The sequence below is a fragment of the Sulfurimonas lacustris genome, from assembly GCF_059705355.1.
The window spans coordinates 2,007,530-2,063,790 of the sequence record NZ_AP046125.1; the positions used below are offsets into that span (position 1 = coordinate 2,007,530).

Here is a 56,261-nt window from a genome sequence, read left to right on the forward strand (position 1 = left end):
GGCATCTTTGCAAAAGATGGGTAGTTATGGTTAAAGTAGTTTTCTACACTTACAGCCATTTTACGCCACCATGTAGATACAGACAAGTTCTCTTGCAACAGCCTCTGGGCTTATCTTGCCATCATCGTAAGCACTCTCCACATACGCCCACTCATCGTTGAGCATCTCTTGCGCTTCCTCTTTTTTTAAATTGTAGTGTTTTGTCAATCTTGTAAAAACGTGCGTAAAAAAAGTTTCCATAAAAATTCCTCGTGGCATTTTAAATATGTGAAATTTTGCGCTATGTTTGTTACAAATTCATTACCGATGGGTTACGATAATATTACATATTTTGATACAATATTGAAAATAGGAGAAACTATATGCAATTTTTTATACTGCTTCTTTTAGCTCTCTTTGCTACGGCGAGTTTTGCTTATGAGCTTAAAGTCAACAAAACGTTTGAAGAGAACTTAGAGAGTGACAGGATGGAGCTTCACTTCTCTTTTATCGCCAAAAAGAAGAGCGCAAAAGAGACAAAAGAGCTGCTCCATCCAGCCATCGCTATCATCAAACAACACCCCCAGTGCAAAGGCGGAGGTTATACGCTAAGCCCTGAGTACAACTACAAATCAAACAAAAGAGAGCTTTTGGGTTTTGTGGGAAGAGCAAATTTTGAATGTAGTTTTAAAGAAGTTGAAGAGATAGACGACATCACAACATTTTTTGACACGCAAACAAACCTAGAGCTGCAACAAGCTCCCATAAAATGGGTTGTTGACAAAGAAAATATAAAAATTGCAAAAACAAGCTTAGAGCTAAAAGCCATCCGCTACGCCAAAGAGTACGCTCAAATCCTCAAAAAAGAGAACATCGCCCAGTGCCACGAAAAAAAGGTAGAGATTCACACAAGCTCCTCTGTCATGCATGAACCACAAGCGATGCTCATGGCAAAGAGTTCCATGGAAACCCCAACAAAAGAGCCGACACGCATAAGCATCAACGCTACTTATGACTTTGAGTGTCAGTAGAGGCTAGCCTCTCTACCCAAAGTTCAAATGTTCAGTCAACTGCCTTCGTGTTTAAGATCGTCGTTCATGGGATATTAAAACGGCAATGCATTTAAATCTTTGATGATTCTGTTCCAGATCTCAATCTCTTTTTTATTAGCCTCAATCTCTTTTTTATTAGCCTCAATCTCTTTTTTATTAGCCTCAATTCTTTTATCTGTAGCCTCAATCTCTTTTTTAATTGCTGCCATATAGTCATCATATTCCTTCTGCTTCTGCTCAGGCGTTTTTGCCGCTTCAGTGTCGGCATGGGTTGCCATCGATCGCATAATGGGGATAAAAGGGGCTTGAGCGATTTGGGGGACAAATTTGATCAGGTAACCAACCCTTTTGGTTGTTTTGCCGTCTTCTTTTTTGTAGCTCTCTATAAAATGGTAGAGGTGCTTTACAAATTGATGTTTTTGTTGCGCATCGAGTGCTGCGATATACGATTTTGATTGGATGTGAAACGTTTTGAGTATCTCGATAAGATGTGAGGGGAGTTGCTCTATGTAGCGTGTGTACTCTGCTTGGTTTTGGGGTTTAAAATCATTGAGATAATCCCTCATGTACTCTTTTGTAAACCGTGGACGGGTTGCTAGTTTATAGCTCATCGCTTCCGTGATCTGTTTTTTTTCGATAAGGCTTTTATAGTGTTTAAACTCCGCTGATGCCCCCCCATATCTGATCGAAGCTTTGTGTTTGCGCGTGAAGTCCCATCACGGCTACCACACTCATCACTATCATCATTCCCAGTTTCATCATAACCCTTTACTTTTAAAATCCGCAAAAGCTGTTAAAATAGTATCATTTTTATTTTTCTCGCAACCTCTCAACTAAGACTATCACAGACAGCACATTCAAACCATGCGCTATCGCCCACTCATATAAACGGTGTAGCGATTTATCGAGAGTTGATGAGGGAGTTTGCGGACATAGCGTTTAATTTTCACACAAAGCCTGAGCAGCCAAAGATAAAGACCAATTATCTCGTGGTTTGCATTGATTAAAACCTTTTTGTGTATTACTGCCGCAAATACTGCCATAATTTTTTCCAACATCGCCCAAGGAGACAACCCCACCCGTTCCATCGCTGCATCCTACACTGTAAAATTGTGTTCCGCCGACAGGTGCTTTATAATCTTGCTCTTTGAAAAAAGTTACGGTAGCTCTTCCATGATGCGAGCTTTTACTTTTTGGGAGTTGTGATTCTATTGAAAGGTCTGATTTTTTTACATAAACCGTGACTTCTCCATCGGTGATTTTAGCAATATCACCCCATGAAGAGGTACTTAGTTCTACAGAGTGACCTTCAGTTGTAACACGATCAGATTTGTACTCACAATCCAATATGTTTAACAAGATTTTATCATACGCATTATTTCTCTCTTTTGCACTTAATCCTTCGAACAAATCTTCTTTGGTGTTACAGACGTAGGCGTTGTAAAATTTGACAGCTTCGGCTTTGATCGAGCCTACTACTTTTCCTGCCAAATCTTTTTTGATGCGTGCTTTTTTTAGATCATATTCTCTATTCTCTCTATCGACTTCTTGTCGGCACAGCTCATCATGATTTTTAGGCCAAATTGTCTTATCTTCAGCATTACGTACTTCATTTTTCACACCACAGCTTCCCTCTTTTCTATAGGTTGCTACAATTTTAGCCAACCGAACATCATACACAGCCCAACCTTTCGTGCTATGCTGTAGACCCCATATGTCACCAGAGTATTGATTCGCAGTTGTGAATTCTGCGGGTAATATAAAGGTGCCTTTAGGGTTGATAAAGCCCCATTTGCCATTTTGTTTGACTCGTGCTATCCCATCACTAAAGCCAGAAGCATCTTCAAATTGAGCAGGGATAACAAACTGACCTTTGGTGTTGATGTAGCCATATTTACCATTTTGTTGGACATTGGCTAGTTCACCACTAAAGTTAGAAGCAAATTCAAATTGAGCAGGGATAACAAACTGACCTTTGGTGTTGATGTAGCCATATTTACCATATTGTTTGACTAATGCTAATTCACCATTAAAACTATAAGCATCTTCAAATTGAGCAGGGATAACAACCTGACCTTTAGTATTAATGAAACCCCATTTACTATTTTGTTTGACTGATGCTAATTCACCTTTAAAACTAAAAGTACTTTCAAATTGAGCAGGGATAACAAACTGACCTTTGGTGTTGATAAAGCCCCATTTACCGTTTTGTTTGACCTCGGCTAATTCACCTTCAAAACCAGAAGCACTTTCAAATTCAGCAGGGATAACAAACTGACCTTTGGTGTTGATAAAGCCCCATTTACCGTTTTGTTTGACCTCGGCTAATTCACCTTTAAAGCCAGAAGCAGATTCAAATTGAGCAGGGATGAGCCACTTTCCTTGCGTGTTGATGTAGCCGTCTTTTTGATTTAATTGCACCATTATCATTCCATTTGAAGAGGGACAAGACACCCACTCAAACTCAGCGGGTATAACGGTTTTTCCTGTAGTATCGATAAAACCCCACTTACCGTTTTCTTTGATAGGCGTTAATCCATTTTCACATGTGGAATTGAGTGTTTCAAATCTAGCAGGAGTGACCAATGCACCTTTGTTGTCTACAAATCCAAACTTGCCATTTTGTTTGATAGGCTGAAGCGCATTTTTGGGATTAAAATTTGTAAAGCTTTCATAAGTTGGTTCTATAAGCCAGTAACCCAAACTAGACATAACGCCACATTTATCAGGGCAGTAAACAAAAGGTTTATCCTCTGCTTTACCAAGAGGTTTAGACGTGCGTGTTTCTTTAATTTTAGGTTTACTTTCAGTTGCAACTGGTTCTTGTTTGAGAGGTTTTGTAATATCCTTTTTTGGTTTTTCCACAACAGCTTCAGGAGCTTTTTTGACTATATTTGGAGATTGGCTTGTCACTGCAACTGTTTGTGCATTTTTCGGCCAGATGACTTCGCCGTTTGCATTGCTGATTTCATACTTGACACCTTTTTCATCCGCTTTGAAAGTAGCGATGATTTTTCCGCTTACCATATCGTAAACTTCCCAGCCTCTGCTTTCATGTTTCAAAGCCAAGCTATAATTATCTAAAGGATTATCAATTTTAGTAAATTCTGGTTTGATTTTAAATGCGCCATTGCTGTCGATGACACCGTATTTTCCCTCTTTTTGAACGATGGCAAGTCCGTTTGGCATAAAGCTCTGAGCATAGTCGTAAATAGCAGGAATGACAATCTTGCCATGTGAGTCCATAAAGCCATATTTTCCATCTTTTTGGATTAACGATAAGGAGTTTTGGGTGAAAGGTTCCATCTTATTTTTTTGAAATTCTATAGCTACTTCACCTTTGACGTTTATAAAGCCAAGCTGCCCGTCTTTATAAACCAATGCCAAGCCATTCTGGGAGAAGGTATCGGCTCTTTTAAACTGAGGTTTTATGACCATATTATCATGCGCATCGATATAGCCGTACAAACCATCTTGTTCTACAACGGCTAAGCCATTGGGTGCAAATGAAGCGGCAAAGGTGTATTTGAAAGGTATGATGACGGCTCCTTTGCTATCGATAAACCCGTACTTACCCTCTAGCTTTGCCGCTGCTAAACCGTTTTGGGCATAGTCTGTGAGAAATTCATATTTGGCAGGGACGATGGTCCCAAACTTTTTGTCTGTCACACCCCATTTATTGTTTTTCTTAAACTTTGCTAGACCGTTTTGAGCAAATCTGTAAATATTGCTCTCTTGAGGACGGATGACAACTTTTCCACTCTCATCCAAATAGCCATATTGATCCTTTTCAAGAAAGCTGGACAATCCCTCTGGGTTGTAACTGATATGTTCATACTTTGGCTCTACGATCCAAAATCCCTCACTGTCCATCAAGCCACATTGATTGTTTGCGCACTGTACAAAGGGTTTTGCATACAGTGATGCAGCAAGTGATAATAATGTTATTACTATTTTTTTCATTTGCTTTCCTCTTTCGTTAATTTATCAGTCAAACTTTTGCTATACAACTTTAGATGCTCTTTTATATATTTTTTAACATAAATATTTTTTTCTAAAATATCATCTACATATTTTTCCCAAATATTATTTTCGCCATCTAGCTGATTTTTTTGTAGCATAATTTGCTCTAAAAAATCGGCATACATTTGGGCATATACTTCAAATTCTTCATATCTACTCTCGTCAGGCTTAAAAAAATCTTTATTTATCGTTGCATTGACTAGAAGGCTTTGTATCTCAAACATTCTAGTATAGAGCTGATTTATAGCTTCATTTTGATTTTGTCTTTTCATCTCTTTGATTTGCCCCAATGCTTTTGATGCAATCTTCGCTAATCTTAATGTTACAAATAACATACCTACATTTGCACTCGCACTTATCCACTCAACCATATTTAACTCCTTGTTTACATTACTAGTTCCACACTTTTACTTCTTTTACAAATATCGCTATTTTAACCTACACTACTAAAATTATTTGCAAATATTTATGTTTAAGTGTTTGCAAAATAGTAAAAAGTAACATTTTTTGTATATTGCTAAATTCGCAACTATTTATAAACATCTCCTCTAAAACCTATATCTTCGATAATCGCTTCAATAATTATCTCATCGTTGATAACTTGCACAATGATTCTAATGTTGCCTTTTCTGATTCTATAAAAGTCTCCAACATAGCCTTGCAAGGGCTTATAGTCAACATTTTGCTCAATATTGTAAAATTTACTTTTGATAAACTTGACAATCAATATATCTACTTCACTCTCGCTAAGCACTCCCCTGTGTTTATCCAGAAATTTTTTAGATTTTTTCAAGTAAGTAAGTTTTAGCTCTTTTTTCATCTACACTTCTATAGAGATAACTTTTGAATGTGACACCTCCAGCTCCTCTTTAGACCTTTGTGCCAGCATCTGTTTTATCTCATTTTCTTCAAACATATCATAAACCCTCTGAAGCTTTTCATACTCTTCTATATCTAGGATTACTGCTTCTAGCTTGTTATTTTTTGATATAGCAAGCCTCTCATTTGTATGGTTTATAATATTGTTTAAAATGGCAGAAAAACCTCTTGCAACATCACTTGCAGAGATTATCTCATCTCTTTTGTAAGCTACCATAAAAACTCCTCTTAATACATAAAATTTTATGTATTATACTGCATACTTTCTAATTTATCTCTTTTAAAACCCTACAGTATAGTTCACTCCGCCCCAGAATTGTGGGTCGGCGCCTTTTGTTGTGCTGTTTAGCGTTAGTGTGAATCTTCCTATGTCAAATATGCTCTCAACGCCAACGGTTGCTCTCATCCAGTTTTGGTCGTAGTTTTGAGCGTTCATAGTAAATGCCTGTAAACCGATTAGTTCTCCACTGATGCTACTTGCTTGGGTGTCTTTGCGGTGGATACCCTCTAAAGTAGTGATGATTTTGTTGTTTTCATTGAGTTTAAAGTTGGAGTCAAAGCCGTAGCGGTAATCGGTAATACTCTCGTTGTTGGCATCGAAATGGGCAGGAAATCCTCCGCTTGTTTCGGTGTAGGCGTCTGTTTTGATTTTGGCATGGTTGTACTCTACATAAGGGAGAAGCCACTCTTGGAGTGCATGCCATTGCAGTCTTGCTTTAAAAGCTTGGATGCTCTGGTTGGCGTTGGCATAAGAGGCATCCAGTGTTCCCGCATTTTCGTAGCCTCTTTTTAAGTCCAAATCATTTTTTCCATAAAGATATGTAAGTGTTGCGTAAAGTGGGATTGAAACGGGGAGCTTTATATCCGTGTCAAGTGCTACATAGTAACCCTCTGCCTCATTTTTACCATCATACAAAAGGTCGCTCTCTCCACTGGTTCTTCCATAGGCTATGGAGTATTTTATATCTTTGTTATAGCTGTAACCTACTCCGACTTCGGCGAGATAAAAGTCGTCTTTGGAGTCATATCTGTTGTCATGTGCGTAGTCTCCAGCGAGCCACATAAAGTACTTATCGTCTATGGCTCTGTTGGCTCCAGGGTGTCCGTGTGCCCCGTGCAGTGCCGTTTGTGCCAAAAGTTCCCCTTGCGTTGCGATGTTGCTCACACTTGCCAAAGAGTTTGCAAGTGTGTTAAGCCCCAAAAGTCCGCTGCCGCCTCGTGCTATAAATGCTTCATAGCCATTTGCAGAGTAGCCGCTCCCAACCACCACATTTCCATCGGCGCTGACGCCATAAGCTTCTGTATCACTCCAGCCTGTGAGAGTATAACCACCCTCTATAAGCCACTCGCCCAAAGACTGCATCCCTTTTTCTTGTGTCCAGCGAAATGCTTCCCATCCATTAGCTGAGCTACCTCCTCCAACTACTACACTTCCATCTGCACTTACACTATTAGCAAAACTATTAAAACTTCCGCCGACTAAATCCCCCAGACCAACCATACCGCCGGCTTGTGTCCAGCGGAATGCTTCACCACCATTAGCGGATGTACTACCTCCAACAACCACACTTCCATCGGCACTTACATCATAAGCAAAACTATGAAAACCTCCACCAGCCAAGTCTCCAAGTCCCACCATGCCACCGGCTTGTGTCCAGCGAAATGCTTCGTAACCACTTGCTGAGTAACCTTTTCCAACAACCACACTTCCATCTGCATTGGCTGCACTAGCCCAACTGTCGAAACCTCCACCGGCTAAATCCCCAAGACCAACCATACCGCCGGCTTGTGTCCAGCGGAATGCTTCATTACCATTAGCGGATGTACCATCTCCAACAACCACGCTTCCATCTGCACTTACACCATTAGCAGAACTATAAAAACCTCCGCCGACCAAATCCCCAAGACCTACCATACCGTCAGCTTGTGTCCAGCGAAATGCTTCGTAACCACTTGCTGAGCTACCTCTTCCAACTACTACACTTCCATCTGCATTGACTGCACTAGCCCAACTGCTGAAACTTCCACCGGCTAAATCCCCAAGACCTACCATACCGTCAGCTTGTGTCCAGCGAAATGCTTCGCCACCATTGGCTGATTCACTTTCTCCAACAACCACACTTCCATCTGCACTTACACCACTAGCCCAACTGTAGAAATCTCCACCAGCCAAATCCCCCAGCCCATCCATAGATGCGGCGGCAAGATGTGAGGATATAAGCAGCAGTGATGCCGCTATGGAAATCTTTAATCTATTTTTTTTCATATTTTTATCCTTTAAACTCTTTTTTTTAGTCTAAGGCATCATCGTTATATTTAGCGTTATATTTTGTAATTTTCAGTTTTTTATAAAAAAATTGCTACTATTACGGTATGAAATTTGGAACTCAACTCTTTTGCTCACTGCTGTTGTCTCTTTTTTTAGGCTTTTTTGCCAACGCAAAAACCATCGACATTTACCCCAATGAGGCGGATGTTTCACTGCTTGAAAACTCTGAGATTTTTATAGACGAAGGTGCGAAACAGAGCTTTGATGCACTGCTTTTGCATGCTGAACACTTTAGCGCATTTACACACTCCTACATCAACAACGGTTACACGACAAACGAAGCTCTCTGGGTGCGCTTTAGCCTCAAAAACAGTTCCGACAAACCCATAGAGAGGGTACTTCACATCGACAACCCCATACTTGACTCTATTACTCTTTACGCATCAGATGGGAACACTCAAAGTGCGGGTTTGTTGTCTCTTCCCATCTTTGAGGGGATTTTGGATTTTTATTTTCCTGTTGTGTTGCAGCCCAACAGCTCACAGACTTATCATCTAAGAGTGCTCTCCAACTCATGCAGTACCAACTTTCATCTGCATCTAAGCACAAAAGACATGGTGTGGCAAAAATCGCTCACGCAACAGCTGATTCAAGGTGCCGCTCTTGCCGCATTGGCTACGCTTATCATCTACAATCTGATTCTGTTTTTGTTTACGCTAGAGAGAGTTTATCTTTTTTATGTGCTTGCCACTTTTTTTATCACTTACAATCATCTCTCCTACACGGGGATGAATCTGCATCTACTTGGGCTTTTTTACACCGCAGAAGAATTGCCAAACATCATTAAAACAGACGCATATCTTGGCATTTACTACATCGGGTTTGCTCTTATATTTACCTTGTTGTTTGTGCGTGAGTTTATGTCAATAAAAGAGTTTGCCAAAATTGATTTGATGCTCAAAGGACAAATCGCCGTCGCTGTTTTACTTATGGTTCTCTCCTGCGATGCGTTTTATCTTCTTGATATGCTTATTTATGCAGGGTTGTTTGCTACGGCTTTTATCTTCTGCGTCGCACTCTTTCTTTTTATAAAAAAGCGCCAAAACAGTCTCTACTTTTTGATAGGCTGGGGCGTCAATGCGCTGGGTCAATTTTTCTTTTTGCTCTACAACATGGGGATATATCTCAGCGATGGCAAATACTGGTACTTTTATGAGATTTCCATCACATTTGAGGCACTGCTTTTCTCCATTGTTCTTGCTAAAAAGCTAAACCATACAAAAGCGCTTGCGGTGGCGCTTAGCACCAAACAAGTTCTCATCCGAGAACTTCACCATCGGGTCAAAAACAATCTTCAGTTTATCGTCTCGCTCTATCGCCTCAAACTCAAAAAACATCTCACGCCAGAGGGGCGTATCCTGCTCAAAGAGGCGGAGCAAAACATCCTCTCTATTGGGAAGATTCATGAGATACTTTATGCACAGCAAAACCTTTCTCATCTTGAAGCATCTCCATATATTCACGATTTGGTAGGCGAAATCCAAAAAAGCTTTGCCTCTCAAAATATAACCGTATCGGTCAAAGGAGAAGCACCTATCAAAATCGAACAAGCACTTTATTGCGGTATTATCATCAATGAACTTGTTACCAACGCTATGAAATACGCATTTGATGGTAAAGATGGACATATCGTCATATCTCTGGTTCATGATGATGGGGAGGTTATTTTGTCTTTGTGCGATGACGGAAAAGGATTTGACTATGACGCTTGCGAACACTCGTTTGGCTTGAGCTTGATTCGCAGACTTGTTGAAGAGGAGCTAAGGGGAACGATGAGCGTAAAAACAGATAAAGGGAGCTGCTTTACTCTGCTATGGAGTTAATTTTCGAGCATATACCCGCCGTATTTGACGCTTTGAAATGATAGATTTTCTACCTTTGCTCTAAGACGGTGAAAAAGTTGTCGGCGTGAAGTATCGCTAACGGGCTGATTGCACCAGACAACATCATCTATGTAGGCAAAAGGAACGATACGTCCACGCGAGTGAAGCAATAGTAGAAAAAGTTGATGCTCTTTGGCGGTAAGAAGTATCGGCTCATCACGGTAAAACAGCTGCTGCATCTTCAAATCATATCTGTACTCCGCACCGATTTCACTCGGAAATTGGCGCATTTTGATTTTTAGAGCGCACAGCCTTAGCCCCGCTATAAGCTCATCTTCGTTGAACGGTTTTAGCAAGTACCCTGAAAAATCGACTTGGGCGGCACGCTCAAGTGTTGCCTCATCGTGGTATGAAGTAAGAAATAAAACAGGAGTGAGATAGAGCGTCTGGAGCGTTTTTGCAGTTTCAATACCATCCGCCGAACCTTTAATCTCGATATCAGATATAACGAGATGGATGGGACGCTTATCGGCTAGCTTTAGAGCAGAGGGCATATCAGAGACAATATACCCGACAAAACCCTCCATCTCATCGACGATACTTTTAACGTCCATCGCAATAATGGGATTATCTTCGATTATCAATACATTTAACATCTGTACTCTCTTAGCTTGAAATGAGAAAAGTATAACTTAGAAGCGTTATATTTTGCGTTATATTGTATTTATACTAAACTCAATCAACGAGATTATCCATCTCCTTCTCTCTCTTTTTTATCTCATGAGGCACGACAAAAAAGTGCATAAGTGTGTACATTATCGCCGTAAAGATGAGCAAGATGCCTCCTGTCTCGCTCCAGCCGTTTACTAGTATATCTTCACAGCAAAAGCGCCCAAAAAAGTAAGCTGTACCAAAGGTGGCGATGTAGAGAAGGTAGAGTTTTGTGGCTATGGGTGTTATGGCTTGCAGGGCTTTTTGGAAAATATCAAGAGGTTTTTCTTCTAGTGGGACGACCTTGGAGCAAAGTTCTAAAAAGAGCATCTTGTCTGAGATGGAGTTGAGATTTATGTGCTCTTTTGTCTCTTGCGCTATAAACTCTAACTCTTTTTTGTCGTGGCTTTGAAGGATTTTTTCTATTTTGATGGGGGTTTTGTTTTGGTACTCCAAAAACATATCGCCGTTTTTTATAACGATACTAAAAATATCTAAAGTCGCAAAACGCACTTCACACCCCTCTTCAAATGCCTTGCGCAGCATCTTTGCTCTGTAAGCTGCTATGGCAAAAGAGAGGAGATAGACGCTCTTATACTTAGCCTCTTTGTTGCTGTCTATCTCTATGCGGTAGGGCTTCTCTATGTCTAAAAAGGTAACAGTAAACAGAAGTGAAGTCCCCTGATAGACGCTGTTTGTATAGTGAAGCGTCTCTTGATGATAGTGTGAGGTTATATCGCTAAAGAGATATTTTATGTCATCGTCATAGAAAAATGTATCGCCGTTTTCATGAACAATGGCTCGTTTTTTAAGAGTGTCTCTGTCTGTAAACATCGCATCAACTCTTCAAAAACTTTTCTATCTCTTCAAAATGTCTCTCTATGCCATCAAAGCCGTGGTTGCCGCCCTCTTCTACGACCATTTTGCATCCCTCAAGTTTTACAAGTGCGTCCTCTGGGTTTAAAAGTTCATCGCCTTTTTGCAGTAAAAGAAAGAGTTTTTCTCGCTCAAGTTCTTTTGTCTCATAGTTTTTCAGTATCTCAAGATGGGTTTCGCACCACTTGTAGCAACTCTCATCATAAAAATTTGGAGCATACCCCACCGCTCTTTGCAAAGTACTCCACGGTGTGATAGATGGGTTGATAACCACCGCTTTTTTGACGGACTTTTTTTGGGAGAGATAGAGCGTGTAAAACCCTCCAAGCGATGCGCCGATAAGATAAACATCCTCTTTGTAAGAGTCGATAAGCTCATCAAGCGTCTTTATGGCAAGTTCTGGGTTGTAAGAGAGCGTGGGGGCGATAAATCCTACGCCTTTGGCTCTAAAATACTCCCTAAAAGCACGTGCCTTATTCCCCTCGCCGCTTCCGCCAAAACCGTGTATGTAGATTATCATTCTGCTCTCCTTGTTATTTTTTACCAGATTCATAATACAAATCTTCCATATCAACAAAATAGTTCAAAAGTATAAGTTTGTTTTTTACCTCTTTGCTCTCAAATATCTCGTTGTCTTGGGGTTTGTAGGTAGCCAAAGTTTGGTTTACCAGCTCTTTTAACTCCATGATTTTCCCAAAACTAAGCACCTCATAAAACCTTGGAAGCTCCTCAAAAAAGCTCAAAAAAGCGTTGGCATTTTCAATATTTACTTTTTTGAGTGCTACGCTTTTCATCATCTCCACCATGGCGTATTCGCAAGCTGTGCGGTTTACTGGGTACCACTCAAAGAGCGTTTCAACTACATTGATGAGATTTAAAAGGTAGTTATCCTCATTTTCATCACAAATCCCCGCAAACATAAGTGTGAGAAAGTTGATGAGTTTTTTGTCAGTTGTGAGTGTTTTGCTTTGGCTAACCGAGATTTCTGCATCGCCCACCAAATCATACTCTATCATTTTACCGGTGAACCAGTTAAGCGAACTATCTCTGTTTTCTGTCATAACGACAAGCCTGTTTAGCGTGGCGATAAGAAGTCCAAAGCGTTGGCAGAGGTGTGCAAAGAAGGCTCTATGCTCTTCGTTGTTCTCATCATAAAAGCCTTGGAAATGCTCAAGCACCTGCTCAAAATGGTTTGGAATATACTTCATCTCATCCCATATAATATTTGAGAGATGCCCCTCGTACATCCGAAATGTTTCATTTTCAAAGTCAAAATAATCCGCTCTTGCGTACTCCATAAAATCGGTTATCCTATGGTAGATATGCTTCGCAAAGCTTATCATCAGTGGCATTTCCAAAGTCGCTCTTGCTCTTTGCTCATTTGTTATTTGCTTCACATCTACACCTGCCATTGCGCCCTCAAACTGCTCTCTTGCGGATATTTCGGCACCCTCGGCTAGTTTGACAACTCTGTCGTTATAGTCATAAAACCTCTCAAGCTCTTTTTTGCTCAAAGTTGCCAAGTATGTAAACAAAAGCCCGTTGTCACTACTAGAAACCAACTCGTTAAACTCATCGCTTGTAAGTTTTACTATCTCATCCACACTGTTTTTTGAAACATCAACTCCGCTAAATTGGGCGTTTTTTATCTTGAGCCAGTTTGGCACAGTGTGTGTGTCATCTGGCAAATTTCCTCTTTTAAACAGGTCTGTAAATTTTTTAAACATTAGCAGCGCTCCACCAGCTTTATTTTAACCTCAATTTACCCACTTGTAAAACGGTATTAAATTGATTTTTATACCCTCTATCTCAAATTCATCTTCACTATCATAAGTTACTATGGTAGCAACTCTCAAATCAAAGTTTTGACAAGCTTCAAGGAGACCTTTTATCTCTCGTTCTTTTGTATCAACATCACTCATATCATAGGTTACTTGAAGAGCATGGGTAATTTTCCCTTTAGTTGATATTACAAAATCACATTCACTTTTAGCAGATTTATAATAATAAATTTCATTGTTATTTCTTTTGAGTTCTAAAAACACGGCATTTTCCAATGCTTTACCGATATTATCTGAAAATCTAAACTCCATAGCATTGTTAAGTCCTATATCTATGCTATATATTTTTTTCTCGCCAAGTTCTTTGTTAACAAGCGATGTATCATATTTTTGCAGAGTAAGAGCCAAATAGATATTTTGTACATAATCCAAAAAATCATATAAGGTATTTTTACCTATTTTAATTCCACTTGATTTTAGCTCATTGTATATTTTGTTTATCGATATTTGTTTGGTTGCAGTTGCGATAACTCGCTTTAAAAAGAATTTTAGCGCAACGGTATTTGTGATGTTATATCGCTGGGCTAAATCTTTATACAAAAGAACATTAAAATACTCTTGAAGTGTTTGTGTTGCATAGATTTCATCTAAAAACAGAGTTTCAGGAAAAGAACCATTTTTTAAAAATGCTCCTTGTGCATTTTTTATATGGGCTAAACTACGAGACGAATACAAATCAATTTCAATACCTTTAAATGAGAGATACTCTTTAAAAGATAACGGAAAAACTTCAAATGACAAAGTTCTACCTCTTAAACTTGTAGCTATCTCACTGCTAAGCAGTTTTGAGTTTGAGCCGGTTATGAAAATATTTTTAGTGACTGTATCATAAACTCTTCTGATAAATTTTTCCCAGTTAGCTACATTTTGAATCTCATCAAAAAACAGGTAACATTCACTTAAATTTTGTTCGGGATAAAGCTCCATGTAGCTTTGCAGTATCAAATCCAGCTCATCACTATTTAACTCCAACCTTTCATCTTCAAAGTTTAAAAATAGTATTTTTGTTTTGTCAACTCTCTTGCAAAGCTCGTTAATCATATGATACAAAATTGAACTCTTTCCACATCTTCTTACACCGATAAGGGTTATTATCTTTTTTGTATAAAAAGGCGGTTGTAAAGTACGAGGTTTTACATCAAAATCAGCACTTAAATGAAAATCTCTGATAATTTGCTTTAGTTGTTCTTTCTTTTTCATAAAGAAGATTATATGTGTTTTCTTCTTTAATCAAGATAAATAAAAAAGGAAATGGACTACTTTTGAATAGGCTTACTGTACTCTGCCCACACTCACAACCTCTTGCGTCTCTACGCAAAAGGCACTTAACATCCCATAGCCATCTTTTTTGACATAGCATCCTGTGTCTATGTCAAAAAAGATGGATTGAGAGAGTTTGGATAGCTTTTTATAAAACTCTCTCCATACGTTAACATCAACTCTTCATGATTGCCAAGCACGCAGAGGTGGTTGTTTTGCCGCACAAACTCTATGACCTCTTTGGATTTTGTGCCTCTGTCTATCAGATCGCCCACAAAGATGAGCTTTGCATCTTTTGAAAGTTGTGCAACCAAAAGCATAAGAGTATCGTACTCGCCGTGAACATCGCCGATAGCATAGTGCATCATCAGTAGGTAACCCTATCCTCTTTTGCACTCCACGCAACAAAAGGTTTTAAACACTCCGCCCTCTCTATCTGCTTGAACTCCAAAAACTCTTTTTCGTAAAAATCTTCATCTCTAAAGCCAATGGCGTCTGCGTCTTTGCTTGAGGCGCCGTAAAAAACAGTTTTGATATTTGCCCATTTTATAGCGCCCAGACACATGGGGCATGGCATGCATGTTGTGTAGATTTCGCATCCGCTTAAGTCAAATGTAGAGAGTTTTTTGGAGGCTTTGCGTATGGCATTTACTTCAGCGTGGGCAGTGGGGTCGTTTGAGCGTAGAACTGTGTTATGCGCTTTTGCGATGATTTTTCCATTTTGAGTTATCACTGCTCCAAAAGGTCCACCGTGGTTTTTTTCTATGCCTCCAAACGCCTCTTTGATAGCCTTTTGCATAAATCTGTTTATCATGATTTTGACTTTTTTTCTCTTTTTTTTCTATACATCTCTTTGTCTGTCTCTTGAAAAAAGAGTGCAGCATCTTCGCCTCTGTACTCTTTATAGCCTATGCTTATACCTATATTATAGTTGCTTGCCATGGGAGATTTTAAGAAGAGATTTTCTAGTTTTTGGCAAAGAATAGAAGCATCCTCTTGTTTTGTAGCATAGAGCAAAACGATAAACTCATCGCCACCAAATCTAAAAATATCATCGCTTTTTCTGATATTTTCTCTCAAAAAATGGGCAGATTCTTTAAGAGCGTTATCGCCTCTATCATGTCCCATCGTGTCGTTTACCTGCTTAAAATTATCCAAGTCTATAAACATCATACAAAATATCTTCTCTTGGTTTGAGTAGCTATTTATCGCATTTTTAAACTTTGCATCAAAAGCTTTTTTGTTGAAGAGCTGTGTCAAACCATCTACAAAAGCATCCTCTCGCAACTGTTCATTTTGCTCTTGTTCTAAGTCGTAATTTTTACCGATTGTAACAAAACCGATAAGATTTTCATCCTCTACGATTGGCGTTATGGTCTGCTTTTCGTAGTAAAATAGCCCCTCAGCATTTTTGTTGCAAAAGATAGTCTCAAAAGATATTTTGCTGTAGAGCTTCTGCCATAGATTTTTGTAAAAACCCTCATCATGATAACCAGATTTGAGTATTCTCGGATTTTGTCCCATAAGTTCTGCCATGCCATAGCCTGTTCTTAGGGCGTAGGAGTCATTGATATATATGTACTCTCCTTTGGCGTTAAAGAGCGCAATAGCATCATGATTTTGATCTATGGCTTTTTGAAAAAGTTTGATGTGATTAAGGAGTTTATGCGCCACGGATATATCTTTTTGAAGTGAGACAAAGGCGATAAGGTGGTGTTTGTTATCATAAACGGGTGAGATGTTCCACTCAACCCAGTACTCTTTGCCATCTTTGGTATAGTTGATGGCTTTGCCCTCAAAATACTCCTCGTTTTTTAAGCACTCTTTGAGCCTTTGCAAAACTTCTCTATCCGTTTTTTCGCCCTGCAAAATTCTTGGAGTTTTCCCTACAATCTCCTCTTTTGTATAACCGCTCATTTGGGTAAAAGCGCCATTGACATAGAGAATCTTAGGATGCTCCCCCTCTAAAGAAGGGGTTGTAATCACAACGGAATTATAGGAGTGCTCAAAAATAGCAAGTTCATAATCATTGAGAGATAATTGCTCTTGATCTATATGCATATGCGAGCTGCTTTACTATTCATTGTCAAGCAATATAGCCTCTATGAGTTTAATATACCCATCATTTGCGCCAATGTGCTCTAAAACCGTTATCTCAACTTCGTACTTCTGCACACACATCTCACGCAAAGCGGGGACATCTTCTCTGACATGTTTACCGGGGGCTAAAAAGAGAGGAAGCACTTTTATGGAGCTGACACCGCTCTCTTTGAGCACACACACGGCACTCTCAAAGTCTGGTTCGGCAAGCTCTAAAAACGCTAACTCTATATGCTCTATCTTGCCTCTTAACTTCTCTAAAACCTCAAAACTTGCCTCGTTGGAAGCTTTTACTTTACTTCCATGAGAGAGTAGTATGTATCCGTTCATCTGCTTACCTTTGTCTATATGTTTGAAGAGACGCTGTTGCGACCGTTGGCTTTTGCGCGGTAGAGCAGATCATCTGCCTCTTTGTAAAGTACCTCGCAGCTGCTTATCTCTTTTGCTTTTTTTGCAACTATACCAAGAGAAATGGTAACAAATGGTGAAGCGCTACTTCTTCTATGCTCTATTTGAAGCGCGCCAATACCTCTTTGAATCTTTTGCGCCAACTTAAGTGCACCCGATGTATCCTCTGGTTTTAGGAGTACGCCAAACTCCTCCCCGCCAATCCTAAACGCATAATCGCTTGGACGTTTCAAGGAGTCTTTGATGCACTGGGCAACTTCCCTTAGCACCCTATCACCCTCTTGATGCCCGTAGGTGTCGTTGTACTCTTTAAAAAAGTCAATATCTATAATCATAAAAGCAAAGAACCCATCAGCGCGCTTTGCCTCATCGAGTACTCTTTGACACACTGTATCAAAATAGCCTCTGTTGTGGAGCTTTGTCAGTGCGTCTGTTATGGAAATCTCCTCCACCCTCTTTCTATCAGTGATATCTCTTGCCACTGAAGTATATCCGATGTGCAGACTGTTTTCATCATAAAGCGAGTAGATGGTCGTTTCTATCCAGTAGCTCTCACCATCTTTCGCGCGGTTTTTGATATCGCCTTTAAAAAACCCCTCTTTTTGAAGCGAATCCCAAAGATTTTCATACAAACTATTTGGCATATCTTTATGGCGCAAGATGTTATGTTTTTGCCCAAAAAGCTCCTCTTTTGCATACCCAGAGATACGGCACAAAGCCTCAGAAGCGTAGGTTATGTTCCCCTCTAAGTCGGTGTTGGAAGTGATGATGTTTTTGTCGATAAGCTCAAGATAGTTTTGCATCTTTTTATGGTTTGTTTCAAGTTTTTTATTGGTCGTCTCCAAAATAGTGATGATTTTTTCAAACCCATAGTGAATCACAAAAAGAAGCGTTATGAGCAAAAGTGCCAAAAAGGTAAACACCTGCTTGAGTGTCTCATAAAACTCTTGTTGCATCTCTGTTATATCGTTGAAAAAAAGTACTTTTCCAGCTGGTTTTTTTTCAAAATCAAGCAAATCGATGCTGTAAAGAATATACTCTTTCTTATCCAAAACAATTTTTTGATTATCTTTAAACGTGTAGTTTTTTCTTATGCTCTGTAAAAGGGCTTGATTGCCAAGATTTTCATAAAGCAAAGAGAACTCTCCTATAGAAAACTTCTCCGCTTCTTTTTTAAGAGAGATAGGATTTTTTTTGACAAAAACCGCCCCTTTGAGGTCATAAAAAAACTCCATCTCAGAGAGAATATGCTCAGGTCGTGAGCCAAACTCAAGCGCGCCTAGGTACTTGCCCTCTTTAAAAACTGGCAGCGCCACTCTGTAAGAAAAACTGTAAACTCCCGCCTCAAAACCATAAGCAGGCTCTTGTTTTTTATGTAACTGCGCTATCATAGGTCGGTAATTGGCTATGGTGTCGCCAAATTTGTGCTCCTCATGCATACGCAAAAAAGAGGTGCCATCGTAGAGATGAAAATGCATTACCTCTAAAAATTTGTTCTCTTTTCTTAGCGTCTCCCATCGCCCCTTAGAGAGTTCAAACAGCATCTTTCTATCTTTTTTTTCCAATGCATCTTTTATACCGCCAGAAGCAATATTTGCCCTTACTCTGTTTTCGTAAAACTCTTTATGTTTGAGGATGATTTTGTCGTAAGATTGGAGAAAATGTTGATGGTAAGCGTCTTGTAGATTTGCTACTCTCTTCTCCTGCTGCACATAGATAAAAAGAGAAACAACAGCAGCAAAAAGCAGTAAAACCGATGAAACAAAAAGCATTGTCTTGTTCTTGACACTCAAACTGCTCAACATTTGTAACTTCCTCCATATCCCTATATACTCTAACTGTAGTGCATATTAGATTAATTTATACTAATACAAGAGAAATAATAAACAAAAAGTGTTATTTATTTAAAAATCCCATCGATTTTTCACTGTCAAAACTTGCGTCTCGCTCTCTTTTTATCTCTTCTTTAAAATCTTCAAGGCTAAAGAGCGGCTCTTCTCTTATGGCAACTCTGTATGCCGTGTTTTTGATGACAAGGTTTATCTGCCCACCTGTGAGTGAGTATTCTGCAAGTTCATGCGCATCAAAACCCTCTTCATACGGAGCATTTTTTGGAAGCATCTTTTTCCAAAGGGAGAGACGTTGCTCTTTGTTTGGTTTTTTGAACTCTATCTTATAGTTAAAACGTCTTGAAAATGCCTTGTCGATGTTCTCAAGCAGGTTTGTCGTGGCGATAAGTACGCCTTTGAACTTCTCTATCTGCTCTAAGAAGATATTTTGCATCTGGTTGTGCATCTGGTCAGCTCCGCTCACGCCTCCGCTTGAGCGTGCGCCCAAAAACTGGTCTGCTTCATTGAGCAGAAGAATAGGTTCCGACTTTGTTTTTTCGCATAAATCATAAAAAGTGTCAAAAATCTTACGCACATTTTTTTCGCTCTCGCCGACATACATGGAGAGGATTTTGGAGCAGTCAAATGCCAAAACTTGGCGTTTGAGTGATTTTGCAAGAGAGTACGCCGTCATGGTTTTACCCGTTCCCGCCGCGCCGTAAAAGATGATTCTTGCATCAATGCCACTCTTTTTATCTTTGATGCCCCACTCCACAAGTCTATGAACTACCTCTTTGTCAAGCTGGCGCATCAGGTTTTGAAGCGTATCTTCTGTCTCTTTTGCCAAAACCACATCACTGAGCGATGTTTCAGGGTCAACAAGCTCAAAAATATCTTGCTCTTCTATGAGTGAATTTAGCTTTATGCGGCGCACTTTTTTGTTTTTTTGCGGATGGATGATGTTTTGCAAGACCTCATCAACAATGTAAAACGACCGTGAAATCCCTCCAAAAGGGTTAAGCATCTCCTCATAGTCGATAATCCCGTCATTTATGAGACTAGAGCCATCCTCCAAAAGCGAACGGTTTTTGATGCGCTCATACTCATCAAAAGAGATAAGCTCTATAAGCGTGTTCATCTCCCGTAGTGACGCATCTGTCGCACTGTACTCCTCACGCAAAAGTGCAAGAAAAATCACCTGCTCTTTTGCACTCATCTTTTTTTGTTTGAAAAATTTATCGAGTACAAGCTTGCCCGTTGTCTGCTCCACCCTCTCTTCTATGCGCTTTTCAAGGATTTTGAGTTTTGTATGCGCTTGGTCGATGCCTAGAGAGTGTTCATGGACATTGTGGCGGATTGCGCTCATCTTTTGGTAGAGTTCTATACGCAAAAACTGGTCTTGCAGATACTCTAAGTGGTCGCTGTAAGGCTTGATGTCTGGAAGTTCACTCTCAGCCGCACCGTCTTGCAAGAGTTTTAAAAACGACGGAGAAAGCCCAACGGCACTGTTTAATAGTTCTAGCGGTGTCACTTCAGAGATTTTGATGGGTGCAAAACTCTGCTGATGAAGCCATCCAAGCTCCAAAAGAAGCCTTACCTCTTCAAGATGTTTGATGCCCTCGTACTTTTTCTCTCCATAAATCTCTTTGAGCAGGTCAAAAACTACTACATCATCTTCACCCGTAACATACCTTTTTGCCAAAGACTGCAACAGTTGCGCCTCTGTTTTACTACACTTGAGCTGTGCAAAAATCGACGATTTTTCTATCTCTTTTGCTTCTAAAAAATTGATTAACGTTTCCAAATAAGTCCTTAAAATCTATATTCTAATGCTGATGCTATTATCAGCACATTCGCGTTTGAAAATTCGCCGTTAAGCGAGCTGTTTGTGACTTCTCTCTCTTCTCTCATGGAGTAGAGTGCGGCTAAGCCTACGTTTAGCTTCTCATTTATCCGGTATCTTACCCCAAGCGACACCGACACCGAGTCGCTGTCTGGCAGTTCAAAAACAAGCGTTGCCTCTGGTACTGGTGACTCATCTATAACCACACCGCCCATAAGTGTAAGCGCATCAAGCTTTTGTGTTACGCCAAAGCGAAAGGCATTTGTATCTTTCCAGTTTTTGGCGATTGGCGTTCCAAAAACGACATTTGTCACAGGATGTACGCTAGAGCCGTAGTTAAAATCAAGCTCTTTGTACTCTGACCAAAAGTTTTTCTCATAGACAAACTCCAAAGTCGTTTTAGTTGCAAATGTGTAGGCGATTGCGGCATTGAAGAGTGCAGGCACGGGAACACTTACTGAGGCACTGCTGCTTGAAGTATAAGTACCAAGAGGAACACTGCCTCCTAGTGTACCGGTATAAGAGAGCAGCGCATTGCCCTTAACGCTTAAATCCACATTAGAACGGTAAGCGAGTGCAAGCTCAAGTTCGGAAGTAGGCTTATAGGCGAGTGCGAGGTTATACCCAAAGTCAAGAGAATCTCCATCCATGTCACGTGATGCGATGGGCGAAGTGCTTTTTACAACCCCCTCGCTGTAAATAGCTCTTACACCCAAAGCAACGCCTGTTTTTTCGTTGATTTTAAACGCAACCGTAGGGTTTATCTCAACTGTTTGAAGCGTAAATTCCTCAGCAGTGTAGATGGCAGGCGCAGAGTTCCATCTTTTGGAAAGCCCCGCAGGAGAGACCACACTTAGCCCAAAACGCATGCCGTTTACATCTTGCGAGACATAATGAAGCGATGGAACGATAAAATCCTCTCTCTTGGCATTTATGGTTGTTGCCGCACTTTTGTACTCCACATCACTTAAGCCGATATAGAGCAGATTTGCCTCCAAAACATTCTCATTTTTCATAAAAATCATATTTGCAGGGTTGTAGTACGCGCCGTCCGCTCCATTTGAGTGCGCAACAGTGGCAGCACTCAAAGCTACCGAGTTTAGTGAAGTCTCAGGGATTTTGTACCCTCCCGCAAACAGAGCACAAGCCGCCAACGACAATAAAACAAGACTTTTCATACCAAACCCCTTTTTTTATGTTGGTCGATTTTACACAAACTTATTTTATAAAAGAGTAAAGCAGCGCAATCTCATCCGCCCAGATACTCTCGTCAATCGTCTCTAAAATCAGCGGGATGTCATCCATGCGTTCATCATTCATGATAAATTTAAAAGCATCAAGCCCTATCTCGCCTTTGCCCAGTGAGTGGTGTCTGTCCACATGAGAGCCGAATTTTGCCTTTGAGTCGTTGATGTGCATCCCCATAAGGTAGTTAAAACCGACGATTTTGTCAAACTCTGCCCAACTTTTGTCATACGCTTCTCTTGTTCGTATATCATACCCTGCACTAAACATATGGCAAGTGTCGATGCAGACACCCACACGGTTTTTGTCCTCTACTTTGTCGATGATTTGCGCCAGATGTTCAAACCTCCAACCAAGGTTGCTTCCCTGCCCTGCGGTGTTTTCGATGACCATTTTTACACCATTTGTCTGCGCTATGGTTTTGTTTATGGCATCAGCGATTCTCTCTAAACACTCATCCTCACTTATCTTGCCCAGATGGCTTCCAGGGTGAAAGTTGAGCTTCTCAAGCCCCAAAAGCTCACATCTCTGCACCTCATCCAAAAAAGCATCCATCGATTTTGTTCTTGCCTCTTCTTCAGGATGACCGAGGTTGATAAGGTAGGAGTCATGTGGAAGGATGTGACGAGGCAAAATCCCGCTTGCGCTAAGTGCATTTTTAAACTTATCTACAGTCTCATCATCAAGCGGTTTTGCAGCCCACTGTCTCTGGTTTTTTGTAAAGAGAGCAAACGCTTTAGCTCCGATGTTTTGGGCGTTTTGCACCGCATTGAAAACCCCACCGCTAGCACTTACATGCGCACCTACAAATTTACTCATCCAAATCCTTTATACTAAAAATAATCCCATTTGTTCTGTCTTTAAACAAAACAGCATGTGCACTCACTTTGTAGCTGATATCCACCTTGCTATCTTGAATCTTCTGTTCAAACCCATCCGCCGTTTTTTGCATATTTTTTCCATCATAGATAGGGTGGGCGAGAAGAAGATTTTGCATAGTATCTTCAGGGTAAAAGCCACTCAAGTACTCTTCATTGAAAGCACTCTTGCTCTTGCACCCATCACTCACACAAACGAGATGGTTGATAGCTATGCGCTCTATACATTTACCCGCCACAAAAAGCTCCAGTTCCAGCGATTTGTCACTGTTTCTAAGATACCCGACATCAGAAAATTTTATCTTTGGAGATTTGATAGTGATGATTTTTGTCTGCGTACGCTCATAAGTTTTGGTACTACATGCGCTCAAAAAAAGAGCTAAGATAAGTGCTATATATTTCATAAGTGAAATTATAGCGACTATTTATTGCCAACCTATAACAAGCATGCTAAAAATACTTTTCTTTGCAATTTGCCATATTTTTCATATCAATTTGCAAATTATCCTAAAATTGCGTTTATGAAGATACATATAGATATAGACTGTTTTTTTGTCAGTGCCGCACGGATTAAAGAGCCGTTTTTAGAGGGTAAGCCTGTTGCTATCGGCGGACGTAGCGATACGAAAATCTTTAACAAAGATGCAAAAAAGCAGAGCGTAAACTTTGAGAACTCCGGCTCTTTTGTGCCTACTTTTTACAAAACGTATGAAGAGAAGGATGACGACATAGCCTCTTTTATGGATGAAGATGGACGTGTACGAGGCATACTTACGACCTCAAGCTATGAGGCTCGCTCTTTTGGGGTAAAGACTGCCATGACCATTAGAGAGGCGCTGACGCTCTGTCCGCACCTTATCATTAAAGCACCTAACATGTCGCTTTATCAAAAACTCTCACATGAACTTCATCTGTTTTTGCAAAAGAGAATCCCGCTGGTTGAGCAAGCAAGTATAGATGAGTTTTACGGCGATTTAGGCGGCTGGGTGGATGATGAAGATATTCCTAGATTTATCGATGATTTGCGCTTTGAGATAAAAAAAGCCACACAACTTCCCGTCTCCATCGGTGCAGCAAAAACTCGCTATATCGCAAAACTTGCAACGACTTATGCCAAACCATTTGGCTGTAAAGTCGTCTATGAGCATGAACTGGAGAACTTCATAAAAGATATTCCCGTCGGCGCATTTGCAGGAATCGGAAAAAGCATGCAAGAAAAACTTAAAAGTGCACAAATCCATACGCTTGGCGAACTTATGAAAAGAAGAGGAACGTTGGAGTCATGGGGTCCTTATGCAAAAGGGCTTTACGCCAGAGTTTGCGGAGTTAGCGATGATGAGATAGAGACAAAACAGACAAGAAAAAGCATCGGTATCTCACGCACTTTTGACCCGCTTTATGAGAGGAGCGAACTAAGGCGAAGAGTACATATTTTGGCACGCCATCTTGCTTTTGCCATCCTAAAGCTCAAAGTGATTCCGACCGTTTTTCATCTCTCTCTCGCTTATGAGATGCACCAAAAATCACATGCAAATCGAAGTTTATGCGAAATCTTTACCGAGCAGAAGTTCAACATCTTATGTCAAGAACTTTTTTGCGAAGCGGACGTTCACAGGCGACTTCACGTTGTGCGCATCAGCATAAACTGTACTAGTTTTACAAGAGACTCCAAAAAAGAACTCTCGCTTATCGGGTTTGGAGAGGAGCAAAAGATGCACAAACTCACACTTCACATCCACGACATACGTCAAAAATACGGCATTGATATGTTGCAATGGGGAAGTGAATTGTAGAGTTCTTACAAAACTCAAAATATTATGTTAAAATCAACTCATGCAAAAAACAAAACTCTTGGAGCAGTTTCGCTCTTTTTATGCACGCAACTTTCCTGAAGATATGGAGAAGCAAATCGAGTACTTTGCCCTGTTTGGCGGGCTTGGACTGGAGATAGACACTGCTAAAGAGATAGAGTTTCTTATAAAAGAGCATATCCTTGAAAACTACAAAACACTTCATCAAAAGATAAAAGAGCTTACGCTTGCAAGCAGTGAGTGTCAAAGACTACTAAAAGCTCTTGCAGTCGGAGATAGAAAAATCTTCTCAGCTTTTAACAGAGCAGGTCTTAACAACGCAAACGGCGGAAGTGCGCTCAACTATCTTGTGCAAAAAGGGTTGATTCAACTTGAGTTTTCCAGAGAAGAGCCTGCACGAAGCTTAAATCCAAAAGGCAAACTAAAAAGAGAAATCGCACGTTACAGAATCTCGCATAAAGTCCTCTTTACATACCCTTTTATAAGATTTTGGTTCTACTTCATCGCTCCGCACGCAAGAAAAATCGAGCTTGGCGAGTATGAAGAATTTTTCAGAGATTTTGCGTTGCGACAAAACAGCTATACTAGTTTAGTTTTTGAAGAACTCTCCGAAATCCTTCTCAACTACTACCTCAGAGATACCCAAATCCTTAGTTCAGGAAGCTACTGGGATGCAAATGTGGAGATAGATATCTTAACTGTTACGAAAGATGAGAAGATTTATGTTGCCGAATGCAAATGGACAAACCATAAAATCAACAAAAGCGAACTTCATAGGGTAGCGGAAAAGTGCGAAAAACTGGGGATTGAGCCTGCAAAAATCATCCTCTTTTCCAAACGAGGATTTTCAAAAGAACTTTTAAAAGAGGAGGGAAGCAAACTCTCGCTCTTTTGGGCAAAAGACTTTGAAGCACTTCTCAAAAATCCAAAAAAACACTCCCTTATAGAGCCACTGTTTTAGCTTACACGCAGTGCGGTATATGCCTCTTGTAGCAGCTGAAATTTCTGCGTATAGTGTTCTATCATATATGGGGCTTCATGAATTATCTTGTCCGGATGGTACGCTTTTGCTAGTTTTTTATAGTTCTGTCGCAATGCATCTTGACTAGCACCGATAGGGCACTCTAAAATCGTGTAGAAGTAGTTGCGCTCTCTATCCTCTTCCTCTTTACAGAGATTGCCAAAACTGTAGTGCGCTAGGTCGCTATAAAGCTTGCTTACAAAACGGTTATCATACGTATAGTTGATTTGGTAGTGCAGGATATTGCGTTTGTTAAGCGCTCTGTTTAGCCTCTCTTTTGCTCTATAGTCAGAGACATCAAGCACTAAAGAGACATCCGTTCCTTTTTGAACATAGACTTCAAGTTGGGAGCGAAGATAGTTGACAACCCACGAGTTTGGGCGATCAAGCGTCATCAAAACTGTATATTTGTCATAAGCATAAAGATTGACGTTAATGGTTTCTGGAGCTTGAAGTTTGTCTAGTTCTATCTTGATGGGCTGGTTTCCATATTTGAGCATGGAGCGTAGGAAAAATTCGTGAGAAAAGTCGTGTTTTGCAGCGTGGTACTCACTAAGTTGTCTCAAAAACTCTTTTCTTACCTCTGTAAGTGTCTCGTTTCTAAAGACCAACACCGCTTTTGGCAAAAAGAGCATGCCGCGCGTATGATGGTGCAAAAACTCCCTCATCCACGCAGTGCTTAGCGTATCAAAGTCCGTCGTGATAAGAATAAGATTATTGCGTAAAACAATCTCCATTGATTCTAACCTTTTTGGAGTAATTTTACCTTTTAAAGCAAATAGAGTTCCAAAAAGGAAGGAAGAAAGAAAAAGAACTACTGCATCGCTGCTGCTAAAGCATCCACAAGAGCGGGAGATGTCTTTGTTTTTGCATAGTCTAAAATCGTATTTTTAAAAGGTGCAATCATAGAAGCATCCATGCCAAGCACTTTAAACTGTTCTGCAACAGGTGTTTTGTTTGCCAAAGGCGTTACAGCATAACTAGCATCCAAAACATTGTCTAAAGCTGGAGCATCTTTGAGAAGTTTGTCAAAATCTGCCATTTCCATCTTGTTTTTTGCACTACCAAGAAGCGCTGCACTTCCGCCAAGTGCTTGTGTCGGCGTCACACCTAAAGAACTAAGTGAGCCCAAAATCGGGTTTGTTTGCGAAGTAGGCGCTTTTGTTGCCCCTTGTACCGCTGCTGCAGCATTAAGAGCTGTTCCCAAATCCAAAGCCGCTACTTGTGTTACCAAACCTAATGTTACTATCGTACTTACAACTATCTTTTTCATCAATTTCCTTTTTAGTGTTGTTTACAAACCTCTGCATATGCCGAGGGTTGTCTATCTCTTATAAGTCCCCAGTAGTGTCGTTGCTTCTGGTTCTCCACAATGTCAAAATCGGCAAAAAGTATCTCTTCTTTATCTCTTGAGGCTTCAGCGATTTTTGCGCCCGTGTAGTCTGTAATGAACGATGAGCCGTAAAAGTTCAGCGTACATGTTTCGCCTCTCTCTTCGCCTATGCGGTTTGCAACAACGACGGGAACGGTATTTGTTGCGGCATGACCCATCTGCACTCTTTGCCAATGTTCTTTGGAGTCAAGATGGATTTCAGGTTCGCTTCCGATGGCAGTCGGATAAAAAATAATCTCCGCACCCATCAGCGTTAAAGCTCTTGCTGTTTCGCAAAACCACTGATCCCAGCAGATACCCACGCCTATCTTTGCATACGCTGTGTCGTAAACTTTGAAGCCTGTATTTCCAGCTTTGAAGTAGAACTTCTCCTCATACCCTGGACCATCGGGAATATGCGTTTTACGGTAGTTATCCATCACGCTTCCATCTGCATCGGCAACGACTAAAGAGTTAAAACACCCCTCATCGCTCTTCTCAAAGTAGCTGATAAGAATAACAACTTTTAGCTCTTTTGCAAGTGCGCTAAAACGTGCTACAAGAGCATTTCCCTCAAGAGGCGTTGCCCATGAGAAGTACTTCTCATCCATATCTTTACAAAAGTAGTAGCCTTCAAAAAGTTCAGGCAAAAGGATAATTTGTGCGCCACCTTGTGCCGCTTCACGCACCATCATTTCAGCTTTTGCTACATTTGCAGCTTTATCTTCGCTCATTTGCATCTGAATCGCGCTTACTTTTACCATCTTGCTCTCCGCTAAATCAACTTTGCTTTTTCGATTTTTTTTCTCTCAACACGCATACGGTCTTGAAATTTTTTGCTTCTGTCTTTTGCAAAAACCTGCATATCTTCTATCTCGTCCATCTCATCGACTATCTCAACACCCAAAAGTGTCTCAATCGCATCTTCAAGCGTGACAACACCGGAAGTCTGTCCGTAACTGTCAAAAACTACAAAAAGGTGTGTTTTTTTCTTGACAAACATATCTATCAAGTTTGGTACAGGTATATTTTCTGAAACCATATGCACCTCATGAGAGATACTCTCTAGGGTAATCTTGTCGTTATCTTCATTGCTCTCTTCAAGAATCCTTTGGTTAAAAACGATTCCGATAACATCATCAAGCGTATCTTTATAGACCGGAATACGAGAGTGTATATACATACGGTCATCTTCTACCGCCTCTTCTATGGTCGTAGATGCAGGCATAGAAAAGACAACACTTCTTGGAGTCATGATATCTTTGGCTTTTATATTTTTAAGCTTTAAAAGATTTTCTATAAGGTCACTCTCTTTGCTAAGAATAGTTCCCTCTCTCTCTCCCATTGCGACAACCGCCATAATCTCATCTCTTGAGAAATTGCTCTGATGTTTTTTATTTCTAGAGATAAAGTTTGTTAGAAACGATGAAACCCATGTAAAAGGAGTTGTGATAACAACCATAAAAGAGATAACATGAGCTGCAGGAACCAAAAGCTTCTTCCAGTAAAGCGCACCAATGGTTTTAGGAATAATCTCTGAAAGATATAAAATCAACAGTGTCACAACAAAAGCTACAAGAGCTTGCCACTCTTCACCAAAAAGAATCTGTGCCTGTGCACCAACACCTGCTGCACCCATAGTATGCGCAAAGGTATTTACGGTAAGGATGGAAGATATCGGTTTGTCAATATTTGCTTTTAAGTTTTTAAGCTTATTTACAAGTGTTTCATCATGATCTTTGGACAAACTCTCGATGTAAGAATTGGTGCTTGAGAGTAAAATTGCCTCTAAAACAGAACAGAGAAACGAGATAAGAATGGCGATTGAGAGATAAATTATCAGCAGTGTCATAGAATCGCTCCTATGCAAGAAGGGTTAAAACTTCGCGAGGCTGGGTCGCTTTGGGTCATTAGAAATTTCCTTTGGATTTTTTAGAAAAAGATTATAGCACAATTAGATTACTACTTGGTTTCATAGGGTATTTGAGCCTCTTTAAGAAGAGGCTTTTTTATACTTGAGCGAAGAGTAGAGTGAAAGAACGATAAATGCGATACCGATGAGTCCTGTAAATAGCTCAGGGATATGAAACTTCATGCCAAAGAGCATGATAAACGCCAAAATACCGATCGCATAGTGTGCGCCGTGTTCTAGGTAGATGTAGGAGTCTAGTGTCTCTTTTTCGACTAAGTAGATAGTCAAAGACCTTACAAACATCGCTCCTATGCCAAGTCCTACCATGATGATAACGATATCTTTTGTGATAGCAAATGCACCGATAACACCGTCAAACGAGAAAGAGGCATCTAGCACTTCAAGGTACAAGAAACCGCCTATACTCCCCTTTTTCACAATATCTGTAACAGAGGTATCACTCTCCTCTTTTTCTAAAATATGCCCGATAATATCAACGCCTACATAGATGACGATTCCCCAAAGCCCCGCTACAAGAACAGCGAGTTTATGTGCTTCGTCCACGAAAGAGCTAAAAGAGAGCAAGACAACTAAAGAGATAAAAATGGAGATAGCTTCTATCTTACCCAAAAGCCCAAGCCTCTTTTCTATAACCTCAAACCAGTGAACGCTCTTCTCCTCATCAAGCATAAAGTTGAGAAAAACAAGAAGCAAAAACATCCCTCCAAAAGCCGAAATCTCGGCATGATGGGCTATGAGTTTGTTGGAGTATTCGCTCGGGTTGTCAAGCGCGAGGTTCCAGACCTCCAAAAGAGACAGATCGGCCGTTTGACCGACGATAACAAGCGGGAAAAGTAGTCTCATACCAAAGACCGCCACCAAAATACCCACCGTCAAGAAGAGCTTTTTCCAGTACTCATCCCATGTTTTTAGGATGGAAGCGTTTACAACGGCGTTATCAAAAGAGAGGGAAACCTCCATAAGGCTTAAAATCACAGCAATCATAACAAGGTTGAGCGCATTGACCCAACCTCCGAGTTTATACCCCCACCACGCAGCGATAAGAAGCGCAAAAAAGGTAAAAATAAAAGAGAATCTAAAGTGTTTCAAACAGTCTCCTAAGACAAATAATTTCGCAATTCTATCTTGATTTAGTAATGAACGGCAAGCCAGAGAGTCTCTTCATCCGGTTTTGTCCATGAAACACGATGTTTTTGATGTGCGGGGATGGTAATGTAGTCGCCCTCTTTCATCCTCACATCGTCCCCATCAAAAAAGGAGAGTACCGCTTCGCCTCTAAGCACCATTACCCACTCATCTCTGTTTTGGTCGTACCATTTGTCTGGTGGTGTTGTGTGTCCATAAGAGATGATACGCTCTATCTTCATGCCACGCGCAACGACAATCTCCTCAAAAAATTCATCAGGAAGCGATGCTGGGATGTTTTTGAAGATATTGTTCATGCGAAACAGGCACTTACGTAGCCCACAACTCTGCTTGTATCATCACTTGCATCTGCACTTGTTCTGTGGTCAAGGATATGTGGATGTAAGCCGAGTTTTTTGGCACTCAGGAGCATCGCTTCTACTCCTATGCGTCCGCACGCCTCGCAGCCGTTATGAAGCAAGCCAACATCCAGCTCTTTTACCGCCTCCAGACAGATAGTATCAAGCTTTAATGCCTCTTCTAGTGCATAAAAATGGCTCAAATCAGTGCTGATAATCACGCCGACATCCTCTTTGCTTAAGAGAAAATCGACTATTTCGCTAAGCGCGTGTGGGTTCATGTGGGAGTACACGAGTTCAAGAAGAGAAGCCTCCTCGAAATAGTATTTTATAAAGGGGAACTGCACCTCTGTACTATGTTCCGCGTGTGCTTCAAGATGACAAAGAAGAGAAAATCTCTCTTTGAGGCTTTGTGAGAGCTCTGTTGCGGCGGTTATGGAACCAAATGGGGTGTCGTACGCACTAAAACCACAAAGACTAACCCCCTCGTAAGCGACTCTATGAGAAGGACCAATGACAACGAACGTTTTAATACCGCTTTTTTGTAAAACCCTGTAAGCGATATTTGCAGTGTAACCTGAATAGACATACCCCGCATGTGGCACAATCACCGCTCTGCTTTTAACATCAGGCAAGAGAGATACTTCATCATACATCTTGCTAAAATGCTCAAAATATCGCTCCAACTCCAACGCTCTTGATGGATAGAAAGTACCGCTGACACTCATCTCTCGTCGCATAAAATCTCCTTCTCTACAACGCTTCGATAGCATCAAAACTATCTTCTATCGCCTCTACACGGTATCTGTAGATAGAGGGATGCTCCTCAAAAATGATGGGACTTAGACCCGCTTTCATGCAGAGATGCTCCAAAAACTCTTTTGGCGATTTGAGCTCCTCCCATACTTGGGGCAAAAATGTCCCCTGTTGTCCTTTGTGGTTCAAGATAAGCCCATCGATGTCTGGCACGACTTTTTGGAGCAAATCCTCAAAGTCATCATACTCTAAGAGCTGAGGCACACTCAAAACAGAGACCTCAACGGAGATATTTGACAACTCTCTCTCATGCAGAGGATGAAATCTTGGGTCTTGAAATGCCGCTGAGCATGCATTGGAAATCACATCTTCAAGAAGCGTTCTGTGCGCCACAAGAGAGCCTATGCAGCCTCGCAAATGGTGGTCATACTTGAGCGTTACAAAAGTAGCACCCTGCTCCTCTAAAAACGGATAAGCCTTATAAAGAGCTTCTTTGTCTATCTTGTAAAAGGTATGAAACCTCTCAAGTATCGCAGTTTTTGCGATTTGCAGCAAAACGGGGTCAAGCATCTTTTCTCCTTTAGCGCACTATCTCTTTGAGTGCATCTTCAAAACGTTCATACTCAAAAACAAATCCATGTTCCGTGAGCCTAGATGGGTAAATCTCTTTTGAGTCAAGCATAACTGCCGCACCTTCGCCAAAGATAAGCTTGAGTACAAATGCAGGAAGAGGGAAGAGTGTGGGGCGATGCAATACTCTTCCCATAACTTCCGTCTGCTCTTGGTTGCTCAGCGGATAGGGCGCGCAAAAGTTGACAGAGCCACTCATATCTGGCGTTTTAATGATGAACTGCACCGCTTTTACCAAATCGTCAATGTGTATCCACGAAACCATCTGCTCACCGCTGCCCACTTTACCACCTAAACCAAACTTAAAAGGTGGAAGCATTTTTTGAAGTGCGCCGCCCTCTTTGGCGTAAATGACGCCAAATCGCATCTGCACATTGCGCACGCCAAACTCACCTGCTCTTGCCGCTTCTGCCTCCCAGTCTTTGCAGATATGCGCCAAATAATCATCCGCAAAATCAGTCGAATCGTCATCATGCACCACATCTGAGGCATAAATCCCAACCGCTGAAGCGTTTAAGAAGAGTTTTGGCTTCTCTTTGCAAAATCCTATGGCATCGACAAGCTTTTTTGTCGTGTCTATGCGGCTCTCATAAAGCGTTTTTTTATACGCATCACTCCAGCGTGCCAAAATCGTAGCACCGCTTAGGTTTATCAAAATATCGCACTTCTCTATCTGCGCCGCCACATCCTCGGCACTCACACCGCCTCTGACGTTGACACCCACGACATCATTGTGCTGTGAAGTAAAATAGCTCTCAAGCTTTGAGCCAACCAACCCACTCTTGCCACAAATGGCGATTTTAAGTCTATTTCCCGATGCCATGCCGTACTCCGTTTTTGATATTTACGTAGATTATAAATCCACTCTTCTAAAGCGGAGCTTATAGTTCTAAAAGCACGGTATCTCTTGCCGTTACTTCAAGTTTCCTGCACGCACTCTCAAATGCCATGCTCTCCCCGATAACGATACAGCGGTGTTTGGCTCTCGTGATAGCGGTATAGATAAGCTTTGTGTTATGCATGATAAAGTGCGAAAAGCTCATGGGAATGACAACGATGTCATACTCCATCCCCTGCACCTTATGGATGGTAAGCGCATAGGAGAGCATAAGATGACTTTTCAACTCTTCATACTCATAAACAACCACTACATCCTCGTTTGGGTAAAATACGAACACTTGTTCATCTTCTTCCTCTATCTTAAAAAGAAGTCCGCTCATACCGTTAAATATACGTCTTTGTGCGGCATCTTCGCCGTTTTTGTACCCCTCACTACTCCATGAAGTCATATTTTCGTTTTTGGTATGCACCACTTTATCCATAAGCCGAAACTCTACGCCACCTTTTTTTACGCACTTTTTAGGGTTTGGGTTGAAGTACTCCTGCAAAACTATATTTAAGTTGGCTGCCCCCAAAGTGCCGCCTTTCATTGGGGTAATGACCTGAAAATAGTTGAGATACTCTTTTATCTGCTTGTTGTTTAGTCTGTATCTTGCTTTTGCTATCGACTCCACAACTTTGTGGGCGATTTGCGCTACGATTTGCGCCGAGTTCTCTTCCCTGAACTCTTGCAGCTCTTTTTGAGTGAGTTGGTTTTTAAGCGCATAGTAGTTTTGCATGGAGATATCTATAAACTCAAAATCCTCATACTCTCTTTTATACTCAGGCACAACGCCCGTTCGCACATCGTTTGCGATAACCGTTATGGCTTTGTCTTCACTCTGCCTGTAAATCTTTGTCAGTTTTACTATGGGTGCAAGAGAGAGCGTCAAAACATCGCTTAAAATATTTCCCGCACCGATGGGAGGGAGTTGTGCATCGTCGCCGACGACTATAAGTACCGCATTTTTACTCACTTTTCTTATCAATCTTGCAAATAAAGAGGAGTTTATCATAGAGGCTTCGTCTATCAAAACAACCGAGTATGGGAACTCATCTCTCTCTTCAAACTTTACCAACAAAGACTGAATAGTCGCACTCTCGTAGCCCGTCGTATCGGCGATGCGTTGCGATGCTATACCGCTAAGAGCGCAAGTAATAATCTCTTTTTTGTCGTACTTTGTATTTAAAAGGTTGAGGATGGTTCTGGATGTCGTACTCTTTCCCGTTCCCGCGTAACCAACCAAAAAGAGCAGAGATGCGCCGTCGTTTATCTTTTGCACTGCCTCTTTTTGCTGCTCGCCGAGTTGCAGTTGGCTCTCTTTTAAAAATGCGTCAAGGTCTTTCACAAAACCGCCGTTATCCAGCTTTGCTCTTCGCTTAAACTCATCATACAAAAACTTCTCCGCATCGTAAAGCCGTGCGGGAGAGAGGCGGTTATTTTTCATCAAAACGATGCTTCCCTCGCTTACCCTCTCCACTAAAATCGCCTCATAGAGGTAGTTTTTGTCACTAAAAAGTAGCAGCGCATCAAGTTCGCCAAAAAGTATCTCTTTTGCCACGCATGAGTTGCCTTGCTGTTCGCAATAGTTTAAAAGCAGATAGTCCATAGCCGAGCCTATGCGGTTTTCATCATCCCTTTTTACGCCCATCTTGAGTGCGAGTTCATCGGCTCTTTTAAACCCAATGGAGTTGATGGAGGTTAAAATATAAGGGTTGTTTTTTATCTTCTCACACGGCGCATCCACGTCACGCATCGCCGTTGCAATGGTTGTCAAAAGTGCGGCAGAAACATCATAAGGTGCAAGAAATTCGCCGATGTTGCGCATGGAACGAAACTTTTTCCATGAAGTTTGTATCTTTTTAAGCTTCTTCTCTTTGATACCGCTAAACTCCAAAAGCCGCTCAATGTCATTGTCCAAAACCTCAACAAGCCCCTCATTTCCAAAATGCTCTATAAGCTCGGCGGTAAGCTTTTTTGTAAACCCTTTTATGATTTTGTTTAAAAAGAAAAAAAGCTCATTTTGGTTCACTTTTATCTGCTCGAACTTAAAAGTTTTTCCATACTTTTTATGCTCTTCCCACTCCCCTTTGAGCGTAACGGCACTATCTTTTAAGTGTGAAACCGCGCTCTCGTAGTAAGAGCCGCTTATCTTCTCGCCGCTCTTTAAAACGGCTATAAAAAAAGCCTCTTCTTCAAAAAGGATTTTGTCAATCTGACCTAAAAGTGTTTGGTGCAACGCTTCTCCTTTTTCATCGTATCTGCATAGAGCCGTAGTGCTTTTTTTGTCATGGAAGAGACACCAAGCGAGGCAAAGTCCGACGCATCGACCCACACAACCTCCCCGAGTTCATGTATAGCAACACGATAGAGATAGATATGCAGACGGTATTTTGTCACACTATGCCTAAAACTCCCCACCAAAGCCTCTTCTCTGCAAGCACGCTCTTGCAGCGGAGGAAGTGTGAGCATATCTTTGTACATGCCCCCATCTGAGTGGCACATCGCCACCTTTGTTCCATCCACGCACATCCCAAAAAAGAGATTTTTCTCGCTATAGTTTTTCTTTTGTGTTTGCGTATAAGCCTCTATCTCTTTTACCGCTCTGCACGACGTCTCAAGCGGACACGCATGGCAAAGCGGCGCTTTTGGCAAGCAAACGAGCGAGCCCAAATCCATAAGCGAGAGGTTGTGATGCGTCGGGGAAGTTCTGTTTAAAAAAAGCTCCGCCGCCTCCCACAACTGCGCCTCTTTGGCTTCTTTAAGCCCAAAATAGCGCCTAAGCACACGTGCAATATTGGTATCGACCACACCCACCGCATCGCCATATCCAAAACTACACACAGCATGCGCCGTGTATCTGCCCACCCCTCGAAGCTGTAGCAACTGCGCAATATCACGAGGCAAAACACCCCCACAAAGCTTTGCACTCTCATGAAGATTTTTGGCTCTTCTGTAATACCCAAGCCCGCTCCAAAGTGCAAAAACCTCCTCCAAAGGTGCATTTGCAAGTGCTTCAAGCGTAGCAAATCGCGCTAAAAAAGGAAAATAGTACTCCTCCAACACCCGCTTTACCTGCGTCTGCTGTAACATCACCTCACTCAAATAGACATGATAAACATCCGAAGCATTCCGCCAAGGCAGGTCATGCCTACCGTTTTTTTTATACCACAAAAGAAGTGATTGATGCACACTATGAAGATTTTTTGGTTGCAAAAATGGTTCCTTTGTTGGCAAAAAGAGTTGTTTTATAAAAAGTGATTTTACAAAAAATATGCCCTACTTAAGATAAAAAAGCAAACCTACATACTCACCTAAAATCAAGATACCTTTTTATGCTACCATCGCAGTTCATTTACTTAAAGGATAAACTATGCAAAACAAAACAATTTTAGTAACAGGTGCAAACGGTGGACTTGGAAATGCTTTTATAGAGGCTCTTTTGGAACAAAATCCAAAAAAGATATACGCGGCAGCAAGAGATATAAAGACGCTTGAGAGTTTTGAAAATAGAGACAGTATTGAACTCTTAGAACTTGATATCACAGATACTTCTTCACTGCAGGCTGCAAGAGAGAAAGCCAATGATATAGACGTGCTGATCAACAATGCGGGAGTAAACTCAAATGGAAGAATTTTTAGCACAAACTCCAATGATATGGATGTAAACTACAAAGGGACGGCAAATCTTTGCAAAAGTTACTTTGAGTACGCCAAAGAGCATAAGATGCAAATCATCAACATCTCATCCATCGTAGCACTTTGCAACCTCCCCATCATGGCTGAGTACTCCATCTCAAAAAGCGCGCTTCACTCCTTTACACAAGCCCTCAGAGCAGAGTTTAAAGCCTACGGAAGCGAAGTATATGAGGTTTTTCCAGGACCAATTGACACAAGGCTAACCAAGGGAGCCGACATGCCAAAAGCAGACCCAATGGATATAGCAAAAGAGGTCTTAAAGTGTGTTGCAAAGAGAGAATTTGAGATATTCCCAGATGGCTTTGCAAAGATGATACAAGAGAGACTTATAGCCGACCCACAAGGGGTAGAAGCGGATTTTGCCATGTCAGTAGCAGGTTAAGGTTTACGCCTTAACCCTCTTGTTTTTACTCTTACTCCATGCAGGAAAAACACACACTATCTGAAATCCTCATCAGCCTCAAGCAAAAATTTATCTATGCTTACTATTTCCACACCGAGGGTTGTTTCATTTGTATCATAAGTTATCAAGATACATCCATCATCCTCTTTTTCAAACTCTCCAAAAGCGTTTAACTCTCTCTTTTTTGTTTTTTCATCACTTATATCATATGCTACTTGATACAATCTCTTTTGCGTATAAAAATCGACCTCTTGATTACCTTTCCTGTATGTAACTTTTTCATCTTTTTTGTAGAGTTCGTTAAACACCAGATTTTCCAAGGCTGTCCCTAGATTTTTAGTTCTGTTTACTCCTAAATTTAAAAACCCGTTATCGCTCAAATAGAGTTTTTTAGCAGATTTTATTTGCGAGGTCAGTTTATCGTGGTATGCAGAAATTGTATGGATTAAAAAATTATCTTCAAAATAGCCGATGTACTCTTTTATCATTTTTGGATCAACACCAAGTTTTTTAGCCAATGAACTGTAGTTTAGCGTAGTTGCAGCATTTGAAACAAGATAATAAAAGAGGTCTCTTATGATTTGAGAGCTTTTTATGTTGTATCTTGGAACTATATCTTTGAGTATGATATCTTCTGCCACACTTTTGAGATACTCTTTTTTTAGCATCTCATCGTTATTTGACATCACTGAGTAGTATCCGCCCCATTTAAGGTACTCATCCATAGCTCTGCTTATCTCGATTTTATTTACTGTTCTTTGAATTTTCGTGGAAAAATCTATCTTTTTGAAATGTAAAAATTCCCTAAAATGAAAACTATGTATCTCAAGTCTCAGCACTCTGCCCGTTAAAACGGCTGCATAGTTTGAAGTTAAAAGCGATGCATTTGAGCCAGTTATGATAAATTTGATATTGAAGTTCTCATATTTTGATTTTACAAAGATTTCCCAATTTTGAAAAATTTGCACCTCGTCTATAAAAAAATATATTTTGCTTTGCATGTCTGGATTTGCAAGTTTTAGATACGCATCAAAAATCACTCCAAGATACGAAGCATCATCTTTGTATGGTATAAATTCCGGTTTTTCCAAATTGATAAAAAATATATTTTTTGCTTCAACGCTCTTTAACAGCTCGCGAATAAGCAATTTTGCCAAAGTACTCTTCCCTACGCGTCTAGCCCCCACAAGAGCCAAAATCTCTTTTGCACCAAGATATTTCAGAGCTTTATCTAAAATTTCTCTTGAGACAAAATCACCGTATATGCTCTGATTTACCCAATGTGCATTATCTTCTAAAAGAATTGAATCCATATTTATTTCCTAAATAAAGAGTGTATTCCTAATAATACACTATTTTTAAGATTTTTAGCTTTTTTTTAATACGAACAAATGTTCATGCATGATAAGCAAAAAATTTGCTTCCTTGCTTTTCTTTACCCAAAACCCCGTAGCCTTGCAGTTATGTTGCTGTTTGATAATGTCCTCTTTAAGCTCAAACCCAACTTTTAAAAACCTCTGCATAACCATAAATGCCAAAGGCTGATACATCTTATTTCTTCTTGTATCGCCTATCAAAATGGCACAATATTTATCTTTTTTCAAAACCCTATAAAGCTCATACGCTACTTTTTCCATCTCGTCGCAAAATTTTTCCAAGTCATGTATATTTGAGAGATCTTGCTCAATCTGTTTTTCACTATATTTTATAATATCCGCATAAGGCGGATGGTTTAAAACAAAGTCGATACTTTCGTCTTTAAGAAGCGATAAATCTCTTGCGTCATTAAGCTCAACCCTTATTTTTGGATTGTATTCACACTCAAATTCAAGTGCTTTTTTAGTCAATTCTATTGCATGTGGATTTATATCCAGTGCCAAAAGATGGCGATTTAAAAGTTTACACTCTACCGCAGTAGTTCCGCCACCAATCATCGGGTCTAAAATGCAGTCTCTCTCGCTTGAGTATCTCAAAAGAAGATTTCGCACAACTTCAGGAGCCCAATTTCCTCTATATTTTGAGTTATGCGTAGCCCAATTCCCACGACGAGCAAAACTCCAAACAGTTGTACACTCTTGCTCAAAATTTTCTGGTTGGAGTTTTTTAATTTTTTGCATTATTAAATCCTAAAACTTCAATTTTTACCATATAAAGCGATTCATAATAGGTTTTTTTCATGGCTTTATCCTCAAATAATATTAGATATATAATATCAAATTGAGTAGTAAAAATTAAAATATATTGCAATTTGTCATGCTTTTATATAATTATTAATGAATATTTACATGTTAATCTTCTATATTAAATATTTCCCTAATAATGCTTTCAAAATAAAATTCTTTTAGCATATGAAAATTTATTATAAATTTAATTGTTTTAAAACCCTTGGTTAATTGATTTTTGTCTGCATTCCCCCAGCATCTAATGCCATCTGTGAGATATATAAACTCTATATTATTCTGCTTTAATTCATATTGTCGATTAGAATATGAATCTATTATTTCTTCAGGTTTTGAGCCAGAATCAAAATAAAAATTTGCCTCAATATTTATGATTTTTCCATTTTTTATTAGCATAAAATCTGCTTTTCTATTTGCAATATTATTATCAACTTGAATATTGTATTTTTCTTCTAAATATTTAAACTGCTTTTGTGTCAATAATTCTATAGAATATTTTTCACATATTTTTTTTATTATCGGTTCACAGGCTAATTCAAAAGATTTCCCACCTCTATTTTTTCTGCTGTTTGAATCTAATCCTACTAAAACACCAACAACATAATCTAAAACATTTTTTTCGAGCAAGTTTTGAAATAAGTATTTCAATCCTATTTTTGTAAATAAATTGTAATACTTTTCCATGTCCTCATTGGATAGTTTTTCAATATTAAAATCATACTCCAAAGCATCCTTACTTAAATCAACATCTTCAAGTATGTTTAAAATTTCTTTTCCTTTCCAAATATGCTCTCTTTCTTTTTTAGATAAGGCAAATAACAATGGAAATAATTGTATTACGGTTGGTAGTTTTGATACTAATGTTTTAAATTTTACTTTAAATTCACTATCATCAACATGTATCAGTGTATTTAACGCATTAAATTCAATTTCAAACTTTTTAGGTAGTTTTGCATTCTTCCAGTCAACATAGAAATTAAATCCCCTATTTGTAGATACTAAACTTTTTATAAAAATTTCTTTCTTTTCATCTATGCTTAAAGTAAAATAATTTTTATCATTCATAATTGCTCCTTACTAAAATTTCACTAATCTTACCACGCCCACTACTCTTACTATTTATAAATCTATTCGCTCGAATCTCTCCAACGCAAAACTCGCAATATAATTTTTTTATAAAATCAGAATTAGAATTACTGTGTATCACTTTACAGCTCTTTTTATCTAGCTCTTTGAAAACCTTAAAAAGTTCAATCTGCTCTTTTTCCAAAAAGGAAAATTCACTATACGATGTAAAGCTAGATGTTATGGTAAGTGGATAGTAGGGAGGGTCAAAATAGACGAAATCATCTTGTGAAGTATGGAGTATAACATCTTTGTATGAGGTATTTAAAATGATTGCATTTTGCAAGGCTTCACTAGCGTTATAAATTACAAGCTCATCACAAATATTTGGATTTTTATAGCTTCCCATCGGTACATTGTGATAGCCTTTGCTATTTACTCTGTAGAGTCCATTGAAACATGTTTTGTTTAGATAGATAAATCTTGTAGCTCTAAAAATATCACTCTTTTTTGAAAAGTTTTCTTCTCTGTCTAAAGCTCTGGTTTCATAATAAAACTCTTTTGAGTGTTTTTCTTGAAATTTTTTTAGGCTTTTTATAAGTTCAGTTGGACTGTTTTTGACAACATGATAAGCGTTAATAAGTTCCGCATTTATGTCAAATAAATAAACTTTTTTACCCTTTAAAAGCCCAAGTGAAGAGAGCTCAAAAAACAAAGCTCCACCACCGACAAATGGCTCAAAATAGTTATTAAACTCTTTTGGTATAAGCGGGATGATTTGAGAAAGCAGACCTCTTTTACCGCCAACCCATTTTACAAACGGTTGATACTTTGTAAGGTTGTGTTGGTTTATCGGTGCGGTCATCTTAACTCCTCTAATTACAAAAAGTTTAGCAGGTTATTTCAAAAACATATCAAAAATATGACAATTTGCCATATTTTTACCCATTAACCCTCTTGTTTCTCTCAACTTCCTGTGCTTTATAAAGCTCCGCACACCCTTTTGCCAGCTCTCGGATTTTTAAGATATAGTTTTGTCTCTCAGTTTGGCTGATGGCTTTTCTGGCGTCAAGTACATTGAAAGTTCCTGCTGCCATCATGCATAAGTCGTATGCGGGAAGAGGAAGTCCAGCTTCTAGCGTTCTCAAGCACTCTTCGCTTTTTGCGTTAAACTCAGCAAAGAGCATCGCCGTGTCCGCCACTTCAAAGTTATACTTGCTAAACTCTATCTCTGCCTCTTTGTGAACATCGCGGTAAAGCGTTTTTCCATGCTCATTTTCACCCCAAACGATGTCAAAAACAGTGTCCACTCCTTGTAGATACATCGCAAGTCGCTCTGTTCCGTATGTTATCTCGACTGCTACGGGATTGCACTCTATGCCGCCTACTTGTTGGAAGTAGGTAAACTGCGTTACTTCCATGCCGTTGAGCCAAACTTCCCAGCCAAGTCCCCATGCGCCAAGTGTGGGCGACTCCCAGTTGTCTTCCACAAAGCGAATATCGTGGTTTTTGACATCAAGCCCGAGATACTCCAACGACTTTAAGTAAAGCTCTTGAATGTTATCTGGAGATGGTTTGATAAGTGCTTGAAACTGATAGTAGCTTCCAAGGCGGTTTGGATTTTCGCCGTATCTTCCGTCTGTCGGGCGGCGACTCGGTGCTACATATGCGACCGACCATGGAGTAGAATCTAGTGAGCGTAAAAATGTAGCGGGGTGAAATGTCCCTGCACCGGCAGGAATATCGTAAGGCTGGACGATATTGCACCCTTGATTCATCCAAAATTCTTGTAGTTTTAGGAGCATGGAGCTAAAAGTTATCATAAAAACCTCTTGTAAAAAATTGCGCCATTATAACAAAGCGTTGCTTTATCCAAAACTAAGATACAAACCCTATAATACAGAAAAAATCAAGGAACAAAAATGGCACACATAGAGCTACCCGAATTTGAACAGATGAGTCCCGCTATCCAAGAAAAAGCGCTTCCTATACTGGAAAAAACAGGAAAACTAGGCGATATTTTCAAGCTTTTAGCGGTAGATGAGAAAGTTTACTTTGCAACTGACATGATGGTACAAAACTATCTACTCAACCAAACGACCCTCTCTTACGACATCAAAGAGGCTATCGCACTTCTTGTTTCGGTAGAAAACGGATGCAAAATGTGCGTGGATGTCCACAAAAGCATAGCAAAAATGCTTGGACTCTCAGAGGAGAAGATAGAGAAGATTTTACAAGGCGTTGAGGCAGTTGAAACCGACGAAAAAGGCAAAGCACTCTTACGCTTTTGTTTGAGAGCGGCACAAAAAGATAACTATAAAATCCTAAAAGAAGATATAGATGCTCTCAAAGAGTTAGGATATAGCGATGTGCAGGTTTTAGAAGCAGTGGCTATCACGGGCTACTTCAACTACATCAACACACTCTCAAATGTTTTTGGGCTTGGGCAGTAACATGAAGCGCTTTTTTCTACTCTTCATAGCACTCGCTGCTTCTGCTTTGGCACAAGAGTACAAGGCGGTTTTTAACTGCAATGCTAAAGATATCTCCTACATCGCAAGCCGTATGGTACTTGTGGAGAGAACGTTGGATATGATCGAGCAAAAGGGCGATAGTGCGAAATTTGCCATCACCATTCATGGTAGTTGCGCGCCGATTGTCTCGAAAAACTATGATGAGACCTATCTGGATGAAAACAGCCTCAAAGCAGCCGAACTCTCACACAAACAGCTTCAAAAACTAGCAAAAAGAGGGGTGGAGATTACCGTTTGTGCTATGAGTCTCAACGCCAATACCATTCCAAAAGAAGATGTACTCCCATCCATAAAGATATCGCCAAATAGCTTTTTGGAGACTATCTCCTACCAAAACAACGGCTATGCACTGATGGTGTTTGAGTAACTAAACCATTTTACAGATGATGTCGCCAACCTCTTTTTGCAAGGAGGCGGCGACAACTCCGCATTTTACTTTGAGCAAGAAACAGATGTCGCTTCTATGCGATGGGCTCATACACTCGTAGTTGCCCATTCCTTTGCTTATCACCAAATCTGCACTCTCAAAAAGCTCTTTTGCATACTCATTTGCACGGTTATAGGCAAATCCTGGGGTATTGACACCGCTGTTGACTACTTCACAAATTTTGTCAAACCCAGCTTCAAGCGCCTCTTTCATAGTAACGTCGTTTATGATTGGATTGCCTCTGACCATATAAAAGTAGTTTGTATTTGGATAAAGTTCTCTTAGCGTCTCTAAAAAAAGATAGTCAAAGATATGCTCTCCGACATTATCCCCTATAAGCAAAACACGCTTTGCACTGCTGAGTTTTTCTCGCAAGAGCGCAAAATCATCATGTGCAAAATCGGTATGAAATATCTTCTGCAACTCTTCATCCAAGTCAAACTCCACCTCAGCGGCTAGGTCTATCACGTTGCCTGCTACTGCTATTTTGGTAGCTATAAGAAGTTTATCTTGAGAGGAAGAAATATGCTCGTTTAAAAACGGAACAAAAGAGAGAGCTTTTTTAGTGGAGAGAGCTTTTACTTCATCATAAAGGTCGGCTTTCTGGGCGATGCGAGCCATCTCTTCATAAACATAAGAGGCGATTTCAGGGGGAGTCTCTTCATAAGAGAAGGATTCGCTCATTTTCGTAACGGTGGATTTGAGCTCCTCTGTAAGTGGAGCAGAAGCGTGGATGGCGTTTGCCACCCTTACACTTTGGTTGATTATGCAGCTAACACAAGCGTCGTCAATCGTCATACTGTAAAATATCTGCTATCTGTCGGTATGTTCGTCAATAGCTTTGTTCCACATAAGTTTATATTTTCTGCGCATAAACTCAACCTCTTGCTGTGAGAGTTTGAGCTGTTCTTGAAGCGTGTGGATGGTTTTTCTGTCTTCATCATAAAGCTCTTGCAAAGAGGCAAGTGCTTCACGCAAAAACTCGTTTTCAACACGCACCGCTTTGAGCGTTTCATCCTTTGCATCAAGCACTTTTTCATGAAGGTTGATGATAGTGCCTATGGTTTTTTCGACAAATTGCGGCTGTACCAACATCTCTTTTGAGCTATGAGCGGAGAGCTCTCTAAGCTGTACCGGAACAACCTCTTTTGTACCTTTTGAGGGGTCAATATAGCGGATACCGTTCTCCACTTTCAATGTTAGTTTGCCTCTGTCTGCCAAATCATCAATAGCAGAGATATCCAGCCCCGTCAACTCCATATACTCTTCATCACGCATCCACTTCATGCCAACCCTTTTATGCAACAATTAGATAATCGTCTCTATCTCCAACGAGTCCATCTCAACTTTTTTCGCTTTTGCGATGCGGTCTTCTTTGAGTTTCACTGCCAGTTCTTCATTTTCAAGTGCGAGTATCTGCATAGCCAAATATGCCGAGTTTATCGCCCCTGCTCTTCCTATAGCAACTGTAGCAACAGGCATTCCAGCAGGCATCTGCACGGTAGATAAAAGAGCGTCGATGCCGCTTAAAGCCGAAGCACTCATAGGAACACCGATAATAGGCTTTACCGTTTTAGAAGACAAAACACCCGCCAAATGAGCAGCCATACCAGCCGCCGCTATAAAAACCTGCGCGCCTTTTTTCTCAGCCTTTTCTATATACTCTTTTGTTCTCTCAGGTGAGCGGTGAGCAGATGAGATAACCATCTCATACTTAACACCAAACGCTTCTAGCGTATCTGAACAAGATTTCATAATCTCATAATCACTTCTGCTGCCTATAACTATTGATACAAATTTCATCTTTTCTCTTTCCTTTTTTTTGATAAATGATTATAACATAGGTTATTAACTGAGCTTATGCTTTTGGATAAGTCCCCATATCCGGATGAGAAGGAATCCTCAAAAATGTATATGGTGGGAGCTTCGTCGGGAGCTTTATAGGGTTTGTGTTGCCGCTATGTACCTCATCCCACACCTTTTTGTTTTGCGCTACCAACTGTTTAAGTTTGAGGTACATTTTGCCATCTCTCTCGTACGTTGTGCCTATCTCATTGTCCACCGTCTCTATAACCGAGCCAAGCGGTGCGACGATTTCAAGCTCATCATTTGGAAGCGTTTTGTACTTGCACAAAAAGTACTCCCCATCCTCTTCTACCTGTCCGCTTACCTGATGCGTTCCAAGCTGCATCGTAAAGTCAAGGCTTTGGGTGTCATGCTTCTCAAAAGGTCTTGAGATAAGGTACGCATCCGTATAACCACGATTTTGCAAAGAGTTTAGTTCGTATTGGTACTTTTCTATATCATTTACGCCGTTGTAGTAGTCATCTATCGCCATGCGGTACGCTTTTGCCGTCACTGCGGCATAGTAAGCTGTTTTTGTACGCCCCTCTACTTTTATAGAGTCCACCGCACCCGTGTCCAAAATCTCTTTGATATGTGAAGCGAGATTGAGGTCTTTTGAGTTCATGATGTACGTTCCAACACCCTCATCCTCTTCAAGCCTAAAGAGTGTTCCTGTTTCAGGGTTTGCCGCATACATCTCATAAGGAAAACGGCAGTCATTTGCGCAACTGCCACGATTTGGCACACGCCCGCTTTGAAGTGTAGAGATAAGGCATCGCCCGCTGTAGGCAAAACACATCGACCCATGAACAAAAACTTCAAGCTCCAACTCAGGCAACTCTTTTTTTATCTCCACCAAATCACGAAGCGAAATTTCCCTAGCCGTGATAATACGTGTAGCCCCCATATCAGCATAGACTTTTGCATCCAAAACATTCATAACATTTGCCTGCGTGGAGAGGTGCAGAGGCATTTGAGGTGCGAGTTCATGACAGAGTTTTAAAACCCCTGGAGTAGCAACGATAAAAGCATCAGGAGCAAGTTCTGCCATCTTTAATATATGTTTTTTAAGAAGATTTAACTGTGAGTTAAAAGGAAATCCATTGATAGTAGCATATACTTTTTTGCCTCTGGCATGCGCATACGCAATCCCCTCTTCAAACTCCTCAAAACTAAACTCTTTTCCCGAACGAATGCGCAAAGAGAAGTGGCTCACTCCGCCATACACCGCATCCGCACCAAAATCTATAGCTATCTTTAACTTCTCAAGCGTCCCCGCCGGAGATAACAATTCAACCTTTTGCATTGCTTCCAAACTGTGCCAAAAGTGCTTCTATATCCTCATTGGATGCAAGCTCATTGTGCGTATCACCCACGATATGTTGTGCAGAAGAGACTCTTTTTTTATCTTCGATGCGACCCTCAAAGAGAGAGTTCATATAGTTGGAGAGTGCACGCATAACATTGATAACACGTTCTATCTTTTGTCTATGGATATCTTGATACTGCATGATATCCATAACACTCATGATGGATTCGCCGCTTGATTGAAGTGTTTCAAGAATCTGGTTTGCCTCATCTAAAGCAGTGCTGTTTTTCTCTAGCTGCACTCCAAAAGCTGCAACATCAGGAAATTTTTTACTTAGCGTTGTAAAAAGAGCGATGTTGCTCTCAAGTGCTTCTATAACACTACCAAGAGAGCCCTCGCCCTCCATCAATTGGTTTGAAACGCCATCAATGATATCAAAAATCTCGCTTGCTTTCTCTTCACTCTCACGTGTGACATCATCAAGCTGATGAACCATTTTGTTCTCATCTGTTGCAGGCATCGGCCAGTGGTGCGCTGTCTCTTTGCTATAACCTGCAGGTGCATCAGGAACTTTTTTAGTAACCTCTTCTTCCTCTTCAAACACTTCACTCTCTTCTTCTAGAGCTTCTTCTAAAGGGGTCTCTTCCTCTTCTTCTAGAGTTTCCATATCATCAAATCCGCCACTCATTAAAGCATCGAGTTCTTCCTGAGTCATAATCCATTCTCCATATCTCTAAAATAATTTCTTTTTTGTCACTATAATATCATAAAAATATATAAAAATTGGAATAACTGCGATGATAGCTGACCTGCACAACCACACAAAACTTTGCAACCATGCAGAGGGTGAAATCTCTGAGTACATCGAACAAGCCATCAGATGCGGCATACACTATTTTGGTTTTTCAGAACATGCGCCTATGGATTTTGATGAACAGTACCGCATCGGTTTTCACCAGATGCAAGCATACGAACAGAGCATCCTTGAAGCGAAAAAAAAGTACGCAAAAGAGATAGAGATTTTCTTAGGGTACGAAGTGGACTATCTTAAAGGGCATATGGACGAGAGAGTTTTAAATGCCAATGTGGACTATCTTATCGGCTCTGTGCACTTTATAGAGGAGTGGGGATTTGACAACCCAGAGTTCATAGGTAATTATCAAAACCAAGACATAGATGCAATTTGGCAAAAATATTTTGACGCCATAGAAGAGATGGCAAAGAGCAGACTTTTTGATATCGTCGCTCATTTAGACCTCATCAAGATTTTCAAGTACATGCCAAAAAAAGAGATAAACGCCATCGCCAAAAATGCACTTCTTGCCATCAAAGAATCCGATATGAGTGTTGAAATCAATGTGGCAGGCATTAGAAAACCAATCGGCGAAGCCTACCCATCTGTCTCACTGCTTCAAGAGATTAAAAAGTTAGATATTCCCATCACTTTCGCTTCTGATGCGCATAAACCCGAACAAGTCGGTCTTTACTCCAAAGAGACAACCGAAATGGCAAAACAGTTAGGTTTTACCCAATGCGCTATTTATAGAGACAGAAAAAGAGAATTTATAAATTTCTAGCTACTTTACCAAACAAAGCAACTTTAAAGAGTTAGGTTTGTATAATGCACGAAATTAAAACGAGAAGGAAATTACAATGGGAAAATATATAGAGTTAACTAGCGCAGATTTTGAAGCTACACTAAACGAAGGTGTCTCTTTGGTTGATTTTTGGGCACCATGGTGTGGACCTTGCCGTATGATAGCTCCGGTTATCGAAGAGTTAGCAAATGACTACGATGGCAAAGCAAAAATCTGTAAAGTAAACACAGACGAAGAGCAAGAAATCGCAGTAAAATTTGGTATCCGCTCTATCCCTACTATCATGTTCTTTAAAGATGGCAAGATGGTAGATCAAGTTGTTGGAGCACAGTCAAAAGCTGCTCTTGCACAAAAAATCGACGCACTTTTAGCGTAATTACAAAGAGTGGCACGGTGAGTCCAAGAGGCAAAAGTCTCTTTTCCCTCTCCACTCTTCTAGCCTCTTTCTTTGGCGCAGCTATGATTGCTGCTGCATTTGCCTACTTCAACTACAAATTTTCAGAGTATAAGTTCATAGACTTTAAAGAGTTTGTTTTTTATGAGCAAAAAGATATTTTTGCACCAAGTGAAGATACGTATATCGTCGTTTTTTTCTCTTCTAAAGAGAGAGACGTTCCAAAACTCCTCGCACAGACAAAACTTAATCACAAAATCATAGCCATCGACTACTACAATGAAGCATTCGAAAATACGCAAAATACTATCTTTTTAAGGTCTGGAACGAAGACCTCTCTTAGCTTTATTCAGCGCTTTAATATCTACGAATCCCCATCTATTTTTCTTATCAAAAAAACAAAAGAGCAGATTTATAAACAAGATAGTATGATACGAAAACTCGATAATTTGAATGAATTATCAACCATAATAAAAGATATTTAAAAGGAATATATATGATTTTAGATTGCGCAATTATCGGTGGTGGACCCGCTGGACTAACAGCTGGGCTTTATGCAACACGTGGCGGACTAAGCAACGTTGTTATGTTTGAAAAAGGTATGCCAGGTGGGCAGATAACGCAAAGTTCTGAGATAGAAAATTACCCTGGTGTAACAGGCGAGATTAGTGGTATGGATTTGATGATACCGTGGCCCGCACAGTGCCAAAAATTTGGACTAAAGCATGACATGATTACCGTAACACGTGTCAGCAAAGAGGGTGATATCTTCAAAATCCATAAAGAAGATGGCACGATAAGTGAAGCGTATAGCGTTATCGTTTGTACTGGTTCATCTCCTAGACGTGCAGGTTTTGCAGGCGAGGATGAGCTTTTTGGAAGAGGTGTAAGTACGTGTGCTACTTGTGACGGGTTTTTCTACAGAGGAAAAGAGGTTGCAGTTGTTGGCGGCGGCGATACCGCACTTGAAGAGGCACTCTACCTTGCAAAACTCTGCTCAAAAGTCTATCTTATCCACAGACGCGACACATTTCGCTCAGCTCCAAATACAGTTGAGAGAGTAAAAAAAACTCAAAACATCGAACTTGTGCTTAATGCAAAACCAAAAGAGGTTTATGGCGACAATATGGGTGTTGCAGGCATCTTGGTTGAGACGAGTGGTGGTGAGATTCGTGATATTAAAGTCCCAGGGGTCTTTACGTTTGTTGGCAACGATGTCAATAACCAGACACTTATACAAGAGGATGGAAGCTTTTTGTGTGAGATGAGTAAAAATGGAGAGGTTGTTGTTGACATCAGTATGAAAACATCGACAAAAGGTCTTTTTGCAGCGGGAGATATGCGCATCGCTGCTCCAAAACAGGTTGTTTGTGCAGCGGGTGATGGTGCAGTTGCTGCACTTCAAGCGATTGCTTATGTTGACGAGTTATTAAATCATTAAAGGGATAAAAATGGTAAGAGTTGGTGTTTTTGGGGCAAATGGCAGGGTTGGAAAGCTTCTTTTGGATGATCTTAAAGCTACACAAGAGATAAGCCTTAGTTCAGTTTATGTGAGAAATAGTCTTGACTTTTCTATCGACCCCTCTGTTTTGGTTACCACAGACATAAAATCATTTCTTCATGGGTGTGATATCGTCATCGATTTCTCACTTCCTGAAGCAACTGAGGTCATGCTTGAAGCAGTTCTTGAGATTCCAAAACCTCTCGTCATTGGAACAACGGGTTTAAATGCGCATCAGCTCAATCTTTTAAAACAGGCAAGTGAAAATATGCCGATTCTCTACGCTACAAACATGTCTTTGGGTGTAGCACTTCTTAACAAACTTGTCCATCAAGCAGCAGCAGCGCTTAAAGATTTTGATATCGAGATAGTGGAGATGCATCATCGCCATAAAAAAGATGCTCCAAGCGGCACAGCACTCACTCTTGGCGAATCAGCTGCCACTGGGCGAGGGTTGGCTCTTGAAAAAGTACGCATAAGCGGGCGCGATGGAAACATTGGCGAGAGAAGCAAAGATGAGATTGCCGTTATGGCACTTCGTGGCGGAGACATCGTCGGGCGTCATACGGTAGGTTTTTATAATGATGGCGAATTTATAGAGCTTAACCATACTGCAACTTCAAGAAATACCTTTAGCAAGGGCGCTATCAGAGCGGCTTCATGGCTTGTTGACAAAGAGGCTGGTTTATACTCAATCGGTGATTGTTTAGGGATTTAAAGGTTTTTGTCAAAGTCAAATTTTAATTTGGTTTGAGTATAATTCCATTAATTATTCTCAAGGAGAAAAAAGTGCGAGAAGATGTAAATGAAAAGTGTGCGGTTGTAGGAATCTATGGTAATAAAGAGGCTTCTAAACTAGCTTATTTTTCACTGCATGCGCTTCAGCATCGTGGTCAAGAAGCAGCGGGAATCAGCTCTTCAAATGGAACAAAACTTCAAACTATCAAAAAGCGCGGTCTGGTTATGCGTGTTTTTGATGAGAAAAAACTCGAAACACTAAGAGGCTCAAGCGCTATTGGGCATACTCGCTACTCTACTGCAGGGGATGACTCTATCCTTGATGCACAGCCTGTTTTTGCAAGATACGACTTAGGTGAGATGGCAATTGTCCATAACGGAAACCTCACAAATGCAGAAGAGATTAGAAACAAACTTATCGATAAAGGTGCGATTTTTCAAACTTTTATGGATACAGAAAACCTTATCCATCTTATAGCAAAAAGCGAACAGAGAAAACTTCTTGACAGAATCATCGATGCTGTAGGCAAGATTGAGGGTGCATTCTCACTTGTCTTTTTGAGCAGAACAAAGATGTTTGCTATGCGTGACCGTCACGGTTTTCGCCCTCTAAGCCTCGGTAAACTTCCAAGCGGCGGCTATATCGTTGCAAGCGAGACGTGTGCATTTGACCTTGTTGGAGCGGAGTTTATACGAGACGTCAAGCCTGGAGAGCTTCTTGTTTTTGATGAAGGCAAAGAACCTGAGAGTATCCAAGTTTTTGAACCAACTCCAAAGCACTGTATTTTTGAGTATGTCTATTTTGCACGTCCAGACTCAAGAGTTTTTGGACAGAGCGTTTACCAGACAAGAAAACAGATGGGAAAGGAACTTGCACATATCAAGCCAGTTGAAGCGGACATTGTTATCCCTGTGCCAGACGGTGGTGTTCCTGCGGCAATCGGTTATGCGCAAGAGAGCGGTATCCCTTACGAGATGGGGATTATGCGCAACCACTACATCGGACGTACTTTTATCGAACCAACCCAAGAGATGCGAGACCTGAAAGTAAAGATGAAACTCTCTCCGATGATAGATGTTATCAAAGGTAAAAGAGTTATCGTTGTGGATGACTCTATCGTTCGTGGTACAACATCTAAGAGAATCGTTAGAATGCTCAAAGAGGCGGGGGCAAAAGAGGTTCACATGAGAGTCTCTTCTCCTCCAACAACAGACCCATGTTTTTACGGTGTTGACACACCAAACAAAGAAAAACTTATCGCCGCAAATATGAGCCAAGACGATATCTGCAAGTTTATCGAGGCAGACTCACTCGCGTATCTGGATGAAGCATCACTTCTTAGAAGCGTAAACACGACAGAGGACAACTACTGTACTGCTTGTTTTACAGGAAAATACATAGTTTAATGAGACAAATCTTTACTTTTGGTAGCTACCTTAGAGATAAGTTTGGCTGCAAAGTTTACAAAGTTGGCATCAATATCTCTGGTTTTACCTGCCCAAACATAGACGGCACGGTAGCAAAGGGCGGATGCACATTTTGTGAAAACGACTCTTTTAGCGCAAGTACAAATCAAGTCCAAGAGCTCAAAGGATTTTATCTCAACCTTAACTCCACATCCAACCCAAACCTAGACAAACAGCTTTTGCAACTCGAGATGCAGTTTCAAGCCATCAGCAAAAGACAGCGCGAGGAGTATGGAGCACAAAAGTTTATCGTCTATTTTCAGTCTTTTACAAACACCTATGCCCCATTTGAAACACTCAAAGCACTCTATGAAAAAGCTCTCTCATTTCCTGATGTGGTTGGGCTTAGCATCGGAACACGCTCTGATAGCATAACAGAGCAGACGTTGGAGTATCTAGCAGAGCTTGCCAAAACAAAAGAGATATGGATAGAGTTTGGTATCCAGTCGGTCTATGATGAAACGTTATTAAAAATAAATCGTGGTCATAACAGCGCAAATGTCAAAGAGTGGATTTTAAAAGCAAAGCAAAGTGGTTTAAATGTCTGTGGGCATCTTATCTTTGGTCTTCCAGATGAGACGCAAGAGATGATGCTCCATACCGCAAAAGAGGCTTATACGTGGGGGATTGACTCTGTGAAATACCACCCTCTTTATGTGGTAAAAAAGACTGCTTTGGCAAATGATTTTATACGAGGTGAATTTACCCCAATCAGCGAAGAGCTCTATCTTGACACGCTTGCAAAGGCGATAACTATGAAGCCAGAGCGTGTAAGTGTGCAAAGAGTAACTGCTGGCATCAACGATAACTCTCTTCTAGCACCCGAGTGGTGTCGTGATAAAAACAGCCAGATAAAAAAGATAAATGCGGTACTAAAACCCTTAGAGCTTAAGTATTAGTGTGCATACACTTTTGCGAAGTGTGCAACGCTCTTAAAGTAAGGAGGGTAGTCAAAATAGACCCTAAATTCTTGTGAGTGTCCTGGTTTGAGGTTTTTTGCCACGACAAACTTATGAGTAACTTGCTGAGGTTTGTTCTCTTTTTTGGAACTGCCATCAGACGTTAGCCCGAGAAAACTCATAAAACCTGTTGGGTTATAAAACGTACCTGCTTTAACATCACCAGAAGCAAGTCCTTGGTTGACAAGTTTTATCTCAAAAGTAACCTCTCCTATCTCAAAATCTCCCTCATTTTTAACAATGCCACTAAAGCTAATCTGTTCTGTGCTTAGGTTTCTCTTGTTTTCAAGTTTATAAAGCTTGACCTCTTTTGTGTATTTGTCAACAACTGCTATGGAGAGCCCCGACATTAGAAGCGTTACCAAAGTAACGGAAAATATCATGGCAGCCACTGTGCCTTTTTTCTCTTGTTGCAGTGCAAGATAAATGCCTCCTACAAAAACAAGAAGTCCGATACTAAAAGCTAAGTAGTGCCAAAAGTTAAAAAGTGTACTCATCTGCAATCTGCTCCAAGGGTCACGTTATAGTCGCCACTATAGGTAAATGGGTCGATAATTATCTTTATCTCTCGCTCTGCGCCTATAGGGATATCTTCTTCCACTATCGACATATTGGCAATAGGCTTTAATCTTCTGACATAGTCTTTCAAAGCATTGCCACTTACTCGGTACGCTGTTGCGCTTACTTTGCAGCTTTTAAAGTCTCTGTCTGAGAGATTTTTGAGTGTTCCATAGACAACTGCTGCTTGTGTAAAGGAGAGTTTTTTCTGACTTAAAAGTGTAATCTCATTTTTAAAGAGGTAGTCATGCATGGCTGTATATCCAAAAGTTGCACCGCCTAAGAGCAGCATAAAAGCAAAAAAGATAAGCGAGAGGGCAAGGGAAAGTTTACGGCGAAAAACAATCCCTAAAATAACAAAAAGAAGAAAAAGAGCCAACAAACTTCCAAAAAGAATATAATCATAAAGGATAAGATTTTGGATAAATTCACTTACTCTCTGCATAGCTACTTAAGCATCTCTTGCGTTTTTCTCAGCGATTCCGCTCATGCCAAATCTACGCGCAAGCTCTTGCTTGACTCTATCCGGAGAGATATTTTTTGAAGCAAGTGCTACAAGAACGTGGTAAGTCAAGTCTGCTGCTTCATAGATAATCTCATGTGCATCGTTATCTTTGCATGCAAAGCTAAATTCGCCTGCCTCTTCTACAACTTTTTTTAAAATTGCATTGTCGCCTTTGCTGAGAAGTTTTGCTGTCCATGAGGTGGATGGGTCGGCGTTTTTACGTTCTTGGATAGTGTGGTAAAGAGTGTCGATAACGCCATAGAGCGCTTCACTGCTCACCTCTACTTCACTCTCTATCGCTCCGCTCTCAAGCTCTGTAAAAAAGCAAGACGGTCGCCCTGTATGACACGCTACGCCGTGTTGTGTAACTTTTATAAGAAGCGTATCGTTATCGCAATCTATGTTAAAAGAGTGGATGTCTTGGATATGTCCGCTGCTCTCACCTTTTTTCCAGATGCGCTGTTTAGAGCGTGAGAAGTAGTGCGCTACTCTGGTTTGAAGCGAAAGCGAGAGTGCTTCTTTGTCCATGTATGCCATCATCAAAACTTCATTGGTATGCACATCTTGGACGATAACCGGCAAAAGTTCTATCTTTTGCCAGTCTATTTTGTTGATAATCTCTTGCATCTCTCTACTTACTCTGCAGCCGTTGATGTTCTTTGTTTAGCGTCTTTCATATCCACCCAGATATTTGGTGTTGAACCACCCGGTGTTAGGAAAATCTTCGCATCTTTGTTTTCTCTGAGTGCTTCGTTAAACTTGCCTTGAATTTGAATCTGCTCTAACTTTAAGAGGTCGGGAGTTAAAGATTTTGAAATAAGGTAGTTTGCTTTTGCTTTTGCTTCTGCTTCGATGGTCACCGCATCTGCTAAACCTTGCGCCTCAATCCTTGCTTTTTCAGCGATACCTCTTGACTCTGCTGCACGTCTAAGTGCTTCTTGTTCAGCACGCTGTACCTCTTGCTCGGCACGTTGTACTTGCTGTTTTGCAATCTGGACGTTTTCTATCTGCTCTTTTACTTTTGGAGGAAGAACTATCTCTCTAAGCTGGATAGATTGTAAATCAGCCGGCGCATTTTCTAATCCTACTACGCTTTTTCTGATGCCAGTTTCTATGTCAGCGGCGATGTTATCTCTCATCTGTGGGAGAACCTCTGCATCATACTTACCAACAACATTACGCACGATATCTCTTACGACGGGGTTGATAATCTTATCTTCCCAGCTAAAGCCCCAGTTAGAGATAGTTTGCGCCGCATACTGCGCATTTAGTCTGTACTGAACAGTAAGTTCAATGGCAACTGGAAGTCCGCGCTTATCTAAAACCGTAATGGCAGGTTTTGCGTTGATGCCAGAAGATGCACTTCCTCCACCCGCCTCTATGCTTGAAGCGTAGTTGATGATACGTACCTTTGTATCAACGATATAAACTTTTTGAATCACAGGCAAAATAAAATGAAGTCCTGGAAGAAGTGACTGGTCAGAGTACTTTCCGTTTGTGCTAAGGATACCGCGTTCACCCTCTTCGATGATGGTAAATGGCTTTGCCAAAACAAGCACTAACACGATAGCGATGAGAAAGTAGGTAAGCCCTGCTTTGCCGCCACCAAAATTAAAATCTATCTTTGGCATTTGTGGCATGTTAGCACCGCCGCCATTACCGCTACCGCCATTACCATCTGTACCGCCAGATTTTTTCTCGAAACCTTCACCTTGGCTCTTCTTTTTGTTAAAATAGTCATTCATATCTGAAGCCATTGTTATGTTTTCCTTCATTTTTTATATTTCCTTCATTTTTTACTAATGTTTTGCACTTAGTTAATATACGTCAAATAGTGCTCATACTTTTTATCTCTACCAAAAACGACATCGAAATATTTGCTTTGGAGTTTCTCTGTCATCTCGCCACGTGCGCCACATCCGATATCTCTACCATCTACATGACGCACTGGAGTTATCTCAGCTGCCGTTCCCGTCAAAAACGCCTCATCTGCGGTATAAACATCCTCTCTTGAGATACGGCGACGTTCTACTTTGATACCCATGTCGGTTGCAAGTTCGATTACTGTTTTTTGTGTGATAGACTCAAGCGAGTTGTCATTTGGAGGCGTGATAAG

Annotated in this window: 62 protein-coding genes (2 of these 62 running past the window's edge); 14 read left to right on the forward strand and 48 right to left on the reverse strand. The window is 40.5% G+C overall.

The genetic code is table 11. The features are described 5' to 3' along the window. Nucleotides 1–59: the start of a bifunctional ornithine lipid synthase OlsF gene (gene olsF, locus AC6H4V_RS10415; RefSeq protein WP_497606778.1), read on the reverse strand. The gene continues 1,657 nt to the left of window position 1, outside the view; only the first 59 of its 1,716 coding nucleotides appear in the window; its start codon is at nt 57–59; its stop codon lies beyond the left edge, outside the window. Between the two features lies 1 nt (nt 60). After that, a complete protein-coding gene (locus AC6H4V_RS10420; protein ID WP_497606779.1) occupies nt 61–240 on the reverse strand; it encodes a hypothetical protein in 180 nt (59 codons plus the stop codon). Between the two features lie 122 nt (nt 241–362). Between AC6H4V_RS10420 and AC6H4V_RS10425 the strand changes: the two genes are divergently transcribed. Beyond that, a complete protein-coding gene (locus AC6H4V_RS10425; protein WP_497606780.1) occupies nt 363–1,010 on the forward strand; it encodes an SIMPL domain-containing protein in 648 nt (215 codons plus the stop codon). A gap of 74 nt (nt 1,011–1,084) precedes the next feature. Here the strand turns inward: AC6H4V_RS10425 and AC6H4V_RS10430 are convergent, their stop codons facing one another. The 6 genes from AC6H4V_RS10430 to AC6H4V_RS10455 all read right to left on the reverse strand — a co-directional run bounded on the left by AC6H4V_RS10430 (nt 1,085) and on the right by AC6H4V_RS10455 (nt 8,199). Continuing rightward, nucleotides 1,085–1,642 (reverse strand): coiled-coil domain-containing protein, encoded by a 558-nt coding sequence (locus tag AC6H4V_RS10430; protein ID WP_497606781.1) that lies wholly within the window; start codon nt 1,640–1,642, stop codon nt 1,085–1,087. Nucleotides 1,643–1,970: 328 nt separating this feature from the next. After that, complete coding sequence (locus AC6H4V_RS10435; protein ID WP_497606782.1) at nt 1,971–4,994, reverse strand: WG repeat-containing protein; 3,024 nt, start codon at nt 4,992–4,994, stop codon at nt 1,971–1,973. Next, nucleotides 4,991–5,425, reverse strand: a complete 435-nt coding sequence (locus AC6H4V_RS10440; protein ID WP_497606783.1) for a hypothetical protein — start codon at nt 5,423–5,425, stop codon at nt 4,991–4,993. Before AC6H4V_RS10440 ends, AC6H4V_RS10435 begins: the two co-directional genes overlap by 4 nt. A gap of 158 nt (nt 5,426–5,583) precedes the next feature. After that, on the reverse strand, nt 5,584–5,874 hold the full coding sequence (locus tag AC6H4V_RS10445; RefSeq protein ID WP_497606784.1) for a type II toxin-antitoxin system RelE family toxin: 291 nt from the start codon (nt 5,872–5,874) through the stop codon (nt 5,584–5,586). Beyond that, nucleotides 5,875–6,150, reverse strand: a complete 276-nt coding sequence (locus AC6H4V_RS10450; RefSeq protein WP_428730199.1) for a type II toxin-antitoxin system Phd/YefM family antitoxin — start codon at nt 6,148–6,150, stop codon at nt 5,875–5,877. Between the two features lie 63 nt (nt 6,151–6,213). Further along, nucleotides 6,214–8,199, reverse strand: a complete 1,986-nt coding sequence (locus AC6H4V_RS10455; RefSeq protein ID WP_497606785.1) for a hypothetical protein — start codon at nt 8,197–8,199, stop codon at nt 6,214–6,216. Nucleotides 8,200–8,306: 107 nt separating this feature from the next. Between AC6H4V_RS10455 and AC6H4V_RS10460 the strand changes: the two genes are divergently transcribed. Then, the gene (locus AC6H4V_RS10460; protein ID WP_497606786.1) at nt 8,307–10,085 is read left to right on the forward strand and encodes a 7TM diverse intracellular signaling domain-containing protein; all 1,779 of its coding nucleotides are present in this window, start codon (nt 8,307–8,309) and stop codon (nt 10,083–10,085) included. Here AC6H4V_RS10460 and AC6H4V_RS10465 read toward each other — a convergent pair. The 14 genes from AC6H4V_RS10465 to AC6H4V_RS10530 form a co-directional block, all read right to left on the reverse strand. Beyond that, nucleotides 10,082–10,741 carry a response regulator gene (locus tag AC6H4V_RS10465; RefSeq protein ID WP_497606787.1) on the reverse strand — a complete coding sequence of 220 codons (660 nt, stop codon included), beginning with the start codon at nt 10,739–10,741 and terminating at the stop codon, nt 10,082–10,084. The two genes, AC6H4V_RS10460 and AC6H4V_RS10465, sit on opposite strands and share 4 nt — an antisense overlap. 79 nt (nt 10,742–10,820) lie before the next feature. Beyond that, nucleotides 10,821–11,630: a hypothetical protein gene (locus AC6H4V_RS10470; protein ID WP_497606788.1), complete on the reverse strand. Its 810-nt coding sequence runs from the start codon at nt 11,628–11,630 to the stop codon at nt 10,821–10,823. Nucleotides 11,631–11,634: 4 nt separating this feature from the next. Next, on the reverse strand, nt 11,635–12,192 hold the full coding sequence (locus AC6H4V_RS10475) for a YqiA/YcfP family alpha/beta fold hydrolase (protein ID WP_497606789.1): 558 nt from the start codon (nt 12,190–12,192) through the stop codon (nt 11,635–11,637). A gap of 13 nt (nt 12,193–12,205) precedes the next feature. Continuing rightward, complete coding sequence (locus AC6H4V_RS10480) at nt 12,206–13,399, reverse strand: hypothetical protein (protein ID WP_497606790.1); 1,194 nt, start codon at nt 13,397–13,399, stop codon at nt 12,206–12,208. A 30-nt stretch (nt 13,400–13,429) separates the two neighbouring features. Continuing rightward, nucleotides 13,430–14,713, reverse strand: a complete 1,284-nt coding sequence (locus tag AC6H4V_RS10485) for an ATP-binding protein (protein ID WP_497606791.1) — start codon at nt 14,711–14,713, stop codon at nt 13,430–13,432. A gap of 167 nt (nt 14,714–14,880) precedes the next feature. Continuing rightward, the gene (locus AC6H4V_RS10490; RefSeq protein WP_497606792.1) at nt 14,881–15,141 is read right to left on the reverse strand and encodes a metallophosphoesterase; all 261 of its coding nucleotides are present in this window, start codon (nt 15,139–15,141) and stop codon (nt 14,881–14,883) included. Then, nucleotides 15,141–15,587, reverse strand: a complete 447-nt coding sequence (locus AC6H4V_RS10495; RefSeq protein WP_497606793.1) for a nucleoside deaminase — start codon at nt 15,585–15,587, stop codon at nt 15,141–15,143. Before AC6H4V_RS10495 ends, AC6H4V_RS10490 begins: the two co-directional genes overlap by 1 nt. Beyond that, nucleotides 15,584–16,834 carry a sensor domain-containing diguanylate cyclase gene (locus AC6H4V_RS10500; RefSeq protein WP_497606794.1) on the reverse strand — a complete coding sequence of 417 codons (1,251 nt, stop codon included), beginning with the start codon at nt 16,832–16,834 and terminating at the stop codon, nt 15,584–15,586. The genes AC6H4V_RS10495 and AC6H4V_RS10500 overlap by 4 nt, the downstream gene beginning before the upstream one ends. A 15-nt stretch (nt 16,835–16,849) precedes the next feature. After that, nucleotides 16,850–17,203 carry a sirohydrochlorin chelatase gene (locus AC6H4V_RS10505; RefSeq protein WP_497606795.1) on the reverse strand — a complete coding sequence of 118 codons (354 nt, stop codon included), beginning with the start codon at nt 17,201–17,203 and terminating at the stop codon, nt 16,850–16,852. 14 nt (nt 17,204–17,217) lie between these two features. Continuing rightward, nucleotides 17,218–19,086 (reverse strand): sensor domain-containing diguanylate cyclase, encoded by a 1,869-nt coding sequence (locus tag AC6H4V_RS10510; protein ID WP_497606796.1) that lies wholly within the window; start codon nt 19,084–19,086, stop codon nt 17,218–17,220. A 91-nt stretch (nt 19,087–19,177) separates the two neighbouring features. Continuing rightward, complete coding sequence (locus tag AC6H4V_RS10515; protein ID WP_497606797.1) at nt 19,178–20,914, reverse strand: ATP-binding protein; 1,737 nt, start codon at nt 20,912–20,914, stop codon at nt 19,178–19,180. A gap of 8 nt (nt 20,915–20,922) precedes the next feature. Next, nucleotides 20,923–22,131 carry an OmpP1/FadL family transporter gene (locus AC6H4V_RS10520; RefSeq protein ID WP_497606798.1) on the reverse strand — a complete coding sequence of 403 codons (1,209 nt, stop codon included), beginning with the start codon at nt 22,129–22,131 and terminating at the stop codon, nt 20,923–20,925. Between the two features lie 40 nt (nt 22,132–22,171). Then, nucleotides 22,172–23,017, reverse strand: coding sequence for a deoxyribonuclease IV (gene nfo, locus AC6H4V_RS10525; RefSeq protein WP_497606799.1), 846 nt, complete (start codon nt 23,015–23,017; stop codon nt 22,172–22,174). Beyond that, nucleotides 23,010–23,480 (reverse strand): hypothetical protein, encoded by a 471-nt coding sequence (locus tag AC6H4V_RS10530; RefSeq protein WP_497606800.1) that lies wholly within the window; start codon nt 23,478–23,480, stop codon nt 23,010–23,012. Before AC6H4V_RS10530 ends, nfo begins: the two co-directional genes overlap by 8 nt. A gap of 117 nt (nt 23,481–23,597) precedes the next feature. Here AC6H4V_RS10530 and AC6H4V_RS10535 point away from each other — a divergent pair, with 117 nt between their 5' ends. Together AC6H4V_RS10535 and AC6H4V_RS10540 are read left to right on the forward strand one after the other, a co-directional pair. Beyond that, nucleotides 23,598–24,869 carry a Y-family DNA polymerase gene (locus tag AC6H4V_RS10535; protein WP_497606801.1) on the forward strand — a complete coding sequence of 424 codons (1,272 nt, stop codon included), beginning with the start codon at nt 23,598–23,600 and terminating at the stop codon, nt 24,867–24,869. A gap of 40 nt (nt 24,870–24,909) precedes the next feature. Beyond that, on the forward strand, nt 24,910–25,848 hold the full coding sequence (locus AC6H4V_RS10540; RefSeq protein WP_497606802.1) for a DUF234 domain-containing protein: 939 nt from the start codon (nt 24,910–24,912) through the stop codon (nt 25,846–25,848). On the opposite strand, the gene AC6H4V_RS10545 is transcribed toward AC6H4V_RS10540, so the two are convergent. From AC6H4V_RS10545 to AC6H4V_RS10595, 11 genes are all read right to left on the reverse strand, one after another. Then, nucleotides 25,845–26,645 (reverse strand): J domain-containing protein, encoded by an 801-nt coding sequence (locus tag AC6H4V_RS10545; protein WP_497606803.1) that lies wholly within the window; start codon nt 26,643–26,645, stop codon nt 25,845–25,847. The genes AC6H4V_RS10540 and AC6H4V_RS10545 overlap by 4 nt on opposite strands. A 77-nt stretch (nt 26,646–26,722) precedes the next feature. Further along, on the reverse strand, nt 26,723–27,181 hold the full coding sequence (locus AC6H4V_RS10550; RefSeq protein ID WP_428730607.1) for a DUF2780 domain-containing protein: 459 nt from the start codon (nt 27,179–27,181) through the stop codon (nt 26,723–26,725). An 11-nt stretch (nt 27,182–27,192) separates the two neighbouring features. Further along, nucleotides 27,193–28,044 (reverse strand): N-carbamoylputrescine amidase, encoded by an 852-nt coding sequence (gene aguB / locus AC6H4V_RS10555; protein ID WP_497606804.1) that lies wholly within the window; start codon nt 28,042–28,044, stop codon nt 27,193–27,195. Between the two features lie 11 nt (nt 28,045–28,055). Then, nucleotides 28,056–29,132 (reverse strand): CNNM domain-containing protein, encoded by a 1,077-nt coding sequence (locus tag AC6H4V_RS10560; protein ID WP_428730609.1) that lies wholly within the window; start codon nt 29,130–29,132, stop codon nt 28,056–28,058. A 141-nt stretch (nt 29,133–29,273) separates the two neighbouring features. After that, on the reverse strand, nt 29,274–30,302 hold the full coding sequence (locus AC6H4V_RS10565; RefSeq protein ID WP_497606805.1) for a DUF475 domain-containing protein: 1,029 nt from the start codon (nt 30,300–30,302) through the stop codon (nt 29,274–29,276). Between the two features lie 41 nt (nt 30,303–30,343). Beyond that, the gene (locus AC6H4V_RS10570; protein WP_497606806.1) at nt 30,344–30,655 is read right to left on the reverse strand and encodes a cupin domain-containing protein; all 312 of its coding nucleotides are present in this window, start codon (nt 30,653–30,655) and stop codon (nt 30,344–30,346) included. After that, nucleotides 30,652–31,437, reverse strand: a complete 786-nt coding sequence (gene amrB / locus AC6H4V_RS10575; protein WP_497606807.1) for an AmmeMemoRadiSam system protein B — start codon at nt 31,435–31,437, stop codon at nt 30,652–30,654. The genes AC6H4V_RS10570 and amrB overlap by 4 nt, the downstream gene beginning before the upstream one ends. Before the next feature lie 13 nt (nt 31,438–31,450). Beyond that, complete coding sequence (amrA, locus tag AC6H4V_RS10580; RefSeq protein ID WP_497606808.1) at nt 31,451–32,023, reverse strand: AmmeMemoRadiSam system protein A; 573 nt, start codon at nt 32,021–32,023, stop codon at nt 31,451–31,453. Nucleotides 32,024–32,033: 10 nt separating this feature from the next. Beyond that, nucleotides 32,034–32,906 carry a TIGR01777 family oxidoreductase gene (locus tag AC6H4V_RS10585; RefSeq protein ID WP_497606809.1) on the reverse strand — a complete coding sequence of 291 codons (873 nt, stop codon included), beginning with the start codon at nt 32,904–32,906 and terminating at the stop codon, nt 32,034–32,036. A 58-nt stretch (nt 32,907–32,964) separates the two neighbouring features. Then, nucleotides 32,965–35,202, reverse strand: coding sequence for an AAA family ATPase (locus tag AC6H4V_RS10590; protein WP_497606810.1), 2,238 nt, complete (start codon nt 35,200–35,202; stop codon nt 32,965–32,967). Next, entirely contained in the window at nt 35,184–36,179 is a 996-nt protein-coding gene (locus AC6H4V_RS10595) for an A/G-specific adenine glycosylase (protein ID WP_497606811.1), read from the reverse strand. The genes AC6H4V_RS10590 and AC6H4V_RS10595 overlap by 19 nt, the downstream gene beginning before the upstream one ends. A gap of 157 nt (nt 36,180–36,336) precedes the next feature. Here AC6H4V_RS10595 and AC6H4V_RS10600 point away from each other — a divergent pair, with 157 nt between their 5' ends. Further along, nucleotides 36,337–37,044 carry an SDR family NAD(P)-dependent oxidoreductase gene (locus AC6H4V_RS10600; RefSeq protein WP_497606812.1) on the forward strand — a complete coding sequence of 236 codons (708 nt, stop codon included), beginning with the start codon at nt 36,337–36,339 and terminating at the stop codon, nt 37,042–37,044. Nucleotides 37,045–37,100: 56 nt separating this feature from the next. On the opposite strand, the gene AC6H4V_RS10605 is transcribed toward AC6H4V_RS10600, so the two are convergent. The 5 genes from AC6H4V_RS10605 to glyQ all read right to left on the reverse strand — a co-directional run bounded on the left by AC6H4V_RS10605 (nt 37,101) and on the right by glyQ (nt 42,133). Then, on the reverse strand, nt 37,101–38,378 hold the full coding sequence (locus AC6H4V_RS10605; RefSeq protein WP_497606813.1) for an ATP-binding protein: 1,278 nt from the start codon (nt 38,376–38,378) through the stop codon (nt 37,101–37,103). Between the two features lie 54 nt (nt 38,379–38,432). Further along, on the reverse strand, nt 38,433–39,182 hold the full coding sequence (locus AC6H4V_RS10610; protein ID WP_497606814.1) for a TRM11 family SAM-dependent methyltransferase: 750 nt from the start codon (nt 39,180–39,182) through the stop codon (nt 38,433–38,435). A gap of 171 nt (nt 39,183–39,353) precedes the next feature. Further along, complete coding sequence (locus AC6H4V_RS10615) at nt 39,354–40,310, reverse strand: DpnII family type II restriction endonuclease (RefSeq protein WP_497606815.1); 957 nt, start codon at nt 40,308–40,310, stop codon at nt 39,354–39,356. Continuing rightward, complete coding sequence (locus AC6H4V_RS10620) at nt 40,303–41,175, reverse strand: DNA adenine methylase (protein ID WP_497606816.1); 873 nt, start codon at nt 41,173–41,175, stop codon at nt 40,303–40,305. The genes AC6H4V_RS10615 and AC6H4V_RS10620 overlap by 8 nt, the downstream gene beginning before the upstream one ends. A 76-nt stretch (nt 41,176–41,251) precedes the next feature. Then, a complete protein-coding gene (gene glyQ / locus AC6H4V_RS10625) occupies nt 41,252–42,133 on the reverse strand; it encodes a glycine--tRNA ligase subunit alpha (RefSeq protein ID WP_497606817.1) in 882 nt (293 codons plus the stop codon). Between the two features lie 99 nt (nt 42,134–42,232). On the opposite strand from glyQ, the gene AC6H4V_RS10630 reads away from it, so the two are divergent. Further along, nucleotides 42,233–42,763 (forward strand): carboxymuconolactone decarboxylase family protein, encoded by a 531-nt coding sequence (locus AC6H4V_RS10630; protein WP_497606818.1) that lies wholly within the window; start codon nt 42,233–42,235, stop codon nt 42,761–42,763. 1 nt (nt 42,764) lies between these two features. After that, the gene (locus tag AC6H4V_RS10635; RefSeq protein ID WP_497606819.1) at nt 42,765–43,211 is read left to right on the forward strand and encodes a DsrE family protein; all 447 of its coding nucleotides are present in this window, start codon (nt 42,765–42,767) and stop codon (nt 43,209–43,211) included. Here the strand turns inward: AC6H4V_RS10635 and AC6H4V_RS10640 are convergent, their stop codons facing one another. From AC6H4V_RS10640 to AC6H4V_RS10660, 5 genes are read right to left on the reverse strand one after another with little or no spacing between them, the layout of a single operon-like run. Continuing rightward, nucleotides 43,212–44,069, reverse strand: coding sequence for a damage-control phosphatase ARMT1 family protein (locus tag AC6H4V_RS10640; protein ID WP_497606820.1), 858 nt, complete (start codon nt 44,067–44,069; stop codon nt 43,212–43,214). It abuts the gene before it with no gap. 15 nt (nt 44,070–44,084) lie between these two features. Then, nucleotides 44,085–44,558 carry a DUF3972 domain-containing protein gene (locus tag AC6H4V_RS10645; protein WP_497606821.1) on the reverse strand — a complete coding sequence of 158 codons (474 nt, stop codon included), beginning with the start codon at nt 44,556–44,558 and terminating at the stop codon, nt 44,085–44,087. A 21-nt stretch (nt 44,559–44,579) separates the two neighbouring features. Beyond that, on the reverse strand, nt 44,580–45,074 hold the full coding sequence (gene purE, locus AC6H4V_RS10650; protein ID WP_497606822.1) for a 5-(carboxyamino)imidazole ribonucleotide mutase: 495 nt from the start codon (nt 45,072–45,074) through the stop codon (nt 44,580–44,582). A gap of 55 nt (nt 45,075–45,129) precedes the next feature. Beyond that, entirely contained in the window at nt 45,130–46,422 is a 1,293-nt protein-coding gene (locus AC6H4V_RS10655; protein ID WP_497606823.1) for a peptidase U32 family protein, read from the reverse strand. Further along, nucleotides 46,409–47,140 carry a chemotaxis protein gene (locus AC6H4V_RS10660; RefSeq protein ID WP_497606824.1) on the reverse strand — a complete coding sequence of 244 codons (732 nt, stop codon included), beginning with the start codon at nt 47,138–47,140 and terminating at the stop codon, nt 46,409–46,411. The genes AC6H4V_RS10655 and AC6H4V_RS10660 overlap by 14 nt, the downstream gene beginning before the upstream one ends. An 82-nt stretch (nt 47,141–47,222) precedes the next feature. Here AC6H4V_RS10660 and AC6H4V_RS10665 point away from each other — a divergent pair, with 82 nt between their 5' ends. The 7 genes from AC6H4V_RS10665 (at nt 47,223) to mnmL (ending at nt 53,022) form a co-directional block, all read left to right on the forward strand. Next, a complete protein-coding gene (locus AC6H4V_RS10665) occupies nt 47,223–48,002 on the forward strand; it encodes a histidinol-phosphatase (RefSeq protein WP_497606825.1) in 780 nt (259 codons plus the stop codon). 76 nt (nt 48,003–48,078) lie between these two features. Next, the gene (gene trxA / locus AC6H4V_RS10670) at nt 48,079–48,399 is read left to right on the forward strand and encodes a thioredoxin (protein WP_428730351.1); all 321 of its coding nucleotides are present in this window, start codon (nt 48,079–48,081) and stop codon (nt 48,397–48,399) included. A gap of 17 nt (nt 48,400–48,416) precedes the next feature. Continuing rightward, nucleotides 48,417–48,902, forward strand: coding sequence for a hypothetical protein (locus tag AC6H4V_RS10675; protein ID WP_497606826.1), 486 nt, complete (start codon nt 48,417–48,419; stop codon nt 48,900–48,902). 14 nt (nt 48,903–48,916) lie between these two features. Beyond that, nucleotides 48,917–49,858, forward strand: coding sequence for an NAD(P)/FAD-dependent oxidoreductase (locus AC6H4V_RS10680; protein WP_497607932.1), 942 nt, complete (start codon nt 48,917–48,919; stop codon nt 49,856–49,858). A 10-nt stretch (nt 49,859–49,868) separates the two neighbouring features. Continuing rightward, nucleotides 49,869–50,636, forward strand: coding sequence for a 4-hydroxy-tetrahydrodipicolinate reductase (gene dapB / locus AC6H4V_RS10685; protein WP_497606827.1), 768 nt, complete (start codon nt 49,869–49,871; stop codon nt 50,634–50,636). 71 nt (nt 50,637–50,707) lie between these two features. Beyond that, on the forward strand, nt 50,708–52,063 hold the full coding sequence (gene purF, locus AC6H4V_RS10690) for an amidophosphoribosyltransferase (protein WP_428730354.1): 1,356 nt from the start codon (nt 50,708–50,710) through the stop codon (nt 52,061–52,063). After that, on the forward strand, nt 52,063–53,022 hold the full coding sequence (gene mnmL / locus AC6H4V_RS10695; protein WP_497606828.1) for a tRNA modification radical SAM protein MnmL/YtqA: 960 nt from the start codon (nt 52,063–52,065) through the stop codon (nt 53,020–53,022). The genes purF and mnmL overlap by 1 nt, the downstream gene beginning before the upstream one ends. Here the strand turns inward: mnmL and AC6H4V_RS10700 are convergent. The 5 genes in view from AC6H4V_RS10700 to AC6H4V_RS10720 are tightly spaced (at most 56 nt apart) and all read right to left on the reverse strand, a layout consistent with a single transcriptional unit that may run on beyond the window. Continuing rightward, nucleotides 53,019–53,579: a DUF2393 family protein gene (locus tag AC6H4V_RS10700; protein WP_497606829.1), complete on the reverse strand. Its 561-nt coding sequence runs from the start codon at nt 53,577–53,579 to the stop codon at nt 53,019–53,021. The two genes, mnmL and AC6H4V_RS10700, sit on opposite strands and share 4 nt — an antisense overlap. Beyond that, the gene (locus AC6H4V_RS10705; protein ID WP_497606830.1) at nt 53,576–54,085 is read right to left on the reverse strand and encodes a DUF2393 domain-containing protein; all 510 of its coding nucleotides are present in this window, start codon (nt 54,083–54,085) and stop codon (nt 53,576–53,578) included. The genes AC6H4V_RS10700 and AC6H4V_RS10705 overlap by 4 nt, the downstream gene beginning before the upstream one ends. 6 nt (nt 54,086–54,091) lie before the next feature. Beyond that, entirely contained in the window at nt 54,092–54,772 is a 681-nt protein-coding gene (gene hisIE / locus AC6H4V_RS10710) for a bifunctional phosphoribosyl-AMP cyclohydrolase/phosphoribosyl-ATP diphosphatase HisIE (protein WP_497606831.1), read from the reverse strand. 8 nt (nt 54,773–54,780) lie between these two features. Next, nucleotides 54,781–55,902 carry a prohibitin family protein gene (locus AC6H4V_RS10715; protein ID WP_497607933.1) on the reverse strand — a complete coding sequence of 374 codons (1,122 nt, stop codon included), beginning with the start codon at nt 55,900–55,902 and terminating at the stop codon, nt 54,781–54,783. A 56-nt stretch (nt 55,903–55,958) separates the two neighbouring features. Continuing rightward, nucleotides 55,959–56,261, reverse strand: the 3' portion of a protein-coding gene (locus AC6H4V_RS10720) for a branched-chain amino acid transaminase (protein WP_497606832.1). It continues 618 nt past the right edge of the window; the window shows 303 of its 921 coding nt (coding positions 619–921); the start codon falls outside the window, past its right edge; it ends in the stop codon at nt 55,959–55,961.

Bases quoted from the DNA above. Each gene is read 5' to 3' on its own strand.
- AC6H4V_RS10485 (WP_497606791.1), bottom strand. From the start codon at position 14,713: ATGAAAAAGAAAGAACAACTAAAGCAAATTATCAGAGATTTTCATTTA.
- AC6H4V_RS10500 (WP_497606794.1), bottom strand. From the start codon at position 16,834: ATGCATATAGATCAAGAGCAATTATCTCTCAATGATTATGAACTTGCT.
- trxA (WP_428730351.1), top strand. From the start codon at position 48,079: ATGGGAAAATATATAGAGTTAACTAGCGCAGATTTTGAAGCTACACTA.
- AC6H4V_RS10455 (WP_497606785.1), bottom strand. From the start codon at position 8,199: ATGAAAAAAAATAGATTAAAGATTTCCATAGCGGCATCACTGCTGCTT.
- AC6H4V_RS10450 (WP_428730199.1), bottom strand. From the start codon at position 6,150: ATGGTAGCTTACAAAAGAGATGAGATAATCTCTGCAAGTGATGTTGCA.
- AC6H4V_RS10705 (WP_497606830.1), bottom strand. From the start codon at position 54,085: ATGCAGAGAGTAAGTGAATTTATCCAAAATCTTATCCTTTATGATTAT.
- AC6H4V_RS10715 (WP_497607933.1), bottom strand. From the start codon at position 55,902: ATGGCTTCAGATATGAATGACTATTTTAACAAAAAGAAGAGCCAAGGT.
- amrA (WP_497606808.1), bottom strand. From the start codon at position 32,023: ATGCTTGACCCCGTTTTGCTGCAAATCGCAAAAACTGCGATACTTGAG.
- AC6H4V_RS10560 (WP_428730609.1), bottom strand. From the start codon at position 29,132: ATGACACTGCTGATAATTTATCTCTCAATCGCCATTCTTATCTCGTTT.
- AC6H4V_RS10435 (WP_497606782.1), bottom strand. From the start codon at position 4,994: ATGAAAAAAATAGTAATAACATTATTATCACTTGCTGCATCACTGTAT.
- AC6H4V_RS10635 (WP_497606819.1), top strand. From the start codon at position 42,765: ATGAAGCGCTTTTTTCTACTCTTCATAGCACTCGCTGCTTCTGCTTTG.
- AC6H4V_RS10475 (WP_497606789.1), bottom strand. From the start codon at position 12,192: ATGATAATCTACATACACGGTTTTGGCGGAAGCGGCGAGGGGAATAAG.
- AC6H4V_RS10640 (WP_497606820.1), bottom strand. From the start codon at position 44,069: ATGACGATTGACGACGCTTGTGTTAGCTGCATAATCAACCAAAGTGTA.
- AC6H4V_RS10585 (WP_497606809.1), bottom strand. From the start codon at position 32,906: ATGGCATCGGGAAATAGACTTAAAATCGCCATTTGTGGCAAGAGTGGG.
- mnmL (WP_497606828.1), top strand. From the start codon at position 52,063: ATGAGACAAATCTTTACTTTTGGTAGCTACCTTAGAGATAAGTTTGGC.
- AC6H4V_RS10425 (WP_497606780.1), top strand. From the start codon at position 363: ATGCAATTTTTTATACTGCTTCTTTTAGCTCTCTTTGCTACGGCGAGT.
- AC6H4V_RS10610 (WP_497606814.1), bottom strand. From the start codon at position 39,182: ATGCAAAAAATTAAAAAACTCCAACCAGAAAATTTTGAGCAAGAGTGT.
- AC6H4V_RS10665 (WP_497606825.1), top strand. From the start codon at position 47,223: ATGATAGCTGACCTGCACAACCACACAAAACTTTGCAACCATGCAGAG.
- AC6H4V_RS10495 (WP_497606793.1), bottom strand. From the start codon at position 15,587: ATGATAAACAGATTTATGCAAAAGGCTATCAAAGAGGCGTTTGGAGGC.
- AC6H4V_RS10420 (WP_497606779.1), bottom strand. From the start codon at position 240: ATGGAAACTTTTTTTACGCACGTTTTTACAAGATTGACAAAACACTAC.
- AC6H4V_RS10505 (WP_497606795.1), bottom strand. From the start codon at position 17,203: ATGAACGGATACATACTACTCTCTCATGGAAGTAAAGTAAAAGCTTCC.
- AC6H4V_RS10490 (WP_497606792.1), bottom strand. From the start codon at position 15,141: ATGATGCACTATGCTATCGGCGATGTTCACGGCGAGTACGATACTCTT.
- AC6H4V_RS10480 (WP_497606790.1), bottom strand. From the start codon at position 13,399: ATGTTTAAAAAATTTACAGACCTGTTTAAAAGAGGAAATTTGCCAGAT.
- AC6H4V_RS10540 (WP_497606802.1), top strand. From the start codon at position 24,910: ATGCAAAAAACAAAACTCTTGGAGCAGTTTCGCTCTTTTTATGCACGC.
- AC6H4V_RS10535 (WP_497606801.1), top strand. From the start codon at position 23,598: ATGAAGATACATATAGATATAGACTGTTTTTTTGTCAGTGCCGCACGG.
- AC6H4V_RS10620 (WP_497606816.1), bottom strand. From the start codon at position 41,175: ATGACCGCACCGATAAACCAACACAACCTTACAAAGTATCAACCGTTT.
- AC6H4V_RS10600 (WP_497606812.1), top strand. From the start codon at position 36,337: ATGCAAAACAAAACAATTTTAGTAACAGGTGCAAACGGTGGACTTGGA.
- AC6H4V_RS10550 (WP_428730607.1), bottom strand. From the start codon at position 27,181: ATGAAAAAGATAGTTGTAAGTACGATAGTAACATTAGGTTTGGTAACA.
- AC6H4V_RS10465 (WP_497606787.1), bottom strand. From the start codon at position 10,741: ATGTTAAATGTATTGATAATCGAAGATAATCCCATTATTGCGATGGAC.
- AC6H4V_RS10545 (WP_497606803.1), bottom strand. From the start codon at position 26,645: ATGGAGATTGTTTTACGCAATAATCTTATTCTTATCACGACGGACTTT.
- AC6H4V_RS10605 (WP_497606813.1), bottom strand. From the start codon at position 38,378: ATGGATTCAATTCTTTTAGAAGATAATGCACATTGGGTAAATCAGAGC.
- amrB (WP_497606807.1), bottom strand. From the start codon at position 31,437: ATGCGACGAGAGATGAGTGTCAGCGGTACTTTCTATCCATCAAGAGCG.
- purE (WP_497606822.1), bottom strand. From the start codon at position 45,074: ATGAAATTTGTATCAATAGTTATAGGCAGCAGAAGTGATTATGAGATT.
- AC6H4V_RS10460 (WP_497606786.1), top strand. From the start codon at position 8,307: ATGAAATTTGGAACTCAACTCTTTTGCTCACTGCTGTTGTCTCTTTTT.
- AC6H4V_RS10700 (WP_497606829.1), bottom strand. From the start codon at position 53,579: ATGAGTACACTTTTTAACTTTTGGCACTACTTAGCTTTTAGTATCGGA.
- AC6H4V_RS10445 (WP_497606784.1), bottom strand. From the start codon at position 5,874: ATGAAAAAAGAGCTAAAACTTACTTACTTGAAAAAATCTAAAAAATTT.
- AC6H4V_RS10570 (WP_497606806.1), bottom strand. From the start codon at position 30,655: ATGAACAATATCTTCAAAAACATCCCAGCATCGCTTCCTGATGAATTT.
- AC6H4V_RS10520 (WP_497606798.1), bottom strand. From the start codon at position 22,131: ATGAAAAGTCTTGTTTTATTGTCGTTGGCGGCTTGTGCTCTGTTTGCG.
- AC6H4V_RS10655 (WP_497606823.1), bottom strand. From the start codon at position 46,422: ATGCAAAAGGTTGAATTGTTATCTCCGGCGGGGACGCTTGAGAAGTTA.
- dapB (WP_497606827.1), top strand. From the start codon at position 49,869: ATGGTAAGAGTTGGTGTTTTTGGGGCAAATGGCAGGGTTGGAAAGCTT.
- glyQ (WP_497606817.1), bottom strand. From the start codon at position 42,133: ATGATAACTTTTAGCTCCATGCTCCTAAAACTACAAGAATTTTGGATG.
- AC6H4V_RS10530 (WP_497606800.1), bottom strand. From the start codon at position 23,480: ATGAAATATATAGCACTTATCTTAGCTCTTTTTTTGAGCGCATGTAGT.
- nfo (WP_497606799.1), bottom strand. From the start codon at position 23,017: ATGAGTAAATTTGTAGGTGCGCATGTAAGTGCTAGCGGTGGGGTTTTC.
- AC6H4V_RS10430 (WP_497606781.1), bottom strand. From the start codon at position 1,642: ATGAGCTATAAACTAGCAACCCGTCCACGGTTTACAAAAGAGTACATG.
- aguB (WP_497606804.1), bottom strand. From the start codon at position 28,044: ATGGTAAAAGTAAGCGCGATTCAGATGCAAATGAGCGAAGATAAAGCT.
- AC6H4V_RS10660 (WP_497606824.1), bottom strand. From the start codon at position 47,140: ATGACTCAGGAAGAACTCGATGCTTTAATGAGTGGCGGATTTGATGAT.
- AC6H4V_RS10615 (WP_497606815.1), bottom strand. From the start codon at position 40,310: ATGAATGATAAAAATTATTTTACTTTAAGCATAGATGAAAAGAAAGAA.
- AC6H4V_RS10630 (WP_497606818.1), top strand. From the start codon at position 42,233: ATGGCACACATAGAGCTACCCGAATTTGAACAGATGAGTCCCGCTATC.
- AC6H4V_RS10645 (WP_497606821.1), bottom strand. From the start codon at position 44,558: ATGAAGTGGATGCGTGATGAAGAGTATATGGAGTTGACGGGGCTGGAT.
- AC6H4V_RS10440 (WP_497606783.1), bottom strand. From the start codon at position 5,425: ATGGTTGAGTGGATAAGTGCGAGTGCAAATGTAGGTATGTTATTTGTA.
- hisIE (WP_497606831.1), bottom strand. From the start codon at position 54,772: ATGCAAGAGATTATCAACAAAATAGACTGGCAAAAGATAGAACTTTTG.
- AC6H4V_RS10470 (WP_497606788.1), bottom strand. From the start codon at position 11,630: ATGTTTACAGACAGAGACACTCTTAAAAAACGAGCCATTGTTCATGAA.
- AC6H4V_RS10510 (WP_497606796.1), bottom strand. From the start codon at position 19,086: ATGTTGAGCAGTTTGAGTGTCAAGAACAAGACAATGCTTTTTGTTTCA.